Source organism: Megasphaera hutchinsoni, from assembly GCF_001553405.1.
Classification (GTDB): Bacteria; Bacillota; Negativicutes; order Veillonellales; family Megasphaeraceae; genus Megasphaera; species Megasphaera hutchinsoni.
Genome location: NZ_KQ960953.1, coordinates 57,672 through 115,342, shown reverse-complemented (window position 1 = coordinate 115,342; position 57,671 = coordinate 57,672). Strand labels below are relative to the sequence as shown.

The following is a 57,671-nucleotide window of genomic DNA, read 5'->3' as shown; positions in this document are numbered from 1 at the left end:
GTATCCCACTATAAAGTGCATCCATCATTTCTTGCTGCGACATCGCATCTCGACATTCCCAAAAATGACTCCCCTTCATAACTTGTAAATCTTGCACACCCGTATATTCAACAATCGGCTGTTCCATCCCCAGTTCCAATAAAAGTACACCCGCTCCTATACGGTGTGCCGCCGAATTAATCGCACTTTTACCTTTAGCGATTTCTTCCGCCATATTCCGGCTCCATTTTCCGTGTGTTTTATTTTCCAAGCCATCTACTGCATGATCCGCTGCAAAAATAAGTATTGCTTTTTTTAACGGCTGTAATACCTCCTCTTTACTTAGGGATAATAATTTCGCTGCACCCATAAGTATTGCGGGTTCAGTATTTCCATATCGTGCATATAGTTTCTGAAAATACTGTTCCTGTTGTTGCTGATCTATAGGTTCTATCCCTTGTACCAATTGAATTAATTCTGAGTCCATATTAAGCCCCCTCAAGTAATTCCTAATCAATGCTTTTATTATAACACAAAGGAAATTCCTGAATTATATTTTTTTACTCGTATATTGTATACATTTTTAACATGTACATAAATACTATGACAGTTCTAAGAAAAAGTATATATATACTTTTATTTATATCGTTTTTTATATTTCCTAAACGTATTTTATTTTTTCAAATTAAGTGCAAAATGGTAATAAGTCATAATATATCCGTCGGTTATGCAAAATCCGTCATATCATATGTTTATTTTAAATTATTATTTCATTGATACAAGTATGTTTTTACCCTATAATATGTATGATAAGAAAGTATATTTTGATATTTATTATTAATATGCATGCAAAATATATTTTCATTTATTATAAAAGGAGGTCTTTTTTATGAACGGGTTATATCTTGTTATTATTTCAGCCTTAGTACTCGTATTGGGATACCGTTTTTATGGTGCTTTTATCGCCGCTAAAGTTCTAACGGTCAATCAATACAAAGTCACGCCCGCCTTTCGTTTTGAGGATGGTCACGACTATGTTCCCACTAACAAATACGTCGTATTCGGGCATCATTTTGCGGCAATTGCTGGTGCTGGTCCTCTCGTCGGTCCAGTTATCGCGGCCCAATTCGGTTATCTACCAGGTGCTTTATGGATCCTTATTGGCGGTGTATTAGCTGGTGCCGTACATGACATGGTTATTTTATTCTGTTCCATGCGGTATGATGGAAAATCTATTGCCGAAATAGCAAAAGCACAACTAGGCAATCAAGTGGGTCTTGCTACTTCATTTGCTGTGCTATTTCTAAATGTCTTAGCTATGGCCGGAATGGCTGTAGTTATCGTCAATGCATTGCATGATAGTCCTTGGGGAACCTTTACTATCGGAATGACCATTCCAATTGCTATTTTTATCGGTATATATTTACAATTTCTTCGCCCCGGAAAAATTCAAGAAGCGACTATCATTGGCGTTGCCTTAACATTATTAGCTGTTGTGACTGGTCCCTATGTTGCTGCTTCACCTGTATTGGCTCCTATTTTCACAATTAGTGCTCACGGAATCGGCGTTGCATTGATCATTTATGGATTTATTGCTGCCGCTTTACCCGTATGGTTATTATTAGCTCCTCGCGACTATTTATCAACTTATATGAAAATCGGTACTATCGGTGCATTAGCTCTTGGCATCATCGTTGTTGGCCCTGCCATTCAAATGCCCGCAATCACACAATTTATTGCAGGTGGTGGTCCCGTTATTACAGGTCCCGTATTACCATATATTTTTATCACCATTGCATGTGGGGCCGTATCTGGATTCCATTGCATGATTTCAACGGGAACTACCCCTAAAATGTTGATGAATGAACGTTCTATTTTACCCGTAGGCTATGGTGCCATGTTAACGGAATCCTTTGTTGGTATGATGGCATTAATTGCAGCCTGTTCGTTAGTTCCTAATGACTATTTTGCAATTAACTCTACCGCAGCTAATTTCTCAGTCTTAGGATTAAATGTCGTTGACTTACCTCAATTATCCGCTATGGTTGGAGAAAATGTCGCCCATCGTCCTGGTGGTGCCGTATCCTTAGCAGTAGGAATGGCACATATTTTCTCGCGGATTCCTGGTCTTGAACACTTAATGAATTATTGGTATCACTTCTGTATCATGTTTGAAGCACTCTTCATCATGACAATTATTGATGCGGGTACACGTGTAGGCAGATATATGGTACAAGAATTAATCGGTCGTGTTTGGCCAAAATTTGGCGATACAAATTGGACTACCGGAAGCGTCATCGCATCGGCTCTCATCTCTGGTGCATGGGGATATATTGTTTTACAAGGAAACCTCTCAACCATTTGGCCTATTTTTGGTGTTTCCAATCAATTATTAGCTATTATTACCCTATCTATTTCTTCTGTTGTCATTTGCAGTTTAGGAAAAGCCCGCTACGTTTGGGTAACTGCACTTCCTTGGGCATTCTTAACAGTCGTTATCTTCTGGGCAGATTGCTTAAATATGTTTAACATCTATCTTCCAAAAGGAGAATATCTCCTCTTTGCCGTATCTGCTATTATGGCAATATTAGTTATTATCGTAAGCATTGCTTCTATCAAAAAATGTTTCTATTTAAGCAAAACAGTTCCTGCAAGTTACGCTACCACTAAAACGGAAGAAGAAAGCGAATTAAAACTCTTAAAAGAATTACTAGCTCAAGATACAGAAGAAGCGAAAAAAGCAAGACGTTTCAAAGAACTAACCTTAAATATAGACTAATCACAAGTATAACCGAGTCTAGCTAAACAAAAAACAAGGGCTGTATGTATACAGCCCTTGTTTTTTTATATTACAGCCGCTTTGTCACGTTTTCCAGTCATTTTGTCACGGAATCGGCCTATTTTATCATGGAATCGCGTTATGTTATCCCGTGGTTTCCCCTATTTATCCTACGCTTTCCTAAAATATCTCACGCGGATCCGTCTGTACACAAAATTTAGAAAGTCTCCACCAAGACTTCAACAAGTGTCCACCAAAGACCAAACTCATACTACTCCAAAATGATACGCTTCGCCATCTCCGCTCCACTAAAAAACCACTACTCTATTTTCGTAGTGGTTTTATTTCATTTCTGCTATACGCTTCATTGCTTCTTCTTCAGTTATTTCTTCATACATTTCATATAAGGGACTCTCAAACCATGTATAAGCCAGCATACATCCTGTAAGTTCCCATTCTCCATCGTTATAAATATAATCATCTGTATATTCCTGCCCGTCTTTTATTATTCGCTTTATTACCTTTCCATAATCTTGTTTATTTGTTAAGATTACATAACTAACTCTCATAAAGTCACTCCTCTATATTTTCGATATTTTTAGGGGGCTCTAAATCTTTTGCAATATCAAACATTTATACTTTAATTCAATATATTCTATTGAAAACGGGCTTAATTCTCTTTGTGCTTCGTATATTTTATGTTGCTGTTCTTTTGTTTCTAGGCTTTCAGGCGTATGATACTGTATTTCTATTTCTTCACCTGTAGGTATTCTTACTATCGTATTTATACCGTTATAAGGATTTATTTTATCTAACCCACTTTTAATATACCCTCATGATATGTATGTAACTCTCTCTATGTCACTTTCTTTTATTGTATACGAAAAGGTTCCAACTTCTTCCACATTGCTATCTTCTACCAAATAATACCCTGGAATTGAACTTTCAAGAATAACAACTTCTTTTCCATTTTTTAGTTTTACACAATCTAATTCTTTAATCTTCATTTTTCCCCCTTTTTTCAGGCTTTACATAAGCCGATGTCAATCGTGGAAATTTATCATCTGCACCCAGTTTCCATCCTGTAACCATAAAGATTTTATTTTTCTCTAAAAACGATACATAAAATTCAGCACTAAATGTTCTTCCATATTTATCCGCTGGGCGTTCTTTAATTTTAGCTTTCAAAATATTTTCTCTAATTAAATTATCGAGTTCTTTTTGATTTTCTCTAGTATATCCCAAATATTTTTCAAATGCAATCGCTTTAGCTTTACCTATTTTATCCTCTTTATTAAGGCAATAATTCAACAATTTCACTTCAGGTATAATCAATTTTTTAGGCTCTTGAAATTCTTTTATCACAATCCTGCTCTTCATCACAGTAGGACTGTAATTCCACAAAACATCTTGCCACGGTCGTCCCGCTTCCCATGCTTTCGCGCCCTGCACGCCTACGTCCTTGCTTTGCTTATCTAAAAAACCGCCTACTTTTGTAAGCGGTTTATTTGACTCTCCACGAAAAAAAATTCACCCAATATGGTTCTTCCTTTTTGAGTATCTCAATTTCTTCTTTGGTCATGTTATACGGATAATCTTTAAACAAGTTATATATCTTTTTTTTATCGAAACTAATGTTAACTTCTCCAATTGCATCTATCTTTGAAGTGTGCCAAATCGTAGAATTTTTCTTTCTATAAAAATCTTCATATTGAGGATTTTTACAAACTGCATATATATATTCTTCGTCTTCATAAAACTCTTCATTTGACATCGCCTTTATCCCCTTTCATTTGTGCATCCTTATCTGTATTAATATATCCCATCAGTTTTTTAAACTCTTTGGTTTTCGATAAGCTTTCACCATCTATAAGAATATTAAGAGGTTCAATCTTCTGTCCACAAAAAGTATGTGATTTTTGACAACCAAACCTATCCTTTAATGTTGCTTTCCGAAAAGGTGTAAACCCGTTCATTGGATATCCTTGCGTCTCCGGTGATTGTAATTCCAGATACTCCAACCCTTTATCTATTTCTTTTATAATTGCAGCATGTCCACCTGTAGCTAAATAATATTCTTTACCTTTTTTTACGTTTTTTATCAAATTTTTTAAAGCACTAAAATCGTTTGTGTTTCTTTCTTCAAAACTTATAACATCTTTTAGTTTATCTAATCTTGCAATATTCAATTTTGAAGCAAAAACTTTTCTGCTGTTACCGCCTCTAAAATCCAATACGTCAAATCCGCCACGATTTCCTATATAAGCCAAAGCAAGCGAAGAACAAGAACCTGCTGTATTATCTCCCCCACCTAATCTTTTGACAATTTCTTCAGTACTTAAAGATTTTTTTAATTCTTTTACTTGTTTATACTTAACATTATTTAATTTGCATGTTTCTTCTAAATATTTATAATTAATGCTTTTTTCTTTCTTCTCTTCCATCCTATCATTTTTAGCCGCTTTTGTCTGCTCTTTAAATACCTACCTTGTATGCAAGATAGCCAATAACACCTATGCCGGTTATAATAGTCAAGGTATTTATATGCCCATTAGCAGCTAAACTTGTTATCCATAATACAACAATACTTAAAAAATCTTTCCCGATACGCTTGATTATTTTCTTCATATCAATTATAATAAATATAGTTCGAAAATAAGGCCTATAAGCCTTACCCATTTTCAAAACTACCTGAAAGAACGTTTTCTTGCTTTGTACTTACTCCCACTTAGCTTGAAAACGTTCTTTCTTTTTGTGTTCTTTCTTTTCATGGTACCGCTTCCACGAATCTCCCCAACCCCACTATATTTCTAAAGCTATATCAAAGGAGCTACTACACTATCATTATACCCATATAAAGGTGGAATTTAGTAAAATAAAAAAATTTTATCCGTGTCATATTCCTCACGATTTTAGACATACCTATGTGACTAACTTATTAACTCGTGAGGTTGATTTAAAAACGATCGCAAGCTTACTCGAAGATACAATTGCTACGGTAGAAAAGATGTATATTCATTATAGTGAGGAAATACGTAAAAATGCCGTTATCAAACTGAATGAAATTTTGGGATAAAAAAGACGCCGTTACATTCGGCGTTATTTTTTTAGATTGTATTTTTGACAAATTTTTATAGAATGGCGTAACTACTTGGGAAAATAGCAATATTCTTATAAATGATAATAGTAAATTCCCTTATCTTCTTCGCGCTTGATAATCCCTCGGTAACATAAATATTCTATGTGTGCCAATGCTTCTCCCATAGCAAACCATTTCTGCGTAGGGGGAAATACATCCCACGTCATACCCCGCATCGACCAGTGCATACTTCCTGCAATATCAAAAGCCGTTATCTCCCCTTGCATCTTAATAATCTGATAAACTTCTTCCAAGCGCTTGTCATGATGCAACTGTAATGCCGTGACACGTTCTTTAATCGACCTTCGCCATTGACGATGTCCTGGTAATGCCAACGATACAGGTAAATCCTTAATCAAATCCAAACTCTGCCGATATTTTCCTAACGCATCTTTCATATTTGCCCATTGTTGTATATTAGGAGTAATGTCAAACAAGATATGATCACTCGTAAACAAAATTTCCTGCTTCGGTAAATACAAACAACATTGTCCTTTCGTATGTCCAGGTGTGTGAATTACTTGAAACCATTCATCTGCTAATAATAGCATCTGGCCATTCCCTACACAATGTGCTAAAAAATCGACCTTAGGTGAATAGGCTCTGGCGTAATTAGAGAATTGAACTTTTATATCTTCTTCAGGCATACCTTCTTCCATAAAGTGATTTTCTGCTTTTTTCCACATCGTACCAATTTGAGCCTGCACTAAAAAGTCAAAGTCATCACCATGCATATAAATAGGGCATTTCGCTTGCGAAAAAAGATGCACCAGCCCCGTGTGATCCGCATGTAAATGTGTCAAAAAAAGATCGGTCCGCTCTAATTCAATCCCTACCTCGTGCATACCTTGACACAAATCCCGTTGGCATTCAGGCAAATTAAATCCCGTATCAATCACTAAATGCCGCTGTTTGCCCTTAATCATATAGGAATTTAAATATTTTAATGGATTATTAGGCAATGTAACCTCTACGCGATAAATTTCAGGAAAATCACACATTTTTTCTATCATATAGCATCCCCCCTATGCCATATTTACCATCAGCAAAGACAACAAAATAGTCCGCAATACTATTACGGACTATTTGCCCTGCATTACACTAATACGGTCATACCGATTTTATTTCTACTACCGCATCCTTGGCTTTCTTTTTTATATTAAATCGATTCATACCCTTGTCAATTCCTAATTCCAAACAACCTAACACAGCATCTGCCGCATAGGAAACCCCATCTTTAAACACCGTATATGTTGCTGATGGAAAAGGAGATAAGACATGATTTACTACTGTCCAATGGGGCAACGGTCTCCCTATACCTAAACGAAAGCGAATAAAGTCATGACAACCTTGTTCTAATATGCTTTTAATGCCGTTATGTCCCCCAGCACTACCATTTTTACGAATACGCAAGCGTCCAATTGGTAAATCCATATCATCATATACTACATAAATATGATCAGCCTCAATTTTATACCAGTGCAGCAACGCCCGCACAGCCCGTCCACTATCATTCATATAAGTCTGCGGTTTAACCAGTAATACTTTTTCACCACCATAGGTGGTCGTTGCCACTAATGCTTCCATTTCACATTTCCAACGCGTATTATCCATCCGAGCTGCCAATGCATCAATAACCATAAATCCTGCATTATGTTTAGTTTGTTCATATTCTTTGCCTGGATTGCCCAGACCAACTATCATATACACAATTCACAATCCCTATACATCAAATAATTCACTAACCGAAACTTCCTTATAAATGCGAGTAATAGCCTCCCCTAATAAAGGTGCTACCGATAATACTTTTATCTTATCAATTTTCTTTTCTTCCGGCAATGGAATCGTATTGGTAATAATTAATTCAGAAATAACCGACTGTTTAATCCGATCTACTGCAGGATCCGTTAATACAGCATGTGCACAAGCTGCAATAACACGCTCTGCCCCCATATCTTTCAATGCTTTCGCACCACCACACAAAGAACCTGCCGTATCTACAATATCATCAATAATAATACACGTTTTTCCCTTGATTTCACCAATAACATTCATTACTTCAGAAACACCAGGACGAGGACGCCGTTTCTCAATAATAGCAATAGGTGCATTTAAACGATCAGCCAAATCTCTCGCTCTCGTAACACCACCTAAATCTGGAGAAACAACCACTATATTTTCTAATTCATGTGCCACTACCTTTTTATTCAAATAGTTCGCCATAATAGATGCCGAACCTAAATGATCTACAGGTATATCAAAAAATCCTTGTATTTGCCCTGCATGTAAATCCATTGTTACAACACGGGTAATCCCAGCCGTAATCATCAAATCCGCTACTAATTTCGATGTAATCGGTTCTCTACCACGTGTTTTACGGTCCTGACGTGCATAACCATAATAAGGAACCACGGCCGTAATATGTTTTGCCGAAGCCCGTTTTAAAGCATCCGTTATAATAAGCAATTCCATCAATGTATCATTGGCAGGTTGACAGGTTGGTTGAATCACGAAGACATCCTTACCTCGAACACTTTCATCAATCATAACCTGGATTTCTCCATTATTAAATTTACCTACAAAGGCCTTTCCTAATTCTAAATGTAAACATGCTGCAATTTCTTTTGCCAATTGTGGATTGGCATTGCCTGTAAAAATTTTTAAATTTTTTTCGTCTTCGTTACCCATAATGAGCCTCCCTGAATGAAAATATAGTTTTTCTAAAACAAACACATGCAATTATTTTTTATATGTTTGTTCAGTAACCCACTTATCAATATTTCGTTGTGGCGTACGACTAACACTTAAGGAATCTGCTGGTACATTTTTAGTCACAGTCGTACCTGCCGCCACAAATGCTCTTTCACCAACTTGAACAGGTGCAACTAAATTACTATTACAACCAATAAAGGCATGATCTTTAATGACCGTTCGATGTTTTTCTCGACCATTAAAATTAACCGTAATCGTACCACAACCAATATTAACACCTTGTCCCACATCACTATCGCCAATATAACTTAAATGCGGTAATTTACTATTATCTCCAATAAAAGAGTTTTTAACTTCCATATAATTCCCCACTTTTACGTGATTGCCGATCACTGTTTGTGGTCTAAAATGGACAAATGGGCCTACCTCACAATGATTTTTAATTTCGCAATCATGGGCATACGTAAATTGTATATGATTGCCATTTCCCATCCGGACATTTTCTAACCGTGTATAAGGGCCAATAACACAATCATCACCAATAGTAGTGTCTCCCTGTAATATCGTACCTGGATATAAAATCGTATCTTTCCCTACTTGTACATCCATATCTACATATGTATGATGAGGATCTATAATTGTAACGCCCATTTCCATTAACGAGTGTAATTTCCGCATACGTAATATTTGTTCCGCTTCAGCTAATTGTACCCGGGAATTAACCCCGAGCGTTTCGCTATAATTAGAAACAGCATACGCAGCAACACATTGATCTGCTTGTACCAATAAAGAAATAACATCTGTTAAATAATATTCACCTTGAGCATTCGTATTCGTAAGATTATGTAATAAGCCCCATAGTTTTTCTAAATCAAAACAATAAATACCTGTATTTACTTCCTGGACCTTCTTTTCCGCATCAGTACAGTCTTTTTGTTCTACGATTTTTACTACTTTTTCTTCCTGATTACGAATAATTCTTCCATAGCCAGTTGCATCAGGCATAATAGTCGTCAATACGGTAGCACTAGCTTTCATGCTTTGATGATACGCTATCAATTCCTTAAATGTTTCAGGGCGTACTAATGGGGTATCTCCACAAGTAACCAATAAAATTCCCCGTTCATTTTTTAATAATGATTCCGCTTGCAATACAGCATGACCTGTACCTAACTGCTGTGCTTGTATAACCGTTTCAGCTTTTCCTTGTAAATATGACGCAACCTCATCGCCACCAAAACCAATAACAACAATTTTTCTAGTAATTCCTGCTCGTGTAACAGTCCGTAATACTTGTCCGACCATAGGAATTCCACCTACTGCATGTAACACCTTCGGTAGTTTTGACTGCATACGCGTTCCTTTACCGGCAGCTAAAATTAATGCTACTATATTCTCCATTCAGTATTGCCTCCCTGAATTTATCAACTATTCTTTTTTAGGATAACACAAAAGGAATATAAAATATATACTTTTTCTAAAAACACAAAGATAAATATAAAGAAGGAGAGTAATGTACTCCCCTTCTTTATATTTATCTTACTCCATAGCGACCTACAACACATGTACCACTACATTGCGCCGACCAAATCGCAATGCTTCACGATTGGAATCCATCGCTAAATCAATTCGTTTCCCCACAATTGCACCGCCCGTATCATCTGCCACGGCATACCCATATCCTTCAATATATAATTTCGTGCCCAATGGAATAACCGTTGGATCTACCGATACAACTCCCCGCTTTAACCGGTGTCCTCTTGCAGTAATCCCCGTATTACCAGGATCTTCTGCGGAATATGCGGTTGCATGCATGTTTAATATACGCTTACCCACTATTTTTTGCATTAATTGCTTCCCTTGTTTTTCACTATTCTTTTGTAATGCTTCTAACGTTTGTTCTCCTACAATACCATCAATATCCAATCCATTTTCCGCTTGAAAACGTTCTACCGCTTCACGTGTAAATTGACCAAAAACGCCATCAGCTCTATCAGATAAATATCCTTTATTAATCAACATATTCTGTATGTTTTGTACTGCCACACCTTGCATCCCCATCCCTATATTTGCTTCCGCAAACGATGAACAGGCAAATATACATACAATAGTAAATAACAACATGATTCGGTTCTTCAAAAAACCACCTCGCTATATCTGATTTAATACTTATTTATGTATCAAAAATTATGAATACATTATAGCAAAAAATAGATAGCAAGTCAAAATTTAGCATATTTACACCATTTTTTGTGATTTTTTATACCTTTATATTTGTCATCTCAATATAATAAATCCGCCATTTATATAATCATTATTGCATTATTTTATGACCAGGTACTATTTATTATAATTATTATACATTTTTTGCTTCCGATAACTCTACCATATCACGAATGCGTTGTGCTCCTTCAATAGAATCAGTTAATACATAAATATAATCCCCAGCATACAATCGCGTATCAAAATCAGGCAACACTTCTCCCGTGCTTCTTTTAATATCAATTAATACCACATGATTCGGCCATGTAATACGACGTATATATTTTCCATCGACTACGCTTCCACTTGCCACCGTCAACTCCATCAGATGTCTTTGGTCCGTAGCGGAAATTTGAGGCTTATTTTTAGCCAACGAACGTTGTAATAGCGTATCGTAAATCGGTTCACCTTTCATTATTTGTGCTACCACTAAAGCTACCATCGAGGCCGTACATAATACCAATAAATGTTCATATGAACCAGTCATTTCCATAATTAATATCGTACCTGTAATCGGTGACTGCACCGAAGCAGCAAAAAAAGCAGCCATAGAAATAACAATAATATTAGAAAAATACTGGACGGGAATAATTCCTCCATGAATAAGCAGTATACCAATTACACCTCCCAATAACGCTCCTAATACCAACATAGGTAAGAAAAAGCCTCCTGGTACACCACAGCCATAACTAATCAGCGTAAAAAGAAATTTAGCCACTAACAATAATAAAAAAAATTGCAGTGATAACGGCAGCATATACAATTGATTAATAAGATCATTACCGCCCCCCAATACATAAGGAAAAACAAATCCTAATATACCTGCCGTAAGAAGAGCAAAACCAATTCTCATATAGTCATTACGAAAGAAAGGAAGCTCATAAAAAAGATGTGTTCGCAACAAACATGCATTAAAAATCCAACCACCAATAGCAACGAAAATGCTCACCCCTACCACTAGCCAAATATAAGAAAGGGGAAGTACCGACAATGTACCAAAATGAAAAATCGTTTCTCTGCCAAAAACCATTCTACATACAGTTGTCGATAATAATGCTGCTGCCATAGCAGAGGCCAATACAGCCCCCGAAAAATTACGATGCAGCTCTTCTAACGCAAAGATAACCCCTGCTAAAGGGGCATTAAATGCGGCCGCAAGTCCTGCACTTGCACCAGCCGTAATTAAATATCGTTCTTCCATACGCGTTCGTTTTAGCCCTCTACTCATGCCTTGACCCACAACAGCACCAATTTGAATAGACGGGCCTTCTCTCCCAAGTGATAATCCCAAGCCAATGCCTATAATACCACTAATGAGTTTAACCCAAAGAATACGAAACCATCTCATCCGCACAGAACCTAAGATAACGCCTTTAACCTGAGGAATTCCACTACCGCCCGCACCAGGTTCATACATGCCTAATTTCCATAATAGCCATGCTGCTATGAGTAACAAACAAAACCACACCAAGGTAAATCCTATATTTCCCATGCACAATACATGTTGATATATATATTCTCTATATATCGTTCCCTTCTCCAATAAAGAACGAAATAAACTAATCACACTACCCGATATAATACCAACAAACAAGCCTTCTAGAAACAATCTCAAGCGAAATCTTGGCCAATGACTTAACATTTCAATTGTAGAAATTAACTGTTTTTGTAATGGCATATTTTTTCACTCCTCTTAACATACTGAAGTCATTATAGCATAAGTTATGCATACCAGTATATTTTTTACTTTTTAAAAGGAAATATATCATTTATAATAGAAAATATAGATATAAGATATTATAAAAATCATACTTTATATTATGAAAAGGAGGTTCGCTGTATGAACACCTCTCGTTCTTTACCATTTTCTGTCTCGGAAGCAGTACGCCAAACATTACCTTATATGATGGAAATACGCGAATATTTTCACGCCCACCCTGAAAGTGGTCATCATGAATTTGATACTTGCAAAACCTTATTTCAAGAACTGACATTAATGGGCGTATCAGATGTAAAAATAATTGCAGGCACTGGTGTTACCGGTATTATTCATGGTTCCCATCCAGGCTCGGTTTTATTATTGCGTGCCGCTATTGATGCCCTTCCCCTACATGAATCTCCCAATAGTGCGTATGCATCTCTCACCTCTGGTCTTATGCATGCCTCTGGACACGATGGGGAAATGGCAATGTTATTAGGTATCGCTAAAATATTTTGTAAATATAAAAAACAACTCCATGGTTCTATTCGCTTTGTCTTTGAACCTGCGGTTTCTACTACGGGAAGTGCCTTAAAAATGATCGATGCGGGTATATTATATGGTCCTAAACCAGATATATCCTTATCTTGTCGCTTTACAGGAGCCGTACCATTAGGGACCGTGGCCTTTCAAGATGGAAAGGTTTCTCCCTATGCCGATCTCATTACACTCACCATAAGCCAACCAGAAAATCAATTGGATCCCACAATCAATCCTTTAAATATTGGCAATAAATTGCTCTATACCATTCATGAAACATTATTAGGGCATATTAATGTAGCCCCTGACACATTGATTTTTAATCATGTATATGGTGGCACAACAGCTACTATCATTCCTGAGAAAACAACCTTTGAAGGGGTATTACGTACCTCATCACCTAATACTAGTCATCATATTATCGCTGCCATTAACGATATGATTCAAGAAATAATGAAAACGACGCCAATCAATATTCAGCTACATTCTCATCCCATCGCCTCGGCGTTATCCAATGATAAAGCATTATGTGCCGCCGCAAAAAAAACATGGCAAGAACATCTACCCACATTACAATTTTCGACACTGATCGATAAACGACGAATTGATGATTTTTCATATATTGCCGAACAAATTCCCTCCTTCACCTACGATATAGGCGTACGTACTGATCATGATCTTCCCATCAATACATCTTCTTTTATCTGGGAAAGTAGTGGATTAAAATTAATCTGCACATCCTTACTTACGTTAGTACAATACCTGCCAGAATATTTATCTGCAGAAACATAATGATTGCGAGCTAAACAAAAGCACGGATTTCTAAGTAGTCTTAGAAATCCGTGTTTTATTGTTTCCTTACATAACTACATGCTTATTCATTTATCGGCTGTATACTTCCCTTGTTAATTTCAAAAATATGTATGCCTGAATCTATCAGTCCTTCTTCTTGTTGAACTTCTATAGCAATATTGCGAGTCATGCGTGAGCAAGTAAACAAGAATACCTGTTCTTTTTTACCCACATTTGCCAAAAAACGTAACGCCGCTTTTTGACGTTCTTCATCAAATCGAACCAAAATGTCATCTAAAACAATCGGCATCGGTTCTAACTGTTGAGAAAAAACAACGGCTAAACTAATGCGAACAGCTAAATAAATTTGATCTCCCAAACCACTACTCCATTGTTTTTCGGGAATCCGCCGTTGTGTATTATCTACAGCATACAACTGTTTACCATCAAAACTAGCTTGCAACGTATATTTCCTTGCGGTCATTTCTTGCAAATATTCACCCGCTTTACGGATAACAATTGGCTGTCGTACTCGTTCATAATACGCTTGTGCTTCACCCATCATATGTTCCGCAAACATATACATAAGCCAATTATCTACTTGATTATCCAACAACGCCTTACGATGTTGCTGTTCCTGCAAAAGCCTATTATATTCTTCGTTTTTAGCCATTTGACTCAATCGTTCTACAATACTCCCTCTGTGCTCAACAATATCTGCAATTTTCTGTTCTAATTCTTTAATTTTTTGTTCATACTGTATCCGCTTATCTTGCCAATCCTTCACCGTATAATGTTGTAAGTCATATTTCAATTGCTTTAGCACTTGCGACGTTTTCGCTAATAACCGAAGATGGTCTTCCGATTGTCTATAAATTTCTTTATACTGACAAAACTGTTGGTATTGCAAGGCTTTATCTCTAAATTCACCACTGGTTTTGACCCTAACAGCCTGAAATAACTGCCGTTGTTTTTCTTCCCACCGTGCTTTTTCTCGTTGCAATTGTTCTTCTTGTTGTTTTTGTATTACCCGTTGATGGTCTTGCTCACGAGCTACTTCCGCTTGCACGCGAATCGTTTGCCATTTTTTATATAATAAAATAACATTGTCAGGTGTTACATTTTCTGCAAATGAAAGTTCTTTAAACAGCTGTTTCACTTGAACCGTTAAATCCTCCACTTGCCGTTGAATCTGCACTTTTTCATCTTTCCATGCACACAATTGTTGCTGATAACTATACCAACGCTTCCAAGCCTGTTGAATAAGCATAAAGTCAGTATGTGGCAAGTGCCGTATCCCCTGTACTTCATACCATTTTTTCCATTCATCCATAACATCCCGAACAGAAGCTTTCAGCTGCTTCCCTTCGTTTTTCCATTGACCATAAACCGATTGATATAATTCTTTCTGCTCTTTTTTCCATACATACTTGGAATAGTCAGCTTGCCAATGAGCATATTGTCTTTTCATATCTTCTATTTTTTGTTGCCATAGAGCACATTTAAAATCCCCGTCTAATCCCAAATTACCTTGCTTCGATAAAAGGCATATTTTATTTTCTACTTCTTGTAACTGCTCATGGACAACCTCTTTTTTCGGTGTATAAGTCCCCATTAGGAGCATATATCCCAATATGACCAAAACAATAAGGAAAAAAACCGCCACCATATAACCCCAAAATAGAGGAACTACTTGCCAAAACGCTAAGCCCGCACTAATAATACTTATACTCAAGCTACCCCCAATGCCCCACATTAAACCTCGTTTAGGTGTTTGCTTATCTTGTTCTATCATCTCCCATACGGCTTGTATTTTTTGCCATGTATGGATCAATTGTTGTAACTCTTCTATTCGTGGCCCTTGCTGTTGCCAATAGGCTTCTGTTTTCTCTGCTTGATCATATTCTGGCGTAGATGATATCCACCCAGATTTGGGTTTTCTCGCTTTCCAAGCTAATAATTGCTGCCAAACCTGAGCATATTTTTGTGCTACCAAAAATCCATCTTGCCAGTCTACCTGTCTTGCAATAGACGTACCAAAATAAGGTCTTAACTTTCTTTCTTCTTGCTCTAGTGCTTGTTTCCACTGCACTGCTTGTTGTTCTTTCTCTTGCAAGATTTGTTCATATTGTTTCCACTCATGAACCTTGTCATACACCTTTTCTATCGTTTTTCCGCAAATCTCCCAGTGTTTCCACTCGTCATGATACGTGTTTTTTTCTTGATATAATCTCTGCTGTTTTTGAATTTGTGTGGTGAGTCTACTTATATTGCTTTCAATTTCACTTTCTTGTTGTAAACCTTCCTGCGGAAATTGGGATATCGATGCCAATTCTTGCATTTTTTTTTGTGCGGCTTGACCTCGTTGATATATATTCCACGCCGACATCGTTAACAAGACTTGTTCCATTTGCATTTTTAGCTCTTCCTGTTGTAAACGCAATTGATTTACTTCTTCATACGATCTTTTTTCCTGAGCTTGTAATTGTGCAAATTCATCTTCATCATACACTAATTTATCAATCCGATAAGCATACTCTTTTTGTTCTTGCAATAATACATTAATCACTTTCTTCCCTTGTGAGGACGGCACTAATAATTCACCCATGCGTCTTATAAATTCACGCCTAGTCGTCCCCATGCGTACGCCACCTTCTATGCTAAAAAAATGACTACGCACTTCTTCATTAGAAAGAATTTTAAATCCTTGCAAATCTTCCAGCCCAATAGCAAAAATTTTATCATAAGTTTGTCTGTCTAACCCGTGCCACCACATAGTAGATGGTTCTTCATAGAGAATGGTATCCCCATCCGCGATATAAAACTCTTTTTCATTACGATAAATACGATAGGCTTTTCCCGTATGTCTACGAATATCAATATGTCCAAAAAATCCTTTCCACTCCCCCCGGGGATACCCAAAAAACATAGAACGAACATATTTCATCAAGGTCGTTTTTCCGCTTTCATTAGGACCATGGATAATCATAAGACCCTGTTCTGGTGGCGTCCATTCGACATGATGATAAATTCCAAAATCATCCAAATGCATTTGTGTTATTTTCATCTGTATTTATCCTTTCCTATCTTCCATCAATTGTTGTATACCTACCCATTTTGCTTTCTCAAAAGCTTCTACCAATCGTTCATCTGAAATCAAATGGCTATATCTACCTAAACGCTCTATTTCTGGGCGTTTTGTAAGGATATCTCGCAACACCTGCGTTTTCTTTTCTAAGGATAAATTTTCTATCGCTTCTATAACATTTAAGTAATCCCCTACTGTATCTGGCAACTTTCCTCTTTCACTAATATCCATCTTCGGTCTCGCTAAATTTCGTAATCGTTCAACCATAACAAAGGCGTATTTCCCTTTCTCTTCTTCATGCCAACTATCCAACCAATATTGCGTTGCTTCTTGATTATTAAGAACAGGATATAAGCTACCTTGTCCCACGCAATCAATCGTCAAAAATGTGGGTTTACCAATAGTCCGACGAATTTTTTCTTTAACCAAACGAACAGCATCCCTCATTTCAGAAACCGATTCTATCGAATCAATCGAGAGCTCAACCGTTTCCCAACATACAACACTAGTATCAAAAAAAGTTAATTCGGTCGTTCCATATGGACCTACCTCTACATAATAACATCCTCGTTCACCGATTTCCGTACAATCTAATCCTTGCGGATTACCAGCATACACAATATACGGTTTTTCATGTAAAATCTGTTTTTTATGTACATGCCCTAACGCCCAATAATCCATACCACTATCACACAAATCTTGTATTGTACATGGAGCATAAGTAGACTGCAAATTACCAACTTGCGTATGCAATAAACCAATGGCATACGTATCTGAAGCAGAGCGATGAAATTGTTTTGCTATATTTTCACGTTGCTCCATTTTGGCATAGCTTTGACCATAAATAGCGGCCACTTCCTCCCCTTCTACTACCAACGGAACTCGTTCTACTTGCGTTGTAGAAAAAACATGTACATTAGCAGGAAGCGGTATATTCGCCTTCCACGCTTCTAAGGGATCATGATTTCCTAATACAGTAAAAACTTCAATATGATGTTGGGCTAACTGATGCAAGAGACGAACATAATCAAGTTGTGCTGTCAAATTATGTTCTCGGCTAGTATATACATCACCAGTAATAAAAACGGCATGTACTTTTTTTTCAATCGCTAATTGGACAATTTTTTGAAAAGCCCGTACGGGTGCTTTACTGATACTCTGTTTCCAACGTTCATCCACCAATACTAAATCACGAAATGGACTTCCTAAATGAAGATCTCCACATTGTATAAATCGAAATCCCTTTGACATATTGCTACCCTTCTTTCCATGCCCGATATAAAGCTTGTACCGCTTCTGGCATTTCTTCACTACTAATTTTCGTAAATGACAATAAAAACTCTCGCTCATCCCACAATTGAGGTTGTTCATAAAAAGATTGTACAGAAAGTACCCTACAACCTTGTGCCGCTGCCGCATTCACCAATTCCTGTGTAGTCTTCTTAGAATAAATTCGCACTAAACAATATACCCCCGAAAGAACATGCTGAACTTCCAGTTGCGAACCAAAGGTGCGCCGCAATAATCCTTCTAAACGCATCGCCTTTTCTTGATACATACGCCGCAATCGTTTGACATGCCGATACATTTCGCCACTTGTAATATATGCCGCTAAAACGCATTGTTCAGCAACGGAAGCAGTCTGCCTAAAAAGACTAATTTGTTTATGGTATTGAGCCACTATTGCTGAAGGTAATATCATATAACTTAGTCGTACAAAAAAAGGCAAAATTTTGGATAAAGCACCCATATAAATAACATGTTCCCCATCATCTAATCCCTGCAATGCTGGTATCGGTCTACCATAATACCGCAATTCACTGTCATAATCATCTTCTATAATTAAACCATCGTTAGTCTTTGCCCAAGTAATCAAACGATATCGTAAATCTGCTCTCATTACCGTCCCTGTCGGAAATTGATGTGATGGACTCACATAAATAAGCTGCCCCGCTTTTTTTTCTAAGGAGGATAAATCAAGTGCCCCTTCTTTTACGGGTATCATTTCAAGTTGATACCCAGCACTGCGAAATAGTTCTCGCCCTAACCGAAACCCAGGATTTTCAACAGCAATATGAGAATAAGAAGAACGCAATAATGTGGTTAAAATATGTAACAAAGTAGACGTTCCCGCACCAATAACAATACAATCAGGATTTGCTTTTACCCCACGCGTTTCATAAACATAATTACTTAAAGCAATCCGCAAGGCCGATACGCCCTGTTCATCATCACAAGCCGACAAATATACGGGATCAGATAAAACACGATTCATATACTTGCGCCACAATGTAAGCGGAAAACCTTCCATATCCATATCGCCACTGCCAAAATCGTATAAATACGTCCGTTTTTGACCTGTCGATATACCTGGAGTAATAGAAACAATTTTCTTACTAATCGCCCTATCTAAGTAAGTCGCCTCATATCGTGATTTACAATGCTGTAATATATAGCCTTCCTCTGCCAATTGTTTATACGCTTTTTCTACCGTCATTTTACTAACATGGATTTGTTTTGCTAATTCTCGAATCGCGGGTAAACGCACTCCTGCCGTAATGCGGCCTTGTTCTATTTCTTGTCTAAAATACGCATAGATCTGCACATAATAAGGACTTTTTTTTAATGGGTCAATTTGTAACATCCTATTTTCCCCTTCACCTTTTACACTATATACCTATTGTAACGAAAAACATTATATCTGAAAAGAGGCGGTCTTCGCTTATTTTTCCTTTTGTTTGTAAACCTTTATTTTTTATATAGGTTGTCTTTTTTGTCATTTTACCTTATAATGACAAAGAATTCATTTTATGTTATTTAAAGGAGTTTATCCATGGATTTACAAACATTATTAGCCTATACACAAAAAGTAATAGCCGGAAACGATATTTCTAAAACAGAAGCATATGAACTAATCTCACTCCCCGCTGCCGATACACCTTTATTGCTCGCCTTAGCCGATAAAATACGTCAGCACTTTCATAGCGATAAAGTAGATTGTTGTGCCATTATTAATGGGCGTTCTGGTAAATGTCCTGAAAATTGTCGTTTCTGTGCTCAATCAGCCCATTATAAAACAGGCATCTCCGAATATCCTCTTTTAGATACACCGTCTATCATCAAGGCTGCAAAAAAAGCCAAAAATGCTGGTGCTGCTCGCTTTGCTATTGTTACTAGCGGTCGCTCCGTTGTTGAAGGGCCCGAATTTACAGCAATACTCCATGCCTTAGACTGCATCAAAAACGAAGTTCATCTAGAAACATGCTGTTCGCTCGGTCTGATTACATTAGACCAAGCAAAAGCGTTAAAAAAAATAGGTATTTCTCGCTATCACGCTAATATAGAAACCGCACCTTCATACTTTCCTTCTATTTGTTCAACCCATACCTTTGCCGATAAATCGAAAATGATACATACCGCTCAACAAGCAGGTTTACGCGTATGTTCAGGCGGAATATTTGGTTTGGGCGAATCACCTAAACAACGAATTGAAATGGCCTTTGCTCTAAAAAATTTTGGGATTGATTCTGTTCCCCTCAACATTTTAAATCCCGTAAAAGGCACTCCCTTTGCCAATAATCCTCTTGTACCACCGTTAGAAATTCTCCGCACATTCGCTGTCTTTCGCTTTATCTTACCTCATGCATTAATACGTACAGCTGGTGGTAGAGAAGTAAATTTACGCACTCTCCAACCTTATGCATTAACGGGTGGTCTAAATGGTATTATGATTGGCGGTTATTTAACCACCCGTGGCAACGAAACATCATTAGATCAACAAATGCTTCGTGATTTAGAGCGTCCTTGTACACAACCTAATGCCTAAATGCTCATCTTATCTGCTCCACGATAATTAAATATTCCCTTATACCCTCTATATCTGCCATAAAAAGAACCCCATCTGTTTATTCTTTTTATGGCTTTTATTTAATTACCACCCATGAAGCCATTGCTTAAGCAAGATTTCTCCACGTGCACATCTACGCACAATATAGTGACTAAAACGACTCATCCTATCACTTTTATAAATCAATAAACTAATGCTTCCCCCTAAAAACATGCCCCCAATAATATCTGACCAATAGTGAAGCCGACAAAAAAAACGTGAACACGCTAAAATAACGGACCACAATAATAGCCCCCATCCTGCTTTATGTCCTCGCATAACTAATAACAGCGAAACAGCTATACTATTCATCGCATGATTACTCGGAAAAGAGGGCGTAGCTCGATGTATATGCCAAGGGGTAATATGTTGTTGCACAAAAGGACGTGGACGATACCATAGCTTTCCTATCAGCCACGATACAATTGAACCACTAAAAACAGCCCCTAAACAATAGATCAAAGATTGCCGCTGATATACCTTTTGCTTATTCTTACGAGGATACAACCACGCATATATCCCATAAATGATATATATTAAATATCCAAATCTAGTAATAATAGACCAAATCATTTTTATTTTATCATCTCGCATATTTACTCCATTTCTATTCTATTCATAAGTTCATATATCGTTTTATTTCTCTGTCTTTTTATTCTTATTTCATTATTTTGAATTTTTATTCCATTTTACTGTAGACATCGTGTATTTTTTATTGTATAATTTATCTAGTTTAATAATTATTGATTCATTTGGAGGTATGTATATGAAACATATAAAACTATTTTCTTTACTATGCACGATAACTACCATCGTCTTTTGTTTAAGTGGCTGCAGTAATCAAACAACTACTAAAAACACCGCAAACGAACCCTTGCAAGTGTGTACTAATGCTACATTTGTTCCTTTTGAATTTAAAGATGACGCATCATCCTCTGACTATAAGGGATTTGAAATTGACTTATTAAATGAAATTTCCCACGAAATCGGACGTCCAGTAGTCATGAATAATATTCCATTTGCAGGAATTATTCCCGCCTTACAACAGCATACCATGGATTTAGGTGCTTCTGGTATCACTTTATCGGCGGAAAGAGCAAAAAAAGTTGCTTTTTCTGCACCGTTTTATGAATCAAAATTGGTCTTATTAGTACCTATAAATAGTGAAATTACTTCTCTATCCGCACTTCACAATAAAACAGTTGCCGTACAAATGGGAACAACTGCCGCTGATTATTGTACTAAAAATAATATACAAACCAAACAATTTGATCACAATGCTGACGTCATTATGGAATTACAAGTAGGCGGCTCCCCAGCTGGCATTTTAGATAAACCCGTAGCTGATTATTATCTCCAGAATCAAGGAAAAGGAAAATTCAAAGTAATTAATTTACCGAATACCCATAGCGAATATTTAGCCTTTGCCATGAATAAAGATAATTCACAATTACAACAAGAAATCAATACAGCCTTAGCTACTTTAAAAGCTAATGGCAAATTCCAAAAAATTTATCAAAAATGGTTTGGCGAAAATCCCCCCATGTTACCTAATTCAGCGGAAAAAGCATTGCTCACTACCTCAGGGCAATAAACTATATAAAAATGCAAATTTCACTTGCTTTTTTCCTTTTCCTTGATAAAATAAAACAAGAATATGTTGCAAAGGGGAAAATCCTATGAAATGTTTAGTATTACTTAGTGGTGGTATTGATTCAACCACTTGTTTAGCCCTCGCCATCCAAACATATGGTGTAAAAGAAGTACTCGCTGTAACGGCTTATTATGGGCAAAAACATGCAAAAGAACTCACTGCTGCCAGAGATATTGCGAGCTACTATCAAGTATTACATAGGGAAATCGATGTTTCTCAAGCATTTTCACTTAGTAACTGTGTACTATTAGCAGGTCGCCAAGGAAAAATTGCCCACACCTCTTATGCAACACAACTCGCTGAAAAAGGAGGTACGGGAACGCTAGATACTTATGTACCTTTCCGCAACGGTCTTTTTCTATCCTTCGCCGCCGCACTTGCTGTAAGCACACAAGCAAATTATATTTACTATGGAGCACATGCCGATGATGCAGCCGGTCGTGCTTATCCCGATTGCACTCCTGAATTTGAAACAGCTATGGCCAATGCTATTTATGAAGGATCTGGTCGTACCTGTCAATTAAAAGCACCATTATTACATTGGAATAAGGCACGTGTCGTGCAAGAAGGCTTATCTTTACATGCCCCCTATCATTTAACGTGGAGCTGCTATGAAGGAAAAGAGCATCCTTGCGGAGTGTGCGGAACATGCCGCGATCGAGCTGCGGCTTTTGCTGCTAACAATAAAAAAGATCCTGCTTTATAAAAATAACCGCTCTCATAAACAGATGGCGGCTATTTTTATATTTCACTTGCCACACTCCTATTTATAAGATACACTAAACACAATTAAAATCCTATATATTAATTTAATTATATGTATTTTTTAGAAAAAGGGAGGGGTATATATGCCCAAAAAGACAAAAATTGTTTGCACCTTAGGTCCTAGTTCACAAACACCAGAAATAATTGAAAATTTAATTAATTCGGGCATGAATATTGCTCGTTTTAACTTTTCCCACGGTACCCATGAAGAACATAAAAAACGAATTGACCTCGTCCGAAATATTTCAAAAAAATCACAAATTCCCATAGCTCTAATGTTAGATACCAAAGGTCCAGAAATTCGTTTAGGTTCCTTCGAAAATGGTTCCATTATAATGAAAGCAGGACAGCCTTTCACCTTAACTACACGTTCATTGATAGGAAATGAAACCATTGCCTCTGTAAATTATAAAGATTTACCTAAAGATATTTCCATAGGCAGTCACATTCTTTTATCAGATGGACTCGTAACCTTAAGCGTAGAACGCATAACAGACACAGAAATTCACACGCAAATTTTAAATACAGGAAAAATGAGCGATCGAAAACGTGTTGCCATCCCAGGTACAATACTTAATTTACCAGCAATATCTCAATCCGATATAGAAGATATTCTTTTTGGCATAGACATGCACATGGATTTTATTGCTGCATCCTTTATTCAAAAAGGAGAAGATATTATTGCTATTCGAAAATTATTAGAGGATAATCATTCAACCATAAAAATCATTGCAAAAATAGAATGTCAAACAGCCGTACAAAACATTGACGAAATCATTCAGCTAAGCGATGGTATTATGGTCGCACGTGGTGATTTAGGCGTAGAAATTCCTGCCGAAAAAGTCCCTACCCTCCAAAAAATGCTTATTCAAAAATGCAATATCGCTGGTAAACCCGTCATTACGGCCACCCAAATGTTAGAATCTATGTGTGCCAATCCACGCCCCACACGTGCGGAAACAAGTGACGTAGCTAATGCAATTTTAGATGGAACCGATGCGATTATGCTCAGTGGAGAAACCGCCAATGGACTATATCCCATTGAAGCAGTAACCACTATGAACAAAGTTGCCACCTATACAGAAGGGCATTATCCCTTCCATCATCAAACACAACATTATGCCGCTCCCACAACCACAGAATCCATTGGTAAAGGAGTCGTAAAAATTGCAGAAGATTTGCATGCCGCAGCAATTATTGCTTCCACCGAAAAGGGAAGCACCGCTCAAATGATTTCAAAGTTTAGACCCTCATGCCCAATCATTGCTGTATCCCCTCATAAAGACATTATACGTACCCTTCAATTAAATTGGGGTGTACAAGCAATCCTCGGTGAACCTGCCAAAAATTCCGATGAAGTAGTCCATACCGCTATCCAATCAGCCTTAACCCATCACTTAATTAACGTGGGAGATTTAGTCGTCTTAACCGCAGGTGTACCCGTTGGGCAATCGGGTTCTACCAACATGATCCGCGTGCAAGTGGTAGGCGATATTTTATTATCAGGTACGGGAATAGGAAAAGGATCGGCCATCGGTACCGTCTGCATCGCCGATACATTAACTAACTTAAAGCAACGCTTCACTGATGATTGTATCCTTGTTTTAAAATCAGCAGAGCCAGAGTTTATCTCCTACATGAAACGAGCCAAAGCTATCGTTGCAGAAGAAAGTGGTCTTACCAGTGAGGCTGCAATTATCGCCTTAACTTTAGGCCTACCTGCTGTAATCGGTGCTAAAAATGCGACAAAAATTTTAAAAAACAATGATACAGTAACCGTTGATAGTAATCGTGATACCATATTCCGTGGTATCACCAATGCTCGATAAAAAAATACCTCGACAATATTGTCGAGGTATTTTTTTTATTCTTTTGCCTGTGCTCGTGCTGCAATAATCTCTTCGGTAATTTTTTTAGGAACTTCTTCATATGCATAAAAAGCTAAATTAAATGTTCCTTTTCCCTGTGTCATAGAACGTAATACCGTTACATATCCAATCATTTCCGCCAAAGGTACCTGAGCCTTTACAACAATAATCCCCTTTCTATTGCGATGTGGTTCCATCCCTAAAATACGTCCACGCCGACCACTAAAATCTCCCATAATATCGCCCATAAATTCTTCTGGTATAACTACTTCCACCGTATAAATAGGTTCTAATAACACAGGATCTGCTTCAGGAATGCCCTTTTTCAAAGCCACAGCAGCCGCCATTTTAAAGGCCATTTCCGAAGAATCAACCGTATGATAAGAACCATCTTTTAACGTCACTTTAATATGAATGAGAGGGAACCCTGCTAACATACCTTTTTGCAAGGTTTCTTGTACACCCTTTTCAACTGCTGGAATATATTGTTTTGGTACAGCACCACCAAAAATAGCATCTACAAACTCGAACTCACCGTCCCCTTGTATCGGCTCCATTTCTAGTACAACATGTCCATATTGCCCATGTCCACCACTTTGTTTTTTATGCTTTCCTTCAGCCGTTGCTTTTCCCTTAATCGTCTCCCTATACGGAATATACATCTCTTCTACTACAGCCTTAAGGCCATATTTACGCTCTATTTTAGTCATAATATGATCGAAATGAACGTCCCCCATGCACCGCAATAAAATTTGTTTTCCTTCAATACTTTTTTCAACTTGACACGTCGGATCTTCTTCACTAATTCGCACTAAAGCATTAACCAATTTTTCTTCTTCCCCTTTTTTCTCAACCCCCAAAGCAACCTGATGCAATGGTTTGGGAAAACGAATCGGATCATACCGAACAATAAAATCTGTCGTCGCTAATGTATCGCCCGTACGAGTATCAGCCAGCTTAGGTAATACGATAATATCCCCCGCTACAGCTTGTGTTACAGACTGCGTTTCTTTACCCGTTAAAAGCAATATTTTATTTAACTTTTCCTCTTTGCCTTGTGTTACATTATAAATTTTATCTCCTTCTTTTAACGTTCCCGAAAAAACTCGCACATAACTTAATTTACCGGCAAAGGGATCAATAGTTGTCTTAAACACAAACCCTGAAAAAGGTTTATTCGCATATACTAATACAACATCCTTTTGTTGTTCATCTTGTCCTGATATAACTTTTTGTGATCCCGCTGGCATATAGGTAATAATTCGCCGCAATAATTCTTGTGTCCCAATATGATATCTAGCACTGCCACACATGACGGGGCATACACGACCAGTTAGCATCCCTTGCCGTAACCCTAACCGAAGTTCTTCTAATGTTAATTCTTCTCCTTCTAAATATTTTTCTAATAATGCATCATCACCTTCTGCCGCGGCTTCCATGCACATTTCCCTTACTTGTCTTGCCTTCGCCATATATTCAGGCGGTACTTTAATTTCTTTACATTCTCCATTTGTCCATTCCCATGCAATCAACTTGCATACATCAATAATCCCACGAAAATCTTTTCCTTCACCTAACGGAATTTGTAACGGCATAATCGATTTCCCAAAAACAGACCGCATCTTTTCTAAGCAACCAAAAAAATCGGCTTGTTCTCCGTCCATTTTATTTACATAAACCATCCGCGGCAATTGTAACGCCACACCATAATCCCATGCTCGTTCGGTATCTATTTCAATTCCCGTTTCCGCTGATACAACTAACAAGATACTGTCTGCCGCCCGTAATGCCGAACGCACTTCGCCGCAAAATTCCGAATATCCCGGAGTGTCCAAGAAATTGATTTTATGGTCCTCCCACTGGCAAGGAGCTATACCTAATTGAATCGTTACATTACGTTTAATTTCTTCTGGTTCATAATCCATGACATGCTTATTATCTTTCCCGACACCAACTGCATCAATCGCCCCGCACGTAAATAGAACCGATTCAACCACCGCCGTTTTACCCGCTCCATCATGAGAAAGCACAGCTACATTGCGAATCTGCTCACTGGTATATTCCTTCATTCAAATCGCCTCCTAGAACATATAATTTTATTTACTATATTCTGTATCTTTTTATTAATTTCCTTTTTCCTTGACCTTCTTTTATGTAATTCATTTAGCTAAATAAGCAATATAACAATTGAAATAAAACTAAAACGCATACATAAATCATCTCCTCGACCGCCCTTCCTCACTCCTCTCTTTCTTTTTTATAAAAAGACGATTATAATAAAAGTGTTATAAATTAAAATAGCAATAGGAGGTTTTTATGAAAACGTTTGACAAAGAACACAGTGCTTGGCAACGCTTTTCAACCGAGCAAAGACAAGAAGTAGAAAACTATGCTACTAATTATCGAGCTTTTTTGGATACAGCTCGAACTGAACGATTAGCGAATAAAGAAATTTTACGCCAAGCTACAAAAGCGGGGTTTCGCTCCATCCAAGAATATACATCACTTCAACCAGGCGACAAAGTATTCTGGGATCAAAAAGGAAAAGCCGTTGTCTTGGCGATTATAGGGAAACAACCGCTTGAAGCTGGTCTTAAAATCGTTGGCTCTCACATTGATTGCCCCCGGTTAGATTTAAAAGGCATGCCTCTCGTAGAAAAAGATAATATTGCTTATTTTAAAACACACTATTACGGCGGCATTTTAAAATATCAATGGGTCTGTATGCCCTTGGCTTTATTAGGTGTCGTATATACAGCAAGTGGTAAAAGAATTGATGTTTCAATTGGCGATGAGCCGCAAGATCCAGTTCTTTATATTACCGATTTACTTCCTCATTTGGGTAAAGATCAAATCACCAAACCTTTAGGCGAAGCTATTACCGGGGAAATGCTTATGCCTATAATCGGCATTCACAGTGACGAAGACACAGTAAAACCAGCTATTTTACAATTATTAAAAGAAAAATATAATATCGAAGAAGAAGACTTTACCACGGCCGAACTAGAAATCGTTCCTGCTCAAAAGAGCCGTGATGTAGGACTAGATCGTTCTATGATCATGTCTCACGGACAAGATGATCGGGTTTGCTCATATGCTAATTTAGCAGCAATTTTACATGCACACAGTACAGAAAAAACACAAGTTGCTTTATTCGCAGATAAAGAAGAAATCGGTTCTATGGGCAATACAGGGGTACAAGCTTCTTATTTTCTTGATTTCATTAGTGAATTATTAGCCTTACAAGGTCATAAAGAGGAATTATACTTACGTCGTTTATTAAGACAAAGCGAAGTATTATCTGCCGATGTTTGTGCTGCCTTAGACCCTAATTTTGAAAGTGCCTTTGAAAAGAACAATGCCGGTCGCTTTGGATACGGTATCGCACTCTGCAAATACACCGGTTCACGTGGCAAAGCAGGGAGCAGTGATGCAAACGCTGAATTTTTAATAAAAATCAGAAATATTTTTAATGAAAATAATGTGCCTTGGCAAATTAGTGAATTAGGAAAAGTAGACCAAGGCGGCGGTGGTACAATTGCCTATATCATGGCTAATTGGGGTTGCGATGTCGTCGATTGTGGGGTCGCTATGTTAAGCATGCATGCTCCATTAGAATTAGTCGCTAAAGTAGATGCTTACTGTGCTTATTTAGCTTACAAAGCTTTCTTTGAAAGTCTCTAATATGTTACCATATATCCATTATCATTAATAAGGAGCATATAGCAGTGAAACGGTGTCTTGTAATTATTAATCCTTCTTCTGGAAAGGAACGTGCAAAATATCATAAAGATGATTTAAAATACCAATTAGACAGCATGTTCGATTATGTTGAACTGCGGGAAACACGTCAACGCGGTGATGCTACATACTGGGCAAAAGAAGCATCCTTATGTGGTTTTGATTCTATTTTTTGTATGGGGGGCGATGGTACATTAAACGAAACGATTAACGGTCTTGCTTTAGCCAATAAACCCATCCATTTTGGCTTTATTCCTTTAGGTACCATTAATGATTTAGCACGAGCTTTACAAATTCCTCTCCATCCAGAAGCAGCTATTTCCATGCTCTCGCATTGCAAAACCATCCAGGTAGATATCGGCAAAGTAAATGATAAATATTTTGTAAACACAGTTGCCGCAGGAATCTTACCTGATGCAGTTGGTCATGTATCAGTAGAACAAAAAACGCGACTCGGTCCATTAGCATATTTTTTAACTGGTATAAAAACACTACAAAATCATACCACGTCCTTATTTAAAATCGAAACAGAGCAAGAAGAACTCATATATCGCAGTCCACTCATCATTGCTATGTTAACAAATTCAATTGGGGGTTTTCGCAATGTTGCACCGCAAGCACGTGTCAATGATGGAAAAATTTGGTTAGCGATTTTTAAAGATTTCTCTTATTTGGATCTTTTAAAAATGATTCCCGACTTTCTTTCTAGTACACCTTTAAGCGGTGAATATATGACATTGCTGACATTAACAAAAGCTCGTATTACCCTATTAGAAGATCCTCTACTCCATACCAATATGGACGGAGATGAAGGACCTAATTTTCCCTTAAATTTAGAAATATTACCTTCTTTCTTATCCATTTATGTCCCAAAATAAAAAAAGACCATCTCTTAAAAATAAAAGAGATGGTCTTTTTCAAATACGCATTACGCAACAAATATCGATAAAATCAAAACTCCAATTAAACCAATAATGGAAATAAGTGTTTCTAATACGCACCATGTACGAACGGTATTTTTAACTGTTAAACCAAAAAATTCTTTAAATAACCAAAATCCTGGATCATTTGGTGGACTAAAAATTAAACTGCCCGCACCTGTCGCAAGCACCATCAATTCAGGGCTTACCCCCGTAACCGCAACAATAGGTGCCGCAATTCCGCCAGCCGTTAATGCCGCAACAGTAGCAGAGCCGCAAGCAATACGAATAACCGCAGCCACTACCCAAGCCAGCAATAATGGTGATAATCCAGAATGAGCAGCTATATTACCAATATACGTACCTACGCCACTATCAATTAAAATTTGTTTTAAGGCACCTCCACCGCCAACAATGAGCAAAATCATAGCAATAGCTAAGATCGCATCTTGAGCAATAGTCATTACTTCTTTCATTGTCTTTCCCCGTTGTAAGCCAAACGTGTAAATGGCCACAGCAATGGAAATCGTCAAGGCAATATCAGGCGTCCCTAAAAAGGTAAGAATAGGATACAACGTAGCTGCCGGAGACAAAGTCATCTTCGTTATAGCCGAAATAGCCATTAAGACTACAGGAATCAATGCCGTAATAATACTAACAGTAAAACTTGGCATTTCCTCATCTTGAAAAACTTTAGATTGAAATAAATGTTCTGGCATTTCTGCTTTAATATGATGTATCGTTTTATAAAATAACGGCCCTGCTATAATAGCAGCTGGAACAGCTATAATAAAACCATAAACTAACGTTTTACCAATATCTGCATTATAAATAACGGATATCGCCGTAGGACCCGGATGTGGTGGTAAAAAACCATGCGTAACCGATAACGCTGCCGCCATAGGAATGCCCGCTTCTAAAAGAGGTACTCCTGCTGCTGCCGCAATCGTAAACACAATCGGAATCAACAATACAAAACCAATTTCATAAAATAAAGCAATCCCCACAATGAACCCAGTCAAGCACACAGCCCATTTTACATTCTTCGCGCCAAAAACACGAATTAAAGTCATCGCAATCCGCTGCGCTCCACCACTTTCAGCCATTAATTTACCTAAAATAGCCCCAAAAGAAATGACAATAGCAAGTCCGCCTAGTGTACCACCTAACCCCTTTTCAATCGTCGGAATAATTTTCACAAGTGGTAAACCTTCAGCTAAGCCAACAAAGCCCGCCACTAGTAATAATGCTAAAAAACTATTTAGCTTCATTTTTACGATAAGAAAAAATAAAATAATAATACCAATAGCTAAGATAATTAAAGGCATATTTCATCAACCTCCTTTTTAATAAATAATTACTTTATACAATAATAAAAACCGCATCATATAAAGATATAAAAAAATCATTTTTTAATTATTATAATGATACGTTTCATTCATTCTCTTGTATTATACAAGGTCATAGGAAAAGTGTAAACCGTTTTATGCATAACTAACCATACTTATCCCACCATCCCCCGCTCGCTATTATCCTAATCTGCCTATAATAAAAAAAAGACAGTTTCCTAAGAAACTGTCTTTTTTTATTATTCTGCCGTATAAGGCAATAATGCAATCGCTCTTGCACGCTTGATAGCAAGTGTTAATTTACGCTGATGTTTAGCACAAACACCAGAAATTCTCCGTGGCAAAATTTTACCACGTTCTGTCGTAAAACGCCGAAGTTTTGCAATATCTTTATAATCAATTTGTTCTGCATGATCTACACAAAAATTACAAACTTTTCTTCTTGGTTTTCTTGAACGATCTCTTTTCATCTATACTTCCTCCTTTTTTAATAAGAAGGGTACTGTTTGACATTAAAAAGGTACTTCTTCTGTGCTAGGACTACCAGCATCTCCAAAGGATTGATTTTCCGTATGCACGGTTTCCTGTGCACCCGATCTACCCATGCCGGTTTCATTCATACCTTTCCCCAAAGGCTGTCCTATAAACTCGCAAACAACTTCCGTCACATAACGTTTTTGCCCATCTTGAGTTTCATAAGAACGTCTAGAAAAACGTCCCTGTACAAAAACGCGTTTTCCCTTTGCTAAATTTTCCTGACAGCTTTCCGCCAAATTTCCCCACGCAACACAAGGAACAAAATCAGTCATTTCTCGCTTTTCACCAGTTGCAGATACATATGAACTAGAGCAAGCAACCGTAAACCTTGCTACTGTTTTACCAGTAGTAGTGCTTCTAATCTCTGGATCTCTGGCCAGATTCCCTAATAATTGTACTGAATTCATACCTTACGCCTCCGATTATTCGTCAATCTTAACAATTAAGTGTTTTAAGATTTCATCACGAATTTTCATTACGCGGTCAATTTCTTTAATAATGTCAGGTTCAGCATCGAAATTAACCAAGACATAATAGCCATCATTCTGTTTTTTTACAGGATATGCTAAATGACGTTTACCCCATGGTTCAATCTTTTTTACCTGTGCACCGTTTTTCTTTAACAATGCATCGACAAACTCAATAATGGGTTTTACCGCTTCGTCTTCTAACGGCTTCGCAATAAACATGACTTCGTACTTATTCACGAAATCACCTCCTCTTTTGGACTTATGACCCTTCCCAAAGAAGGGTTAGGAGCCTGATACATTCAAGCCTATTTATTATATCATTCACGATAAAAAATTTCAACTAAAAAATCCCTATTCATACATAGCATAATATAGGTATATCTACCTTTACCTAAAGTACTCTACCCCGCCCGCAAACAATGGCTGTATCATATTACCATGTATATTTTTTAGAACATTTCCCGCTACAGAACGTTCACTATGTGCCATTTTACCTAATACACGCCCATCAGGACTCGTAATGCCTTCTATAGCAAAGACAGACTGATTTGGGTTATATTCACTATTATAAGTAGCATTTCCCTCCATATCAACATACTGCGTAGCTATCTGTCCTTGTTTACATAAAGACTTAATCATTTCCGCCGATGCAACAAACCTTCCCTCTCCATGAGAGATCGGCAATGAATGTATATCGCCTACATTGATTTTATTAAACCAAGGACTTAGTACGGAAACTACCTTTGTCTGCACCACTCGAGAAATATGCCTACCAATCGTATTATACGTCAATGTTGGACTATTTTCGGCAAGAGGCTGAACGTGACCATACGGTAATAACCCCAATTTAATCAACGCTTGGAAACCATTACAAATCCCCAATGCCAATCCATCTCGTTCATATAATAGTCGCTCTAATGCATCTGACAAGACTGGATTCCTAAAGACCGTAGCAATAAATTTACCCGAACCATCTGGTTCATCACCTGCACTAAAACCGCCAGGGAAAAATATGATTTGTGCCTGATTAAGACGCTTAACCATTTCGGTCATAGACGCTTGTAATGCTTGCGCCGTATTATTTTTTAATACCATCATATCTACATTGGCGCCTACGCGTTCAAACGCCGCAGCCGAATCGTATTCACAGTTAGTTCCTGGAAAAACGGGTATAAATACAGTTGGCTTCCCCCATACTTCACTTCGCCGACTAGCACGAGTGGTATATTTAGGCAGCGAGCTATTATCCGTTTTACTTTCACATTGCAATGGAAAAATAGAAGACAACGTATCTTCCCATGCTCCTTGCAATTCCATCAAGGAAATAAATCCATCTTTCCAACTCATGATAGCCTTTTCTTGCGTCATACCAATTCGCATAACATGTGATAATGCCTCCCACCGTTGTGCCGATGCTTCATCCATTTCCACTATGAAATCGCCATACGAGGCTTGGAATAAAGTAGCATCATCAACTATATCGGACAACTGCACGCCCAAACGATTACCTACCGCCATTTCCACTAATGCTGCCGCTACGCCACCTTGATCTACCGCACGCAAAGCAAATATAGTGCCTGCTTGTTGTTCTTTTCTCAGTGCATCACAATGTTGTTTAAAGATTTCGAAATTGGGCATTCCCACTTCATCTCGTGGTGTTTGTACCAATAAAACAATATGATTCGCCCCTTTAAATTCTGGCGATATAATATCCGAACGTTTTGCCGTTACCACTGCAAAGGATACTAATGTCGGTGGAACAGTTAATTGTTCAAACGTACCACTCATACTATCTTTACCGCCAATAGCAGCAATACCTAATTCCTTTTGTGCTTTATACGCACCTAATAAAGCACTAACTGGCAAACCCCAATAAGTATCGTTTGTACCTAACGAAGGGAAAAATTCTTGTAACGTCAAATACGCATCTTGTCGCTTTCCCCCTAAAGCCACAAGCTTAGCAAGCGATAATAAAACTGCATAGAGGCCACCGTGAAAAGGACTCCACGAAGCTAAATTCGGATCATACCCATGCGTCATAATAGATACGGTTTCCGTTTGTCCCCCTCGTACGGGCAAAGCTGCAACCATGCCCGCCACCGGTGTCTTTTGCCAAATACCGCCAAAAGGCATTAACATCGTAGCCGCACCAATAGAACTATCAAATTGCTCTGCTAACCCTTGTTCTGATGCAACATTTAACGTTCCCATGACCTTTTTCCAATACTGTTTTCTATCCGTAATTGGTGACACGGCAAAAAAACTCTTCTCGCTAGGAGCGGCTACATAGGCGGTTTGTTCCTGCATAACGCCATTTGTATCTAAAAATGACCTCGCTAAATTAACCACCTGCTGATCACGCCAACGCATCACTAACCGTTTATCCGCCGTTACTTCTGCAATAACCGTAGCTTCTAAGTTCTCTTCTGCCGCATACCTCATAAACTGCTCTTTATCTGCTGCATCAACTACTACCGCCATGCGTTCTTGTGATTCCGAAATCGCAAGTTCCGTCCCATCTAGCCCTTCATATTTTTTAGGAATAACATCTAACTGTATATGTAACCCTTCGGTCAATTCTCCTACCGCAACAGATACACCACCCGCACCGAAATCATTACACCGCTTAATTAATCTTGTTACTTCACCACGGCGAAACAGACGTTGTATTTTACGTTCCGTTAAGGCGTTTCCCTTTTGAACTTCTGCACCACAATCACTTAAAGAATGAACCGTATGTTTTTTTGATGACCCCGTAGCGCCACCACAACCATCTCTCCCCGTTTTACCGCCAAGTAAAATCACGATATCTCCAGGCAATGGCGTTTTTCGTACTACATTCTCCCGTGGAGCTGCTCCTATTACCGCACCAATTTCCATCCGTTTGGCAATAAATCCAGGATGATAATATTCTTTTACCTCTCCTGTTGCTAACCCAATTTGATTTCCATAAGAACTATACCCCTTCGCCGCTCCAGTTGTAATCGTACGCTGGGGTAATTTACCCGTTAAGGTTTCTCTCACAGGTTGCCGTGGATCTCCCGAACCAGTAATCCGCATTGCTTGATATACATACGCCCGTCCGCTTAAAGGATCGCGAATACAACCGCCTAAGCAAGTAGCCGCACCACCAAAAGGTTCGATTTCTGTCGGATGATTATGTGTTTCATTTTTGAAAAGAAGTAACCATTCTTCCTCTTTTCCTTGCACATCAACGGGTACAATAATAGTACAAGCATTAATTTCATCAGATATATCTAAATTTTGTAGCTTTCCCGCTTGTCGCAATTCTTTAACAGCTATGGTTGCCATATCCATCAGTGAAATAGGCTTTTTACGCTGTAACATATTTCGTGCTTGTTGATATTCTTGATATGCTTCTCGTACAGGTTTAATCAACGGACTTTCAGCAAACGTAATGTCTGTTAATGCTGTATTAAATGTTGTATGTCTACAATGATCCGACCAATACGTATCAATTACTTTTATTTCAGTAATCGTTGGATCCCGTTGTTCTTCCTCTCTAAAATAAGACTGACAAAATTGTAAATCGGCAAAACTCATAGCCAATCCCAACGATTCTAATAAATCTCGTAGTTGTTCTTCCGTATACACTATAAATCCCGTAATAGTCGAAACGGGTGCTGGTTCTTCCAAAGCTAATGTAAGCGATTGGCACGCATCTAATGAGGCCTTCCTCGCTTCCACAGGATTAATGCAATATCCTTGTATACGTTCCATATCTTGAATAGAAAGATTGCCTGAAAAAACAATCACCTTTGCCGTCCGAACTATACCATCATTTTTCATGGTAAGCATTTGTAAACATTGCATCGCTGAATCTGCACGCTGATCATATTGTCCTGGTTGATATTCAATAGCAATCAGTTGCTCCCCGTCATTCAGCGTCAATGAATCGTATACTTCATCCACTGGAGGTTCTGAGAATATCATTTTTTTTGCTGCCAAAAATGCGTCCTCATCTAATCCACCGATATCATATCGATGGAAAATACGTAATGACTCTAACTCATGAATAAGTAAATTGTTACGTAAATCAGACAACATTCGTTTTTCTTCATCCGCAAAACATTTTTTTTTAGCTACATATAACCGTCGAATAGGCTGCATAAAACGACCTCCTCAAAAAATCAAAACCTAATATACTATCTTAGTATACTCGTTTTGCACTGTATCTGTAAACCAACTTATGATAAATACGTATAAATATTATATGCGGGCAAAAATAGAAAATATTTGCTTTTTCTTATCCTATACTAATTTCCCAATATGCCTATATCCTCTTGATATTGACTTTGTAAATAAACCATATTAGACTATATATATTCTTTAAATTATAAGGGAGATATCATATGCAAGAATTAATAGATCGAATTTTAAAAGATGGTTGTGTTATTGACAATAAAATTTTAAAAATAGATAATTTTTTAAATCAACAGCTGGATATCCCCCTGTTAAATAAAATGGGTCAAGAAATAGCTTATCTTTTCGCACAATACCCTATTGATCGCATTATAACGATTGAAACATCTGGAATTGCTGTCGCCTATGCAACAGCCCTTGCCCTCCATAATGTACCTGTTGTATTTGCCCGAAAACACACGACATTACTCACCATAGATGATCAATATACCACCTCAATTTATTCCTATACCAAAGGAAAAAACTATACCGTTACCATTAGCAAGCAATATCTTCCACCGAATGAAAACATACTAATCGTTGATGATTTTTTAGCTAGTGGGGCCGCTGCTTTAGGGCTAACCCACTTAGTACAAGAAGCGGGAAGTCAAGTAATCGGTCTCGGTGTAATTATAGAAAAAGCCTTTCAAGGTGGACGGGTCTGTCTAGAAAAAGAAAATATTTGTGTAAAAGCCCTCGCCTCTATACAAAAATTTGAAAATAATCGTCCCATCTTTATCCATTTTCCTACTGAATAGGAGTCGAATTATGCGTGCTCAATTTTTTGATGGTTTTAACTTTTCCACCTTTAAATACAGTATTGTAGCAATAGAATATCCCGAAGCATTTTTTAAAATAGAGCACTTCTCCCTTTGTCCCGCTATTTATAATGAAGCTTGCCTTCGAGGATACACCGGTATTTTTACAATAAATAAACAAAAACGACTCACCTTAAAAACATTATTAACCAACCATAGCGACATGACCCCTCCCGTCATTGATACTATCGAACCTACCATTTTTCATTCCCCTGCGGGGAACTTGCGGTACGACCTAAATCACGAATTAACATATAGTGGCTCTATATTAATTGGCAATCATTTCATAGAAAGTTATTTTATTCCTTTCGGCTTTCAATTACCTCATGCCTTTAAAAACGTTTTTGAACTAACCTTTAAAAACGGTCTATTTGTGCAAGTGGAAGATAAATCAAAAGATGCTGCTAGATTACGTCTTGAGTATCAAAAACCATTACCTTCAACTCAACGACTAAAACTGCGCGTAGGCGAATTTATTGGAAAATCAGAAGAATATGGTTTTAGCGACGATCTCTTAGCCCAATATATGGACTTGAGCTATGAAACCAAATATTTATTTTAAAAAATAAACCAAAAAACTATCTCAACACATATTGAGATAGTTTTTTTCTTCGTCCACCTATATTCAGAGTAAATATTGCCGTCGTCTCATACTACTATTAGGAATATTTAATTTTAATCGTAATTTAGTCACGGTTCTACGAGATATAGAAATTTTATATTTTTCCAATACAGAACAAATTTCCTGATCTGATAAAGGTCTCAATTTATCTTCACCTTGAATTAAATTTTTAAGCTGCTGCATAACAAATTTATCTGATACAGGCTCTTTCTTTTTCGCCCCACATACATAAGCTCGACCTAAAAAATCTTGAACCGCATAAATTTTTCCTTTAAATAACACATATCTCTCATGGCAAACACGACTAACCGTAGACGCACTTAACCCCGTAGCTAAAGAAATATCTTTCTGTAATAATGGCTTAATATCCCCATATTGTAAAAAAAAATGTTTTTGTACTTGCAAAATGTATTGTATTACTTTCATAATCGACATGCGTCTATATACTAAAGCCTCTTGTAAAATCAAATAATTTTTCTTATGCTTTAATAAAAAACTTCGTATTTCCTTATCTTCTGTATTGTTATACAACTCGTATAAATCACTACGATATATCAAAGAAGGCAATTCTTCTAAAAATCGGATTCCTAGCTTTCCCTTTTCTAAAGAAATAATTTCTACTTCAGGATGTATATATTGTACATTATCCATAAATTGATGTGCTGGATAAGGTGACATTTTTTTTATAAAATCTCGCACTGCCTTTACCGCTTTGAATGACAACCCCGATTTTCGTTCAATAACATCCCATTTACTATGTAAAAATTCAGAAAAATATTTTTTTATAATCATTTCTGTTCCCTCAGGAACATTCGTCTGATGCGGAAGTTGAATAAGAAGCGATTCTTGTACCGATGATGCCCCAACACCAAATGGTTCACACGCACGAACAGCCGCTAAAGCACGTTTCATTTCATCCGGCGAAAAACCACCAATTTCCCCTAATTTCGCTAAATCACCCAAAAAAAATCCTCTTGTATCTAATGAACAGACAATTAATTTTGCTGCTTCATATAATCTCGTTGAAGAAATATGCATCCGTAATTCTTGTAACAATACAGACTCAAAAGAACGCGACCGATCAGGTATTTGCTCCCAAAAACGTTCGTCTGAATAAGAATTCTTCTCTTTTGAAAAAGAATCATCTAATTCTAACAAAGGATTTTCAACAATTTTTTCCTGTATAAATTCATGTAAATTTTGCATAGGAAGTGCTAATAATTTCATCGACAATAATTGTCTTTGATTTAATTTAATCTGTTGTTCTAAAATTAATTCAGGGCCAATCATCATAAACACCTCCCTAGACAGAATTTATATATATTCAGTCTAGCATAAAGCCCTTTTTATCGTAAAGATGTTTAATTCATACATATACAATCGATATATATCACGTCTCTCTTATTCGTTATCAATATATTGTCCCCTAATAATTCGTTATCCTTCTATATACCCCATGCAAGTATTTTGAAAATAATTAAGGGTATATTTCATATAACCATACTAAAAACGACCTCTTTGGTGCAAAAGAGGTCGTTTTCATATTAGTCTTCATATTATAAAATAATATTTAGTTGCTTCCCTGCTAAAAAGTTATCTATGTTCTCAAACACAATAACTGCACGTTTCTTCATCGATTCATGTGTAGCAAAAGCAACATGTGGCGTAACGATAGTATTCTTACTATGTAGTAAAGGATGCTTCGTATCAATAGGCGGTTCTACTTCAAAAACATCAATTCCCGCACCTGCAATTTTACCCGTATTCAACGCATCAGCTAAAGCTTGTGAATCAACAACAGGGCCACGAGCTTCATTAATCAAAATCGCACTAGGCTTCATATAAGACAACGTCTTCGCATTAATTAATCCTCTAGATTGCTCCGTAACTGGACAATGTAAAGAGATAATATCCGCCATCGACATAACTTCTTCCAGTGATACATACGTAATTAATGCAGTGCTTTCCTTATGGGAAAAACCATTGTACGCAATAACCTTTGCACCAAAAGCATGTACTAATTCGGCTACCCTATGTCCTATTGCCCCTGTGCCGAATAAGCCAACCGTTTTACCTTCCAATTCATAACCAATAAATCCAGCTTTCGTACCTCCCGCACGACAAGCCGCATCAACTTGTGCTACATATCGTAACAAATGAAGCATCATCGCAATAGTCAATTCCGCTACCGCTACGGTAGAATATCCCGATGCATTACTAACGCGAACGCCCCTTTCTCTCGCTGCTGCCAAATCAACATGATCCACTCCTGTAAAAGCAACATCAATATACTTTAAGTGAGGACAAGCTCGAATAACCTCACCTTTTAACGGCATATTGGCAATAATTAAAATATCTGCATCGTTTGCCTCTTCAATCTGTACCGATACATCATCCGTTCGCTCATAAGCAGCAAATGAATGTCCCTGTGCTTTTAATTTATCAGCATAAGTTGCTAATAAATCCGAAGAAATACCTAATGACTCTAATAATACTACTTTCATAAAATCACTTCCTTTACAAAAAATATATATATTATTATATAACTTGTTTTTAATTATGTAAGGATATTTTTAAAAATCGTATTATTAATAAAATCATATGCCCTTTACACATATACCTTTATAATTTTTTTAGCGATATTCCTGTATGATATACCAATTCTTCGATACTTTGTGCCCCTACTTTTTCTATAGCAGCACATAAAATTTTTGCACACGTCCTAGCGTCATCTAACGCTTGATGATGTTGAAATGAAATTCCCAACATATCTGCAAGCGTATCCAATTTATGATTTTTAAGATGTGGCCATACTCGCCGTGAAAGCTCTACGGTACACATATAGCGTAACGTTGGTTTTGGTAGTTGGTATGTTTTCAACAAACTGCGTAATACCCGCATATCAAATGCCGCATAATGTGCTACCACAATATATTTATCTAATTGCGGTGCTAATGTTGGCCATAAGGTATCAAATTTGTTTTCATGCATCACTTGTTGTGGTGTAATACCATGAATTTGTACATTCGGCGTCTCAAAAACCATAAAAGGCGGCTTAATTAACGTATATGTTTCTTGTACGCATATTGTTCCTTGCATTTGTACAATCGCAACGGAACAAGCACTATTAGCATACTTATTTGCAGTTTCAAAATCAATAGCTGTAAATTCTATCATTATATTTATTTTCTCCCACTATGTTATACTTTACATTATAGCATAAATGTTCTATAAGAAAGGTGTTATCATGACAAACTATATCTCTGAAACAAAATATATTCCCTTCTTAAATCAAACAATTATCTTAGAAAGAAAACCCGTCAAAAATATCAATCTTCGCTTATATCGTGATGGGCATATCCATATATCAGCTTCACCGCACGTTCCATGGGAACAAATTTACGCATTCTTAAAAAAGCACGAAGATACTATAAAGAAAAACCTAATCCGTTTAAAAAATAATAATACTATTTCTATTGCCTTACAAGAGGGCTGCATTTTACTACTAAACGGAAAGCCTCATATATTACATATTAAAGAAGGGAAACGAAGAAGCACCATTTATAAATGCCAAACAACGATCCACATGGAACTTGTGAACAATACACTACAACAACGGCTTGCCCTTTATCACTTATTATTACGTCAAGAAGGTAAAACATTGTTTACGCAAAGTGCTAACCGTATGTTTCCTTTATTTTACGACTATTCCCTTCCCTTTCCTAAATTAAAACAACGAATAATGCATGCACGTTGGGGATCTTGTATGCCCACCAAAGGCCTCATCACGCTAAGCACCTATTTAGCCATTATGCCTTCCCCTTTATTAGATCAGGTCATGGTTCATGAACTATGCCATCTTATCCATCCTAATCATTCAAAACATTTTTATAATATCATGACAACAATCATGCCCGATTGGAAAGAAAGAAAAAAACAGTTAAACAATTATCTACCTTGGTGTATATAAAAAGCATCCCTTCTTATATAAGAAAGGATGCTTTTTCCTTACCTTATGGTAAAAAAAGAATTGGATTCAATGCTTTTCCTTGTAATCGAACTTCATAATGTACATGTGGTCCCGTACTTTTTCCCGTACTTCCAGAAAGAGCAATAATATCTCCTGTAGATACATGTTGCCCTGCCACAACCAATAATAAAGAATTATGTGCATACCGTGTAGTATATCCTTCACTATGGGTAATTTCCACTAAATTCCCATATCCTCCTACCCATGTAGCTAACGCCACTATCCCGGTAGCAGTTGCATGTACCGGGGTCCCGATAGGGACACCAATATCCACACCTTCATGAAAAGACGATGCCCCAGCCATAGGCCTAATTCGTGGACCGAAAAAAGACGTAATTCTTCCTCGCACTGGCCAAATAGAAGGGATCTTTACTTTCGCATCAACAACATTATTCGCACTACCTGCACCTTGATTCTGATTTATCCCCTCTTTTATAAGGATAAATTTAATAATTTGGGCATTTACATACATATCTAACTTACCGGCAGCCAATGCCAGATCATCATAAGAAGAATGCCCAATATTTACTTCTTCCGTATGACTGCCGTTATTTTTTGGGAAGCTATCCTTTCCTTGTCTATCCATTTGTAATTCTTGTGCTATCTTCCCCATAATATTTACTTTTTGTTGTAAAATTTCTATTTTTTGAGTGACTAATTCCCGCTGTCGCTGTAATAAATCAACTTCATCTTGAGCCTGCTGTAAGGCCATAAATTGATATATAATCATTCCAATAGCTACTATAATGATGACTATTATAGCGGCACCTATACGCACCCATCGACGAATTTGCACTGGTGTAAAGACAACATCTTGTTTACTATCATATAACCACAAACAAGTGAATGCACGAATTGATTCTCGCCATGGGATCTTTTTTATTTTCCCATCTTGCATGCTTAACCAATCCTTTCTTACTAATATAGAATTTTTTCTACTCTTCATGCTGTAATGCCTGTGACAAACTGTCCTTTTCTTCATCACTCATACTATATGTACAAGTGCCATTAATAATAGGTTTAGCAAACACTCTTGATTCATTTCGGCCATATATACTAGATAAACAAAAACCATCATTTTTTTTATTTAAAAGTGTAATGGCAAAACTTAACTGATTTTCCATATTGTCAAAAGCATCATATTTTTTCAAGCCGATTTTACAAAAACAATAATTTTGTATCGATAATATGGCTTGTTGTTCATCCTGAATCTTTTGTACTATATCTTTTAATCCATATAAGTGACGTACTTCTTCCTGTAATTTATATTCTATACTCTGACCAGACGCGCCTTGCATAAAAAAATCATATTTTTTATGCAAGCGATTTAACCGTATATTCAATCTAATGATATATCCTAATAAAAACAACAAAATGATTCCTATAAATATAACAATAATCCCATATATAGGAAACCACATGCCTCCCAAAATCATTTTCTTCACCTGCTCTAGTAACTCTTTTATTCATACATTATTTACACATGAAAAGATATTGTTTCTTTTCTATCATCCCGGTTGTCAAGATCTGTCAATAGGGCTAACAATCTTTCAAATTCCGCTTCTGATGCAAAAGATATTTCAATTTTTCCCTTTTGCTTATGTTGATCTAAACGAATAGCTACAGACGTTCCTAAATGAACTTTTAGCTGATCTTGTACCTCTTTTAAAAACGTGTCTTGTGGCATTTTTTTCCGTTTATCTTTGCCTAAATTAGCATCTTTTACCAACCGCTCTGCCTGTCGAGCAGAAAGTTCCTGTGCCACAATAAGTGCTGCCAGCTTTTCTTGCTGAGCCCGCTCTGATAAAGATAGCAATGGCCGTGCTTGCCCCATCGATAACTGACCTTGATCAATCATCGCTTGAATAGACTCAGGCAATTGCAATAACCGTATCATATTCGCTATATGCGAACGACTCTTACCCACTTTAGCAGCAACTTGTTCCTGCGTCAAGGAAAATTCTTCAATAAAACGCTGATATGCCATCCCCTCTTCAACCGCCGTTAAATCTTCACGCTGTATATTTTCTATCAAGGTTACTTCCGCGGCCAATTGCTCCTCATATGTCCGTACACAGGCAGGAATCCACTCCCAACCACATAACTTAGCGGCACGCAATCTTCTTTCTCCAGCCACCAAAACAAATCCTCCGTCTGGCTGTTTTTGTACAATAATAGGTTGTACAAGTCCATACGCTTTAAGCGATTCCGACAATTTTTGTAATCCTTCTAGCGGAAACGTACGTCTAGGTTGATGCGAGCTCACCTGAATATTCGCTATTTTGATTTGTTGAATAGTATCACCTTCACGGCTATCCTCTCGTTGAGGTAAAAACACACTTAGGCCTCGCCCCAATCCATGTTTTCCACTACCTGCTGTTTTTTTAGACGACACGGTGCATCACCTCTTTGGTCAATTTTTTATACACCTCCGCGCCTTTTGAATGCCCATCATATACAGTAATTGGTACGCCATGACTAGGTGCTTCTCCCAATCTAACATTACGTGGAATAATCGTTTTAAAAACGGTTCCCTTAAAATATTTTTTAACTTCTTCTGCCACTTGAATGGATAAATTTGTCCGACCATCATACATAGTCAATATCAAACCCAATTCCTTTAACGAATGATTAAATGTCGTACGCACCATATCGATCGTTTTCATAAGTTGAGCTAATCCTTCCAAAGCATAAAATTCACACTGCACTGGTATCAACACATAATCAGCTGCCGTTAGTGCATTAATCGTCAATAAGCCTAACGACGGTGGACAATCAATAATAATATATTCAAACGCTTTTTTCATGTCTTGTAAAAGTGGTTTAATTCGTTCTCTCAACACATATTCTCGTTGTTCTACATTAACTAATTCCACCGATGCCCCAGCAACATCCAACGTAGATGGTGCCACCTGTAATTTTTTTACCACTGATGGTTGTAAAATATCCTGTAAAGGTGTACTATCAATTAAACAGTCATATATGCTGGTATTTAATATTTCTTTATCAATTCCTAAACCACTTGTAGCATTTCCCTGTGGATCCAGATCTATTAATAGGGTTCTTTTTCCATTCTCTGCTAAACACGCACTAACATTAACAGCAGTTGTTGTTTTTCCTACGCCACCTTTTTGATTGGTCACGGCAATGACATATGCCACCCTATTCACCCCATTCCTAAAATCAAATCTATAGTATAGTATAGCATAGTATAGATGTAGTAACTAGAGGAATTCCATCCTTTATCAGGCAATATTCCCCTGCCTTTATACAATAGAAAATATATTAAATATATCGAAAGGTTGTGTCTATATGACGTTATATAATGATCCATTACCAACAATACCCATGCATAAATTAAAAGAATTTCTCGCTTCACGTGGTCAAAATCAATTTCACGAAAACCAACTTCAAGAAGCTTGTGACTCAATAAAAACGGTCGCAACTCCCCAAGGAACATTTAAACAAGTTTTTTACGATGCTGATTCTCATCATTTACTCGGTGACCATTCATTTGAAATGCAAAGCAAAAAACTACTATCGTTATTAGCTCATACAACGATGTTACTAGCTGGTGTAATCACCCTCGGAAATGCCCTACAAAATATGATTGATGAACGTTTTTTAGCCAAAGATTTTCAGCAAGGAATTGCTTTAGATGCGACAGCAACCTTCGCTTTACAATTATATCTAGAACAATTTGCCAAAACCATAGACGAAATGGTACACGATAAACATTTATCCATAGCTTGGTGTTTTATCCCGGGAAATGGCGATTGGCCCATGCGCCAACAATTAGACCTAGCATTAGCAGCCGGAGGTAAAGAACTCGGTATTTCTACCACCCCTGGTGGTTTATTACTTCCTCGCAAATCACTCGCCGTTCTCTTCTGTTTACGCTCTACCGAAAATTGTTCGACTAGCAGCTGTTCTCACTGTGCCTTATCAAATACTTGTAATAACTAAAAAAGGCTATCTTATTACGATAGCCTTTTTATTTTTTTATTTTTACTTATTATTAAAAAATAGATTGTAAAATAATGGTTTGATCTCGATTGGGGCCAACAGAAACAATGCCTAAAGGTACCCCTACTAATTCGCTAATACGTTCTACATATGCACGTGCTTCTTTAGGCAATTCTTCGTAATTTCGACAATGAGAAATTGGCGTTTTCCAACCCGGTAATGTTTCATAAATAGGTTGTACTTTTTCCATAACAGCCAAACTTGCTGGATACTCTTCTATTTTTTCCCCTTCATAAGTATAACCAGTGCAAATTTTAATCGTATCCAACCCATCTAAAATATCTAACCGCGTAATCGCTAAATAATCTAAGCTATTTAACATCGCCGCATACTTTACAACAGCCGTATCCAACCAACCACACCGTCGCGGGCGACCTGTAACCGTACCAAATTCATGCCCCGTATTTCGTAAATATTCACCTGCTTCATTAATCTGTTCTGCTGGAAATGGTCCTGCGCCAACACGAGTAGTATACGCTTTTACTACCCCCACAATATTCTCCATCTTCCGCGGCCCTACACCTGCACCAACACAAGCACCACCCGAAGTGGGATTAGAACTCGTAACAAAAGGATACGTACCATGATCTAAATCCAACATCGTCGCTTGGGCACCTTCAAACAAAGCTTTTTTCCCTTGCGAAATATAATAATTTACAGAATAATCCGTATCTCTTACATATGGACGAATTTTTTCTGCATATTCTAAATATTCCTGTAGCATTTCTTCATATGAAAAGCCATCGCATTCATAATACATTTTAAATAAGCGATTTTTTAATGTTACATTATATTTTAATTTTTCTCGGAACACCGCTTCATCAAGCATATCGCCAACACGAATACCTATCCGATTAACTTTGTCAGCATAGCATGGTCCAATCCCATTTTTAGTCGTACCAATTTTAGCCTCGCCTTTTAATTTTTCATCTTCCTCATCAATACGAATATGATATGGGAAAATAACATGTGCACGAGTAGAAATTTCTAATGAACTAATATGCACACCTCGTGCTTTTATACTATCAATTTCTGCTAATAGTACACTTGGATTTACGACAACACCACTACCAATAATACACGTTTTATCCGAAAATAGTATTCCCGAAGGTAAGAGTCGCAATGCAAATGATTGATCGTTTACAACGACCGTATGCCCTGCATTATTTCCACCTTGCGAACGAATAACCACATCCGCTTTTTGTGCTAAATAATCAACAATTTTGCCTTTTCCTTCGTCACCCCATTGGGTGCCAATTACCATTGCTGTAGCCATAGCTTTTACATCCCTTCATACATGCCAAATTAACAAGCACTTATATTATACACGAAAACCGTCAAAATGCCTAATCTCAAGCACAAAACTTTTCCTTTATATCAAAAATCGGTTTATTTTACTTATATAGAAATAGATTTTTTCCGTGCATTAGTCTATAATAATATGATAAAATTTTATTTTTACCCTATGCAAGGAGAGATTGTTCATGTTATTTGAGAATTGTCGTATTGGCGGTATTTCAGCTTCTTCCCATTTGGTACGTTCCGCAACATTTGAAGGACTTGCCGACGCTGAGGGGCATCCAACAGAAGAAATGTTTCACACCTATCAGCGCTTAGCTAATGGTGGGGTAGGCATCATCATTACGGGAATGATTGCAGCAAGCCCGCTAGAACCCCATCAACACTGTCAAATTTGTATCCATGATGATGAATGTATTTCCCCTTTATCCAAACTCGTAGCACGTGTTCATATGTATCACAGCAAAATAATTGCTCAACTCGTAGAAATTGGCGGAGCTATCATGTTACCCGAAGGAAAGGGAACCATTATTAGTCCGAGTGGAATATCCGAAAAAGTAGGAAAAACAATACAAGAATCCCACGCCCTCACCCAAGCGGAAATATATCAGTTAATCAAAGATATGGGCAAAGCAGCTCTACGTGCAAAAAAAGCTGGCTTTGATGGAATTCAAATTCATGCTGCTCACGGCTACTTAATTAGTAAATTTTTAACCCCTTTCTTTAATCGTCGTCAAGATGAATACGGCGGCTCCTTAGAAAACCGTTCGCGCTTTCTATTTGAAACAATACAAACGATCCGCAACGTAGTAGGAAAAGAATTTCCCCTTTGGGTAAAAATAAATTGTGCTGATTTTATGGAAGAAGGAGGACTTACCGAAGAAGAAGGATACGAAATTATGCTTCGCTTAGCCGATGTTGGGGTAAACGCCATTGAAGTGAGTGGCGGCAATATGTCTTCCCTCCCACGCAAAGGTCCCATCCGGGCTATCCGCCGCACAAAAGAACCTATGTACTTTAAACAATACGCACAAGCAATTGCCTCCGCTTTAAAAGATAAACCCATCGATATAGGTGTTGTCGGTGGCTATCGCAATATAGAGCAAATTCAAACCACTTTGCAACAAACTGATATTACCTTTATTTCTATGTCACGCCCCTTTTTAAGGCAGCCTGACTTACCCAATCTTTGGCGTAATGGTAACACAGAACCAGCGACTTGTATCTCTTGTTCTCGTTGTTACGGCACCAATGCCATTGCTTGCGTATTTAATAACTCCGACAAGAAATAATGTTAATTATCATTTTTCTTTTTATTCTTATCCTATAATAAAGGAGTACCTAACATGAGTATCCTGAGTTTTATTTTAATCATTAGTTTATGCCTGCTTATACTCTTGTTATATATCCCTTGTTCTTATTCATTATCTATTCATCTAGGCACGCCTTACTCATTTACGGTAAACATTACCTGGGGCGTTTCTCCGCTGATATATCACCGTACCTTACACTATACAATGATGTACGACAACACAAAAAAGGATTCCTCTCCACCACCATCTACCGCAACAATCAATGAAGATACTTTAGCGGATATATCCATTTCTGATACCTCCCAAAAAGCAACTATGCCCTCTTCATCAGACGACTATTTTCTACCTATTATGATACATTTAATGAATCTAGATATATTAGATAAATGTATCAGCTATATATTTACATTACTATATATTTCTCGTATTAGACAGTGTATCATAACAGGTATAATAGGACTAGGTGATCCTTATAAAACAGGAATATTAGCGGGAATTATTTATACTTACGGTAAAGAACATGTAAAAAAACTTGCCTTTGATTTTTTATCCCCCTGCTGTGATTGTACAATTACCGCACAAGGATATATATACCCGGCTCATTTTATTTGGCACACAAGCCAATTATTACTATATACCCCTATTCGCAAACAGCTATATAAACTTATACAGAATAAGAAAGGATGAACCTCATGGAAAAAACTGAATTAACACTAGATACGCTTTTTGAAAAATTTCAAGAAATGATTCGTGTAGAAACGGTGGTAGGAGAAGCTGTACATATTGGAGACGCTATTTTAGTTCCTTTTGTAGACATATCTTTTGGTTTCGGAGCGAATAATTTGACTGGAAAAAAAGAAACAGGACGCTCCAATTCTGGTGGTGGCGGTGGTGCAAAAATGGAACCTGCCGCAATATTAGTAATAAAGGGTGACCGCGTAGAAATGTTTTCTATCAAAAAAGACGGTCATCAAACCTCCGCTTTTGAGAAATTAATCGCCATGGCTCCTGAAATTATTGAGAAATTAAAAAAAGATAAATACATATACATTAATGACGATGATATCGATCAAGAAGGAAAAGATGACTCCAAATAACCTATTTTGTAAATAATTACCACTATGGTTGTTTTTTTATAAATCATTTGCTATAATACATACAAGTATGTTAATACTCGCAAATATGCGATTAGGAGGATGTATCATGAATGTAAAAAAACAATTGGTTTCATTAGCTGTATTAGGTACTATTACAGTAAGTGCAGCAACTTCTGCATTTGCTGCTGGAATTGGTAGTGTAGATTTTGATACCTTAGTAACTTCCCATAAAAATTACCAAAAAGCAGTAGTACAAATGCAAAGTGCTGTAAAACAAGCCAATACAGAATTCACTAATCAATCAGCTACATTAAAAACAGATGATCAACGTCGTGCATTAGCACAACAATTAAATCAACGTTTAAATGCTTTACAAAATCAAATTTTTGGACCAATTCAACAAGATATTGCTAATAAAGTAAACATAGTTCGCAAAGAAAAAGGCTTAGATGCTATTGTCTTCAAAGGTTCTGTTATTGCTGCAGATGCAGCACCTGTAGATGAAACACAAGCCGTATTAGAAAAATTAAAATAAAAAAAAAACGATAACAACAAGTGTTATCGTTTTTTTTGCCCATTGACGCATACATTATAGGGGTATATCATACAATATATACCCCTACAATGTATGCGTCATAAATATAACAAGGAGAACTATAATGACAAATTCAAATCTACTACTAACAGAAAAAGAACAAAAGATAATTTCACGTTTAAATAGAATTGAAGGACAAGTAAGAGGTGTAAAAAACATGATAGAAAACAAACGCTCTTGTCATGATACACTTACACAAATAAAAGCTATCCAAGCGGCCTTACATTCATGTACCACCGAATTATTATTCTATCATACGTCAACACTACTACCAGATATACAAACAGGTTCTATCGAAGCCTTAGAACGACTACTTACATTAATACAGAAAAATATAAAATAAGAGAAGGAGAACGTCCTTATGAAAAACGAAAAATATAACATTACCGGCATGAGTTGTTCTGCCTGTTCTGCCCGTATTGAAAAAACACTACAAAAACTTCCGGGCATAAGCACCATTACCGTCAATTTACTTACCAATTCCATGCAAGTAAGTTATGATGAAACCATCTTATCGTCCGCTGAGATTATCCAAGCAGTAATAAAAGCTGGTTATGGTGCCTCCCTACCTAATGCTACAAAAACGGAAAAGAACACATTAGATACATCCGCTGAAACAACTACAATGAAACACAATCTTATAGGCTCCGTCCTCTTTTTACTCCCTTTGATGTATATTGCCATGCATACTATGTGGTATCATCTCTTTGGTATACCTGTACCATCTATCATAGAACAACTTTTTGATGGCTCCCAAAATGCCTTAACCTATGCTTATACCCAATTTTTATTGCTAATTCCAATTATGTTATATAATAAAAATTATTATCGAAACGGTTTAAGAAACTTATGGCACGCCTCCCCCAATATGGATAGTCTCGTTGCCCTCGGTTCATTAGCATCAACCATATTTGGTATATTCGCTATTTATCGTATTGGTATAGGCTTAGGAACAGGCAATCTACCATTAGTGCAAACATACAGTACAAATTTATACTTTGAATCGGCCGGGATGATTGTTACCTTAGTATCTATCGGAAAATATTTAGAAACGTTAGCAAAAAATAAAACTGGCACAGCTATAAAAAGATTAATGGATTTATCGCCACAACAAGCTACTATATTACGGCAAAACAAAGCAATAACTATCGCAATCGACAAATTGCAGGTAGGCGATCTCTTGCAAATAAAACCAGGTGAACGAATTCCCGCAGATGGAATTATTCAACAAGGAATCACAACAATAGACGAATCAGCACTAACAGGAGAAAGTATGCCTGTCGAAAAGCAAGTAGGAGATACGGTCACATCAGCTACGTTAAACAAAACCGGCACTATCCATGTAACAGCTCAACGAGTCGGTACTGATACCACATTACAACAAATTATTCAATTAATGGATGCAGCAACTACCAGTAAAGCGCCTATTGCCAAAATAGCCGATACCATCGCCTTTTATTTTGTTCCTATCGTCATCGGTATCGCCCTTATAGCTACCGCTGCTTGGTATTTTATAATGGATGCGACCATAGAATTTTCTTTTTCAATAGGCATTTCCATTCTTGTCATTTCTTGCCCTTGTGCCTTAGGCTTAGCCACACCTGTTGCGATTATGGTAGGTATGGGCAAAGGAGCAGAGTCGGGAATACTAATAAAATCAGGCGAAGCTTTAGAAATTGCCCATCACGTTGATACTATCGTCTTAGATAAAACAGGAACTATCACAACCGGTACTCCAACTATAACAGATATTCTCCCTTACTCACTAGACCAAAACCGACTATTATCCTTGGCCGTAGGAATGGAAATAGGCAGTGAACATCCTTTAGGCGAAGCCATCAGATCTTATGGCAAACACCATAAGATCACACCTACAACTGTAGATACGATGAAAGCGATTTTTGGTAAGGGAATAGAAGCCACCATTCAAGACAGAATATATTACGCTGGCAATACAACATTACTACAAGAAAAACACCTTGATTTAACATCTATATTACCAAAAATACATCAATTATCGGACGAAGGAAAAACGCCTTTGATCTTTGCCTCCGCCACACAAATACTCGGTATCATTGCAGTTGCCGATCCCCCTAAACAAACTAGTGAATCAGCTATCAATGCATTAAAAAAGCTTGGATTATCAATAATTATGCTTACAGGTGATAATCAACGAACAGCAAATGCCCTAAAAAAACAATTAAAAATCCCCCGTGTCATAGCCGAAGTACTCCCGCAAGATAAAGAAACACACATTGCTAAATTACAATCGGAAGGACATGTAGTAGCAATGATAGGAGATGGAATTAATGACGCCCCAGCACTAGCTAGAGCCGATCTCGGAATAGCCCTTAGTGCCGGCACAGATATTGCCATGGACAGTGCCGATGCCATCTTGATAAAAAATGACTTAAATGATGCCGTCAACGTTATTCGTTTAAGCAAATGCGTTTTACGCAATATAAAGGAAAATTTATTTTGGGCATTTATTTATAACATCATTGGGATTCCTTTAGCTGCTGGCCTATTATATCCATTATGTGGAATAAAATTAAATCCAATGATTGCCGCTGCTGCTATGAGTTGCAGTAGTATTTGTGTCGTATTGAATGCCTTGCGCCTTCGCCATTTTAATACAGAGCATAAATTATAAACTCCTTATCTAGTGCCATCTTCTTGATTCATCTATCACAATGCCACCTTGTTTCACGTGAAACAAGGTGGCATTTTATATAGCCTTCCTCAAAAAAAGAAGACTAATGTTTCACGTGAAACATTAGTCTTCTTAACATATATTCTTTAATTATTCTATATGCCCATGGGACTCTACATAACTATCCTCCCGAATAGTATTATCCTTATTTAATAACAACACTGTTGGTTTATGCTGTTTCGCTTCGGTTTCATCCATCCATGCATACCCCATAATGATAACAACATCATTTACTTGAACACAACGTGCCGCCGCACCATTTAAACAAATAACTCCAGAATTTCGTTTTCCTGGAATAACATACGTTTCTAACCGAGCACCATTATTATTATTAGTAATCTGTACCCGTTCATTAGGCAAAATATGTGCTGCTTCCATTAAGGCTTCATCGATAGTAATACTTCCCACATATTGTAAATTAGCTTCTGTAACCGTAGCACAATGAATTTTCGACTTTAACATATGCAAATACATCTTTTATTCCCCCAATATAATATTATCGATCAATCTAGTTTTACCAATATACACAGCAATAGCAATAATAATTTTTCCCGTATAAGAAGAAAATTCTTCCAACTCAGGAAACGTATATACTTGAACATAATCAACAACAGCCATTTTTTCTTGTGCCAATGTTTCTGTTACTACTTTTATCAAACATCCTCTATTCCGTTCCCCAGCTAAATATGCTGTTTTAGCTTTTTGTAAACTTTGAGAAAGAATCAGTGCTTGCTTTTTTTCTATACTCGATAAATAGGTATTGCGAGAACTATAAGCTAAACCACTAGGTTCACGTACAATAGGTACCATATGAATCTGAATTGGCAAATTTAAATCAGCCACAACACGCGATAATACAACCACTTGTTGTGCATCTTTTTGTCCAAAAAAAGCATGTTCAGCTGCGGTAATATTCATCAGCTTTGTCACCACAGTTGCAACCCCACGAAAATGGCCGGGTCTCTTTGCACCGCACAATTTATTTGTGAACTCGTTTTCTACTTCAATATATGTATGGTATCCTTTAGGATACATTTCCTTGACCGATGGACAAAACAAAGCGTCCACTCCAACTTGTTCCAAGGCTGATGCGTCACGCTCAATTTGACGCGGATAAGCATCATAATCTTCATTAGGCCCAAATTGTATAGGATTAACAAATACTGATGCAATAACCACATCACAATTTTTTTTCGCTTCTTTCATTAAAGTCAAATGTCCCTCATGTAAACATCCCATCGTTGGAACTAAGCCAATCGACTTTCCTAATGCCCGTTGTTTTCTACTATATTCGTGCATCTCTTGAACCGTACTAAATAATTGCATAATACACCCCTTTATGATATTTTGGCAAAAGAAAAACCTTTTTAGCCCAAGCCAAAAAGGTCAACGACACCAGGTTCCTCAAATAAGACTCCCCTACCGTGGATAACTTCCTGTCTCAGTCCTTATGATCCAAGCAGTAAAACATATCTATATAAAATTCATTGCCGTATCATAGCATATCTTTTTTAAAGTATAACTCACTTATGTGATGCTATCTTTTGCCTTATTTGTATAATAGCATATTTACTACCACCATATCAATAGTGATTTACTTCACGTAGCATCTCTTTTGCTCTCATCGCTAATACTAAAAATATACTATCACTATCTAAGTACTGCGGTCATAAGATTACTTGCCGTCAAAAAAAGAGGTCATCCCCATTTTCTTGATGACCTCTTTGGGTTCTATGCCTCCCTGTTATGTTTCCCTATTATTGGTGCAATTGACGTAATTCTTTTAACTTATTCTGAACCTGACTAGCTGCCTCATTAATAGGTACAACATATTTTTCACCAGTTCGCCGAATTTTAATTTCTATATTTCCCTGTTGTACCGCATCTTTACCTACTATTACTTGTATAGGATAACCTATAAGATCGGCATCCTTAAACTTAACACCAGCTCTTTCATTGCGATCATCTAACACAAATTCATCGTTATCTACCATTAATTGTGCATAAAGATTTTGAGCAATCGTTACCATCGATTCATCTTTCATATTTAAAGGTAATATTACACCTTCATAAGGTGCAATAGCAACTGGCCAAATAATTCCATTTTCATCATGATACTGTTCAATAGATGCTGCCAATGTACGCGTTACCCCAATGCCATAACACCCCATCACAAATGGTTTGGCCTTGCCGGTTTTATCTAAAAAAGTAGCTTGTAACGCTTCGGAATATTTTGTTCCTAACTGAAATACTTGTCCTACTTCAATACCATGAGCCCGTTGAATGGGTGCATTACAAAGCGGACATTGATCCTGTTCCGTCATAAAACGAATCGTTTCAACGCGAACGTCCGTAAAATCTCGTTGCGGAGTGACATAACGATAGTGATAGCCTTCTTCATTCGCTCCAGCCACCCCATTATATATTTGCATTACGGTAGGATCTACCAATATGACAAAAGACTCATCTGTTTTATTAGCTCCAATAGGACTCATATATCCTGGCACTAATCCATGTTGCTTAAGTAATTCGGCACTTGCTGTCGTAACATCATTGCCCCCCACAATACGCTGTACCGCCACATCATTTACATCATGATCGCCCCGGACCATACACAAAGCCAATACTCCGTCTATATCAAAGGCGACAGCTTTAATTGTTTTTTCAATAGGAACAGCTGCAACCTTAACTAACTCTTCAATCGTTGAGCAATGCGGCGTCGCAAATTTACTAAGTTCTACCATTGGTTCTACGTCCATAGTTAAAGTCTTTGGTTCTGCCTGTTCAATATCGGCAGCATACTCACAGTGCGTACAAGACACCACTTCTGCTTCCCCTGATTGAGCTAATGCCATAAATTCATGGCTATATTTTCCGCCGATTTGTCCAGAATCAGCCAAAACAATACTATATTGCAATCCGCAACGAGTAAAAATACGGCTATACGCATTATACATATCTTGATAAGTAAGTGCTAATCCTTCTTCATCCATATCAAAAGAATAAGCATCCTTCATCACAAATTCACGACTTCTCATCAAGCCAAACCGCGGCCGAATTTCATCCCGATATTTATTTTGAATTTGATATAAGTTAATAGGCAATTGTTTATATGACCGTAATTCATTACGTACCAATGTCGTAATCAATTCTTCATGTGTCGGTGCTAAACAATGTTCTTTTCCGTGGCGATCCACTAATTTAAACATTTCTTTACCATATACATCCCAGCGACCAGATTCTTGCCAAATTTCTGCGGGTTGGACAATCGGCATCATAATTTCCTGCGCTCCCGTTTTATTCATTTCCTCACGTATAATTTGTTCTATTTTTAAAATAGAACGCCGTGCAAGAGGTAAAAAAGAATAAAAACCCGATGCATTTTTACGAATCATGCCAGCCTTTAACATATATTTATGACTAACTATATCCGCTTCTACCGGATCATTTCGTAATGTAGGACAATATAATTTTGATGCTAACATACAAAAACCTCCTTGAATATCGGGATTACCAATAATAAACACATAGAAAACTGCGGTCTTGTCCACCAACACCGCAGTTAATATAATCTCTTGTCATTTTATAACGACAACCTATAATACGTCAATTACTACCCAAGAAAATATTTTAACTATGGTTTTATATCTCTCCCCCATCTTTTACCGCTTCTACCGTATGCTCTACAAACAATTTACGAATCGCTGCATTTTCTCCTAAGCCATGCATATATGTATGAACCGTAAATCCTGCTGCTTTTAATAAGTGTAAATGCGACCCTTCATTCTCACCAGCCATATCATTATGTGCATGATCGCCCGCAACCAACATCATCGGCATTAAAGCTATATCGGTAATTTTCAGTTTTACTAATTTCGGGATAATATCTTGCAACTCCGGCCATCCTTCTATGGAATAAATAAATACAGGTCGATTTGTTAATTCATCTAATTTCGCCTGTATCACCGCATAATAGGCATTAGCAGGGTGATTCGTACCATGTGCCATAAGTAAAATGGCTGTTTTATCCGAATACGATAAAAATTGACTTCCCAATGCTTCAATAAATAATTTTACGTCATCACGACATGCTGACTGTCCCATCCAATATAACAACGGAGTACTTAAAGTAATCTGTGTAAACGCCTGCTTATATGCTTCTAATAAAGCCATTTTATAAGTATATTCAATACCGGGAATAATATCTAACGACACCATCACCACTCGCGTATAACCTTCCGCTTGTAATTGGTCTAACGCTTCTTCAGGAGAAAGAATATCAATTCCTTTTTGTCTTAACCGCTTAACAATAATTCGTGAAGAAAACGCAAGTACCACTTTTGTATCAGCATATCGATGCTGAATATCTTGCACAATAGAATCAATCGTTACTTTTTTAGTATGTTCATAGGTCGTTCCAAAACTTAACACCAATATAGCATCCTTAGTTGGGTAAATTGCTTTGCCATATGTTTTTACTCCTAATCGAGTTTCTTTTATGATATTCATACTACTCCTTCTGCGAAAATAAATCGTATATAACTATACATGTATCCCTACCTTACAATGGATTCTTTGCTGCTACCTTAGGCTTACGAGGATATTTTTTTGGTGCTGATGCTATTTTGCGAATATAAATAATAGCACGCTTATCAGCAAACTGGCCCAATTGCACAGGGCGTACCTCCTCAATCATTCCACCTAAAATCTCAATCGCCTTTTGTGCTTCTTTGATTTCTGCTTCATATTGAGCACCTTTAAGTGCTATCATATAG

The 57,671-nt window shown here is 37.3% G+C and carries 54 protein-coding genes (2 of these 54 cut by a window edge); 19 read left to right on the top strand and 35 right to left on the bottom strand.

Annotated elements, in window-relative coordinates:
* Positions 1-466, bottom strand: the beginning of a protein-coding gene (locus HMPREF3182_RS06275) for a nicotinate-nucleotide--dimethylbenzimidazole phosphoribosyltransferase (protein ID WP_062486288.1). It extends 524 nt beyond the left edge of the window; the window shows 466 of its 990 coding nt (coding positions 1-466); its start codon is at positions 464-466; its stop codon lies off the left edge, out of view.
* Positions 467-868: 402 nt separating this feature from the next.
* Here HMPREF3182_RS06275 and HMPREF3182_RS06270 point away from each other — a divergent pair, with 402 nt between their 5' ends.
* The gene (locus HMPREF3182_RS06270; RefSeq protein ID WP_007393199.1) at positions 869-2,758 is read left to right on the top strand and encodes a carbon starvation CstA family protein; all 1,890 of its coding nucleotides are present in this window, start codon (positions 869-871) and stop codon (positions 2,756-2,758) included.
* Between the two features lie 341 nt (positions 2,759-3,099).
* Here HMPREF3182_RS06270 and HMPREF3182_RS06265 read toward each other — a convergent pair whose 3' ends face one another.
* From HMPREF3182_RS06265 to HMPREF3182_RS06250, 5 genes are all read right to left on the bottom strand, one after another.
* On the bottom strand, positions 3,100-3,327 hold the full coding sequence (locus tag HMPREF3182_RS06265) for a hypothetical protein (RefSeq protein WP_062486285.1): 228 nt from the start codon (positions 3,325-3,327) through the stop codon (positions 3,100-3,102).
* 264 nt (positions 3,328-3,591) lie between these two features.
* Positions 3,592-3,765 carry a hypothetical protein gene (locus tag HMPREF3182_RS07580; RefSeq protein ID WP_156208851.1) on the bottom strand — a complete coding sequence of 58 codons (174 nt, stop codon included), beginning with the start codon at positions 3,763-3,765 and terminating at the stop codon, positions 3,592-3,594.
* Positions 3,755-4,123: a DUF6883 domain-containing protein gene (locus tag HMPREF3182_RS06260; RefSeq protein ID WP_206445561.1), complete on the bottom strand. Its 369-nt coding sequence runs from the start codon at positions 4,121-4,123 to the stop codon at positions 3,755-3,757. Before HMPREF3182_RS06260 ends, HMPREF3182_RS07580 begins: the two co-directional genes overlap by 11 nt.
* 139 nt (positions 4,124-4,262) lie before the next feature.
* Positions 4,263-4,532, bottom strand: a complete 270-nt coding sequence (locus HMPREF3182_RS06255) for a DUF7675 family protein (protein WP_072270835.1) — start codon at positions 4,530-4,532, stop codon at positions 4,263-4,265.
* Entirely contained in the window at positions 4,522-5,202 is a 681-nt protein-coding gene (locus tag HMPREF3182_RS06250) for a hypothetical protein (protein WP_062486279.1), read from the bottom strand. The genes HMPREF3182_RS06255 and HMPREF3182_RS06250 overlap by 11 nt, the downstream gene beginning before the upstream one ends.
* A 482-nt stretch (positions 5,203-5,684) precedes the next feature.
* On the opposite strand from HMPREF3182_RS06250, the gene HMPREF3182_RS07715 reads away from it, so the two are divergent.
* Complete coding sequence (locus HMPREF3182_RS07715) at positions 5,685-5,834, top strand: hypothetical protein (protein WP_206445560.1); 150 nt, start codon at positions 5,685-5,687, stop codon at positions 5,832-5,834.
* A 95-nt stretch (positions 5,835-5,929) separates the two neighbouring features.
* Here the strand turns inward: HMPREF3182_RS07715 and HMPREF3182_RS06235 are convergent, their stop codons facing one another.
* The 6 genes from HMPREF3182_RS06235 to HMPREF3182_RS06210 form a co-directional block, all read right to left on the bottom strand.
* A complete protein-coding gene (locus HMPREF3182_RS06235) occupies positions 5,930-6,910 on the bottom strand; it encodes an MBL fold metallo-hydrolase (protein WP_062486270.1) in 981 nt (326 codons plus the stop codon).
* Between the two features lie 97 nt (positions 6,911-7,007).
* Positions 7,008-7,601 carry an aminoacyl-tRNA hydrolase gene (pth, locus tag HMPREF3182_RS06230; RefSeq protein ID WP_007393207.1) on the bottom strand — a complete coding sequence of 198 codons (594 nt, stop codon included), beginning with the start codon at positions 7,599-7,601 and terminating at the stop codon, positions 7,008-7,010.
* A gap of 18 nt (positions 7,602-7,619) precedes the next feature.
* Entirely contained in the window at positions 7,620-8,585 is a 966-nt protein-coding gene (locus HMPREF3182_RS06225; RefSeq protein ID WP_007393201.1) for a ribose-phosphate diphosphokinase, read from the bottom strand.
* A gap of 51 nt (positions 8,586-8,636) precedes the next feature.
* On the bottom strand, positions 8,637-10,010 hold the full coding sequence (gene glmU, locus HMPREF3182_RS06220) for a bifunctional UDP-N-acetylglucosamine diphosphorylase/glucosamine-1-phosphate N-acetyltransferase GlmU (RefSeq protein ID WP_007393247.1): 1,374 nt from the start codon (positions 10,008-10,010) through the stop codon (positions 8,637-8,639).
* A 153-nt stretch (positions 10,011-10,163) separates the two neighbouring features.
* Positions 10,164-10,733 carry a peptidoglycan-binding protein gene (locus HMPREF3182_RS06215; RefSeq protein WP_007393179.1) on the bottom strand — a complete coding sequence of 190 codons (570 nt, stop codon included), beginning with the start codon at positions 10,731-10,733 and terminating at the stop codon, positions 10,164-10,166.
* A 232-nt stretch (positions 10,734-10,965) separates the two neighbouring features.
* Positions 10,966-12,549 carry a ClC family H(+)/Cl(-) exchange transporter gene (locus tag HMPREF3182_RS06210; RefSeq protein WP_062486267.1) on the bottom strand — a complete coding sequence of 528 codons (1,584 nt, stop codon included), beginning with the start codon at positions 12,547-12,549 and terminating at the stop codon, positions 10,966-10,968.
* 162 nt (positions 12,550-12,711) lie between these two features.
* Between HMPREF3182_RS06210 and HMPREF3182_RS06205 the strand changes: the two genes are divergently transcribed.
* The gene (locus tag HMPREF3182_RS06205; protein WP_062486264.1) at positions 12,712-13,902 is read left to right on the top strand and encodes an amidohydrolase; all 1,191 of its coding nucleotides are present in this window, start codon (positions 12,712-12,714) and stop codon (positions 13,900-13,902) included.
* Between the two features lie 82 nt (positions 13,903-13,984).
* Here HMPREF3182_RS06205 and HMPREF3182_RS06200 read toward each other — a convergent pair whose 3' ends face one another.
* Genes HMPREF3182_RS06200 through pdxR form a run of 3 tightly spaced genes read right to left on the bottom strand, consistent with a single transcriptional unit; the run spans position 13,985 to position 19,634 of the window.
* The gene (locus HMPREF3182_RS06200) at positions 13,985-16,969 is read right to left on the bottom strand and encodes an AAA family ATPase (RefSeq protein WP_062486261.1); all 2,985 of its coding nucleotides are present in this window, start codon (positions 16,967-16,969) and stop codon (positions 13,985-13,987) included.
* A gap of 6 nt (positions 16,970-16,975) precedes the next feature.
* Complete coding sequence (locus HMPREF3182_RS06195) at positions 16,976-18,241, bottom strand: metallophosphoesterase family protein (protein ID WP_062486258.1); 1,266 nt, start codon at positions 18,239-18,241, stop codon at positions 16,976-16,978.
* A gap of 4 nt (positions 18,242-18,245) precedes the next feature.
* A complete protein-coding gene (pdxR, locus tag HMPREF3182_RS06190) occupies positions 18,246-19,634 on the bottom strand; it encodes a MocR-like pyridoxine biosynthesis transcription factor PdxR (protein WP_007393188.1) in 1,389 nt (462 codons plus the stop codon).
* Between the two features lie 189 nt (positions 19,635-19,823).
* Here pdxR and bioB point away from each other — a divergent pair, with 189 nt between their 5' ends.
* A complete protein-coding gene (bioB, locus tag HMPREF3182_RS06185) occupies positions 19,824-20,816 on the top strand; it encodes a biotin synthase BioB (protein ID WP_007393171.1) in 993 nt (330 codons plus the stop codon).
* A gap of 105 nt (positions 20,817-20,921) precedes the next feature.
* Here the strand turns inward: bioB and HMPREF3182_RS06180 are convergent, their stop codons facing one another.
* Positions 20,922-21,470 carry a phosphatase PAP2 family protein gene (locus HMPREF3182_RS06180; RefSeq protein ID WP_007393213.1) on the bottom strand — a complete coding sequence of 183 codons (549 nt, stop codon included), beginning with the start codon at positions 21,468-21,470 and terminating at the stop codon, positions 20,922-20,924.
* 172 nt (positions 21,471-21,642) lie between these two features.
* Between HMPREF3182_RS06180 and HMPREF3182_RS06175 the strand changes: the two genes are divergently transcribed.
* From HMPREF3182_RS06175 to pyk, 3 genes are all read left to right on the top strand, one after another.
* Complete coding sequence (locus HMPREF3182_RS06175; protein WP_062486255.1) at positions 21,643-22,470, top strand: basic amino acid ABC transporter substrate-binding protein; 828 nt, start codon at positions 21,643-21,645, stop codon at positions 22,468-22,470.
* Between the two features lie 85 nt (positions 22,471-22,555).
* The gene (gene queC / locus HMPREF3182_RS06170) at positions 22,556-23,236 is read left to right on the top strand and encodes a 7-cyano-7-deazaguanine synthase QueC (protein WP_007393238.1); all 681 of its coding nucleotides are present in this window, start codon (positions 22,556-22,558) and stop codon (positions 23,234-23,236) included.
* Between the two features lie 142 nt (positions 23,237-23,378).
* Positions 23,379-25,124 (top strand): pyruvate kinase, encoded by a 1,746-nt coding sequence (gene pyk, locus HMPREF3182_RS06165; protein ID WP_007393182.1) that lies wholly within the window; start codon positions 23,379-23,381, stop codon positions 25,122-25,124.
* A gap of 35 nt (positions 25,125-25,159) precedes the next feature.
* Here pyk and fusA read toward each other — a convergent pair whose 3' ends face one another.
* Complete coding sequence (gene fusA / locus HMPREF3182_RS06160) at positions 25,160-27,232, bottom strand: elongation factor G (protein ID WP_062486252.1); 2,073 nt, start codon at positions 27,230-27,232, stop codon at positions 25,160-25,162.
* 247 nt (positions 27,233-27,479) lie between these two features.
* Here fusA and HMPREF3182_RS06155 point away from each other — a divergent pair, with 247 nt between their 5' ends.
* Both HMPREF3182_RS06155 and HMPREF3182_RS06150 read left to right on the top strand, forming a co-directional pair.
* On the top strand, positions 27,480-28,847 hold the full coding sequence (locus HMPREF3182_RS06155; RefSeq protein ID WP_007393234.1) for an aminopeptidase: 1,368 nt from the start codon (positions 27,480-27,482) through the stop codon (positions 28,845-28,847).
* 44 nt (positions 28,848-28,891) lie between these two features.
* Positions 28,892-29,782, top strand: a complete 891-nt coding sequence (locus HMPREF3182_RS06150) for a diacylglycerol/lipid kinase family protein (protein WP_007393222.1) — start codon at positions 28,892-28,894, stop codon at positions 29,780-29,782.
* 50 nt (positions 29,783-29,832) lie between these two features.
* Here HMPREF3182_RS06150 and HMPREF3182_RS06145 read toward each other — a convergent pair whose 3' ends face one another.
* The 5 genes from HMPREF3182_RS06145 to HMPREF3182_RS06125 form a co-directional block, all read right to left on the bottom strand.
* Positions 29,833-31,152: a gluconate:H+ symporter gene (locus HMPREF3182_RS06145; protein ID WP_062486249.1), complete on the bottom strand. Its 1,320-nt coding sequence runs from the start codon at positions 31,150-31,152 to the stop codon at positions 29,833-29,835.
* A 260-nt stretch (positions 31,153-31,412) separates the two neighbouring features.
* Positions 31,413-31,643: a 30S ribosomal protein S18 gene (rpsR, locus tag HMPREF3182_RS06140; protein ID WP_007393217.1), complete on the bottom strand. Its 231-nt coding sequence runs from the start codon at positions 31,641-31,643 to the stop codon at positions 31,413-31,415.
* A 42-nt stretch (positions 31,644-31,685) separates the two neighbouring features.
* Positions 31,686-32,117 (bottom strand): single-stranded DNA-binding protein, encoded by a 432-nt coding sequence (locus HMPREF3182_RS06135; protein WP_007393155.1) that lies wholly within the window; start codon positions 32,115-32,117, stop codon positions 31,686-31,688.
* 15 nt (positions 32,118-32,132) lie between these two features.
* Complete coding sequence (rpsF, locus tag HMPREF3182_RS06130; protein WP_007393178.1) at positions 32,133-32,417, bottom strand: 30S ribosomal protein S6; 285 nt, start codon at positions 32,415-32,417, stop codon at positions 32,133-32,135.
* A 150-nt stretch (positions 32,418-32,567) separates the two neighbouring features.
* Positions 32,568-36,311, bottom strand: a complete 3,744-nt coding sequence (locus HMPREF3182_RS06125; RefSeq protein WP_062486246.1) for a phosphoribosylformylglycinamidine synthase — start codon at positions 36,309-36,311, stop codon at positions 32,568-32,570.
* Between the two features lie 242 nt (positions 36,312-36,553).
* On the opposite strand from HMPREF3182_RS06125, the gene HMPREF3182_RS06120 reads away from it, so the two are divergent.
* Together HMPREF3182_RS06120 and HMPREF3182_RS06115 are read left to right on the top strand one after the other, a co-directional pair.
* Positions 36,554-37,141: a xanthine phosphoribosyltransferase gene (locus tag HMPREF3182_RS06120; protein ID WP_062486243.1), complete on the top strand. Its 588-nt coding sequence runs from the start codon at positions 36,554-36,556 to the stop codon at positions 37,139-37,141.
* Positions 37,142-37,151: 10 nt separating this feature from the next.
* Positions 37,152-37,763 (top strand): hypothetical protein, encoded by a 612-nt coding sequence (locus tag HMPREF3182_RS06115; protein WP_062486240.1) that lies wholly within the window; start codon positions 37,152-37,154, stop codon positions 37,761-37,763.
* 63 nt (positions 37,764-37,826) lie between these two features.
* On the opposite strand, the gene HMPREF3182_RS06110 is transcribed toward HMPREF3182_RS06115, so the two are convergent.
* From HMPREF3182_RS06110 to HMPREF3182_RS06100, 3 genes are all read right to left on the bottom strand, one after another.
* Entirely contained in the window at positions 37,827-39,116 is a 1,290-nt protein-coding gene (locus HMPREF3182_RS06110) for an RNA polymerase factor sigma-54 (protein WP_235808661.1), read from the bottom strand.
* A 263-nt stretch (positions 39,117-39,379) separates the two neighbouring features.
* A complete protein-coding gene (locus HMPREF3182_RS06105; protein ID WP_062486234.1) occupies positions 39,380-40,327 on the bottom strand; it encodes a 2-hydroxyacid dehydrogenase in 948 nt (315 codons plus the stop codon).
* A gap of 118 nt (positions 40,328-40,445) precedes the next feature.
* A complete protein-coding gene (locus HMPREF3182_RS06100; RefSeq protein ID WP_007393173.1) occupies positions 40,446-41,000 on the bottom strand; it encodes a 3'-5' exonuclease in 555 nt (184 codons plus the stop codon).
* 70 nt (positions 41,001-41,070) lie between these two features.
* On the opposite strand from HMPREF3182_RS06100, the gene HMPREF3182_RS06095 reads away from it, so the two are divergent.
* Positions 41,071-41,793 (top strand): M48 family metallopeptidase, encoded by a 723-nt coding sequence (locus HMPREF3182_RS06095; protein WP_062486231.1) that lies wholly within the window; start codon positions 41,071-41,073, stop codon positions 41,791-41,793.
* 43 nt (positions 41,794-41,836) lie between these two features.
* Here HMPREF3182_RS06095 and HMPREF3182_RS06090 read toward each other — a convergent pair whose 3' ends face one another.
* The 4 genes from HMPREF3182_RS06090 to HMPREF3182_RS06075 are packed head-to-tail and all read right to left on the bottom strand — an operon-like array spanning position 41,837 to position 45,014.
* Positions 41,837-42,751, bottom strand: coding sequence for a M23 family metallopeptidase (locus HMPREF3182_RS06090; protein WP_062486228.1), 915 nt, complete (start codon positions 42,749-42,751; stop codon positions 41,837-41,839).
* 37 nt (positions 42,752-42,788) lie between these two features.
* Positions 42,789-43,289, bottom strand: coding sequence for a DUF4446 family protein (locus HMPREF3182_RS06085; protein ID WP_235808665.1), 501 nt, complete (start codon positions 43,287-43,289; stop codon positions 42,789-42,791).
* A 41-nt stretch (positions 43,290-43,330) separates the two neighbouring features.
* Complete coding sequence (locus HMPREF3182_RS06080) at positions 43,331-44,248, bottom strand: ParB/RepB/Spo0J family partition protein (protein WP_062486225.1); 918 nt, start codon at positions 44,246-44,248, stop codon at positions 43,331-43,333.
* Positions 44,238-45,014 (bottom strand): ParA family protein, encoded by a 777-nt coding sequence (locus tag HMPREF3182_RS06075; protein WP_007393164.1) that lies wholly within the window; start codon positions 45,012-45,014, stop codon positions 44,238-44,240. Before HMPREF3182_RS06075 ends, HMPREF3182_RS06080 begins: the two co-directional genes overlap by 11 nt.
* 151 nt (positions 45,015-45,165) lie before the next feature.
* Here HMPREF3182_RS06075 and HMPREF3182_RS06070 point away from each other — a divergent pair, with 151 nt between their 5' ends.
* The gene (locus tag HMPREF3182_RS06070) at positions 45,166-45,819 is read left to right on the top strand and encodes a hypothetical protein (RefSeq protein ID WP_062486222.1); all 654 of its coding nucleotides are present in this window, start codon (positions 45,166-45,168) and stop codon (positions 45,817-45,819) included.
* Positions 45,820-45,871: 52 nt separating this feature from the next.
* Here HMPREF3182_RS06070 and HMPREF3182_RS06065 read toward each other — a convergent pair whose 3' ends face one another.
* A complete protein-coding gene (locus tag HMPREF3182_RS06065; RefSeq protein WP_007393145.1) occupies positions 45,872-47,155 on the bottom strand; it encodes an adenylosuccinate synthase in 1,284 nt (427 codons plus the stop codon).
* Between the two features lie 208 nt (positions 47,156-47,363).
* Between HMPREF3182_RS06065 and HMPREF3182_RS06060 the strand changes: the two genes are divergently transcribed.
* The 6 genes from HMPREF3182_RS06060 (at position 47,364) to HMPREF3182_RS06035 (ending at position 52,836) form a co-directional block, all read left to right on the top strand.
* Positions 47,364-48,470 carry an NADH:flavin oxidoreductase gene (locus HMPREF3182_RS06060; protein WP_062486219.1) on the top strand — a complete coding sequence of 369 codons (1,107 nt, stop codon included), beginning with the start codon at positions 47,364-47,366 and terminating at the stop codon, positions 48,468-48,470.
* 54 nt (positions 48,471-48,524) lie between these two features.
* Positions 48,525-49,178 (top strand): hypothetical protein, encoded by a 654-nt coding sequence (locus HMPREF3182_RS07575; protein WP_156208553.1) that lies wholly within the window; start codon positions 48,525-48,527, stop codon positions 49,176-49,178.
* A 5-nt stretch (positions 49,179-49,183) separates the two neighbouring features.
* Positions 49,184-49,588, top strand: a complete 405-nt coding sequence (locus HMPREF3182_RS06050) for a GerW family sporulation protein (protein WP_007393206.1) — start codon at positions 49,184-49,186, stop codon at positions 49,586-49,588.
* A gap of 106 nt (positions 49,589-49,694) precedes the next feature.
* Positions 49,695-50,123 (top strand): OmpH/Skp family outer membrane protein, encoded by a 429-nt coding sequence (locus HMPREF3182_RS06045; protein WP_007393232.1) that lies wholly within the window; start codon positions 49,695-49,697, stop codon positions 50,121-50,123.
* 124 nt (positions 50,124-50,247) lie between these two features.
* The gene (locus HMPREF3182_RS06040) at positions 50,248-50,526 is read left to right on the top strand and encodes a metal-sensing transcriptional repressor (RefSeq protein WP_062486216.1); all 279 of its coding nucleotides are present in this window, start codon (positions 50,248-50,250) and stop codon (positions 50,524-50,526) included.
* A gap of 18 nt (positions 50,527-50,544) precedes the next feature.
* Entirely contained in the window at positions 50,545-52,836 is a 2,292-nt protein-coding gene (locus tag HMPREF3182_RS06035; protein ID WP_062486212.1) for a heavy metal translocating P-type ATPase, read from the top strand.
* A 150-nt stretch (positions 52,837-52,986) separates the two neighbouring features.
* Here HMPREF3182_RS06035 and panD read toward each other — a convergent pair whose 3' ends face one another.
* The 5 genes from panD to rsmG all read right to left on the bottom strand — a co-directional run.
* Positions 52,987-53,370, bottom strand: a complete 384-nt coding sequence (panD, locus tag HMPREF3182_RS06030) for an aspartate 1-decarboxylase (protein WP_007393184.1) — start codon at positions 53,368-53,370, stop codon at positions 52,987-52,989.
* Between the two features lie 3 nt (positions 53,371-53,373).
* Positions 53,374-54,222 (bottom strand): pantoate--beta-alanine ligase, encoded by an 849-nt coding sequence (panC, locus tag HMPREF3182_RS06025; RefSeq protein WP_062486210.1) that lies wholly within the window; start codon positions 54,220-54,222, stop codon positions 53,374-53,376.
* A 431-nt stretch (positions 54,223-54,653) separates the two neighbouring features.
* Positions 54,654-56,381, bottom strand: a complete 1,728-nt coding sequence (locus tag HMPREF3182_RS06020) for a proline--tRNA ligase (RefSeq protein WP_062486207.1) — start codon at positions 56,379-56,381, stop codon at positions 54,654-54,656.
* Between the two features lie 157 nt (positions 56,382-56,538).
* On the bottom strand, positions 56,539-57,405 hold the full coding sequence (locus HMPREF3182_RS06015; protein WP_062486204.1) for a sirohydrochlorin cobaltochelatase: 867 nt from the start codon (positions 57,403-57,405) through the stop codon (positions 56,539-56,541).
* A gap of 52 nt (positions 57,406-57,457) precedes the next feature.
* Positions 57,458-57,671, bottom strand: the 3' end of a protein-coding gene (gene rsmG, locus HMPREF3182_RS06010; RefSeq protein ID WP_062486201.1) for a 16S rRNA (guanine(527)-N(7))-methyltransferase RsmG. Its footprint extends 500 nt past the window's final position; the window shows 214 of its 714 coding nt (coding positions 501-714); its start codon lies beyond the right edge, outside the window — the gene reads right to left on this strand; the stop codon is at positions 57,458-57,460.

Bases quoted from the DNA above. Each gene is read 5' to 3' on its own strand.
- HMPREF3182_RS06175 (WP_062486255.1), top strand. From the start codon at position 21,643: ATGAAACATATAAAACTATTTTCTTTACTATGCACGATAACTACCATC.
- HMPREF3182_RS06120 (WP_062486243.1), top strand. From the start codon at position 36,554: ATGCAAGAATTAATAGATCGAATTTTAAAAGATGGTTGTGTTATTGAC.
- HMPREF3182_RS06110 (WP_235808661.1), bottom strand. From the start codon at position 39,116: ATGATGATTGGCCCTGAATTAATTTTAGAACAACAGATTAAATTAAAT.
- queC (WP_007393238.1), top strand. From the start codon at position 22,556: ATGAAATGTTTAGTATTACTTAGTGGTGGTATTGATTCAACCACTTGT.
- HMPREF3182_RS06145 (WP_062486249.1), bottom strand. From the start codon at position 31,152: ATGCCTTTAATTATCTTAGCTATTGGTATTATTATTTTATTTTTTCTT.
- HMPREF3182_RS06040 (WP_062486216.1), top strand. From the start codon at position 50,248: ATGACAAATTCAAATCTACTACTAACAGAAAAAGAACAAAAGATAATT.
- panD (WP_007393184.1), bottom strand. From the start codon at position 53,370: ATGTATTTGCATATGTTAAAGTCGAAAATTCATTGTGCTACGGTTACA.
- fusA (WP_062486252.1), bottom strand. From the start codon at position 27,232: ATGAAGGAATATACCAGTGAGCAGATTCGCAATGTAGCTGTGCTTTCT.
- HMPREF3182_RS06115 (WP_062486240.1), top strand. From the start codon at position 37,152: ATGCGTGCTCAATTTTTTGATGGTTTTAACTTTTCCACCTTTAAATAC.
- HMPREF3182_RS06125 (WP_062486246.1), bottom strand. From the start codon at position 36,311: ATGCAGCCTATTCGACGGTTATATGTAGCTAAAAAAAAATGTTTTGCG.
- HMPREF3182_RS06135 (WP_007393155.1), bottom strand. From the start codon at position 32,117: ATGAATTCAGTACAATTATTAGGGAATCTGGCCAGAGATCCAGAGATT.
- HMPREF3182_RS06215 (WP_007393179.1), bottom strand. From the start codon at position 10,733: ATGTTGTTATTTACTATTGTATGTATATTTGCCTGTTCATCGTTTGCG.
- HMPREF3182_RS06085 (WP_235808665.1), bottom strand. From the start codon at position 43,289: ATGATTTTGGGAGGCATGTGGTTTCCTATATATGGGATTATTGTTATA.
- HMPREF3182_RS06105 (WP_062486234.1), bottom strand. From the start codon at position 40,327: ATGAAAGTAGTATTATTAGAGTCATTAGGTATTTCTTCGGATTTATTA.
- HMPREF3182_RS06250 (WP_062486279.1), bottom strand. From the start codon at position 5,202: ATGGAAGAGAAGAAAGAAAAAAGCATTAATTATAAATATTTAGAAGAA.
- HMPREF3182_RS06255 (WP_072270835.1), bottom strand. From the start codon at position 4,532: ATGTCAAATGAAGAGTTTTATGAAGACGAAGAATATATATATGCAGTT.
- HMPREF3182_RS06070 (WP_062486222.1), top strand. From the start codon at position 45,166: ATGACGTTATATAATGATCCATTACCAACAATACCCATGCATAAATTA.
- HMPREF3182_RS06265 (WP_062486285.1), bottom strand. From the start codon at position 3,327: ATGAGAGTTAGTTATGTAATCTTAACAAATAAACAAGATTATGGAAAG.
- HMPREF3182_RS06060 (WP_062486219.1), top strand. From the start codon at position 47,364: ATGTTATTTGAGAATTGTCGTATTGGCGGTATTTCAGCTTCTTCCCAT.
- panC (WP_062486210.1), bottom strand. From the start codon at position 54,222: ATGCAATTATTTAGTACGGTTCAAGAGATGCACGAATATAGTAGAAAA.
- pdxR (WP_007393188.1), bottom strand. From the start codon at position 19,634: ATGTTACAAATTGACCCATTAAAAAAAAGTCCTTATTATGTGCAGATC.
- glmU (WP_007393247.1), bottom strand. From the start codon at position 10,010: ATGGAGAATATAGTAGCATTAATTTTAGCTGCCGGTAAAGGAACGCGT.
- HMPREF3182_RS07575 (WP_156208553.1), top strand. From the start codon at position 48,525: ATGAGTATCCTGAGTTTTATTTTAATCATTAGTTTATGCCTGCTTATA.
- HMPREF3182_RS06210 (WP_062486267.1), bottom strand. From the start codon at position 12,549: ATGCCATTACAAAAACAGTTAATTTCTACAATTGAAATGTTAAGTCAT.
- HMPREF3182_RS06200 (WP_062486261.1), bottom strand. From the start codon at position 16,969: ATGAAAATAACACAAATGCATTTGGATGATTTTGGAATTTATCATCAT.
- HMPREF3182_RS06155 (WP_007393234.1), top strand. From the start codon at position 27,480: ATGAAAACGTTTGACAAAGAACACAGTGCTTGGCAACGCTTTTCAACC.
- HMPREF3182_RS06195 (WP_062486258.1), bottom strand. From the start codon at position 18,241: ATGTCAAAGGGATTTCGATTTATACAATGTGGAGATCTTCATTTAGGA.
- HMPREF3182_RS06180 (WP_007393213.1), bottom strand. From the start codon at position 21,470: ATGCGAGATGATAAAATAAAAATGATTTGGTCTATTATTACTAGATTT.
- HMPREF3182_RS06045 (WP_007393232.1), top strand. From the start codon at position 49,695: ATGAATGTAAAAAAACAATTGGTTTCATTAGCTGTATTAGGTACTATT.
- HMPREF3182_RS06090 (WP_062486228.1), bottom strand. From the start codon at position 42,751: ATGCAAGATGGGAAAATAAAAAAGATCCCATGGCGAGAATCAATTCGT.
- bioB (WP_007393171.1), top strand. From the start codon at position 19,824: ATGGATTTACAAACATTATTAGCCTATACACAAAAAGTAATAGCCGGA.
- HMPREF3182_RS06235 (WP_062486270.1), bottom strand. From the start codon at position 6,910: ATGATAGAAAAAATGTGTGATTTTCCTGAAATTTATCGCGTAGAGGTT.
- HMPREF3182_RS07580 (WP_156208851.1), bottom strand. From the start codon at position 3,765: ATGAAGATTAAAGAATTAGATTGTGTAAAACTAAAAAATGGAAAAGAA.
- HMPREF3182_RS06095 (WP_062486231.1), top strand. From the start codon at position 41,071: ATGACAAACTATATCTCTGAAACAAAATATATTCCCTTCTTAAATCAA.
- HMPREF3182_RS06205 (WP_062486264.1), top strand. From the start codon at position 12,712: ATGAACACCTCTCGTTCTTTACCATTTTCTGTCTCGGAAGCAGTACGC.
- pth (WP_007393207.1), bottom strand. From the start codon at position 7,601: ATGATAGTTGGTCTGGGCAATCCAGGCAAAGAATATGAACAAACTAAA.
- pyk (WP_007393182.1), top strand. From the start codon at position 23,379: ATGCCCAAAAAGACAAAAATTGTTTGCACCTTAGGTCCTAGTTCACAA.
- HMPREF3182_RS06270 (WP_007393199.1), top strand. From the start codon at position 869: ATGAACGGGTTATATCTTGTTATTATTTCAGCCTTAGTACTCGTATTG.
- HMPREF3182_RS06065 (WP_007393145.1), bottom strand. From the start codon at position 47,155: ATGGCTACAGCAATGGTAATTGGCACCCAATGGGGTGACGAAGGAAAA.
- HMPREF3182_RS06035 (WP_062486212.1), top strand. From the start codon at position 50,545: ATGAAAAACGAAAAATATAACATTACCGGCATGAGTTGTTCTGCCTGT.
- HMPREF3182_RS06015 (WP_062486204.1), bottom strand. From the start codon at position 57,405: ATGAATATCATAAAAGAAACTCGATTAGGAGTAAAAACATATGGCAAA.
- HMPREF3182_RS06050 (WP_007393206.1), top strand. From the start codon at position 49,184: ATGGAAAAAACTGAATTAACACTAGATACGCTTTTTGAAAAATTTCAA.
- HMPREF3182_RS06100 (WP_007393173.1), bottom strand. From the start codon at position 41,000: ATGATAGAATTTACAGCTATTGATTTTGAAACTGCAAATAAGTATGCT.
- HMPREF3182_RS06225 (WP_007393201.1), bottom strand. From the start codon at position 8,585: ATGGGTAACGAAGACGAAAAAAATTTAAAAATTTTTACAGGCAATGCC.
- rpsR (WP_007393217.1), bottom strand. From the start codon at position 31,643: ATGAAAAGAGATCGTTCAAGAAAACCAAGAAGAAAAGTTTGTAATTTT.
- HMPREF3182_RS06020 (WP_062486207.1), bottom strand. From the start codon at position 56,381: ATGTTAGCATCAAAATTATATTGTCCTACATTACGAAATGATCCGGTA.